The sequence below is a fragment of the Nevskia sp. genome, assembly GCF_051860985.1.
Classification (GTDB): domain Bacteria; phylum Pseudomonadota; class Gammaproteobacteria; order Nevskiales; family Nevskiaceae; genus Nevskia.
Genome location: NZ_JBIMKV010000026.1, coordinates 1 through 44,513, shown reverse-complemented (window position 1 = coordinate 44,513; position 44,513 = coordinate 1). Strand labels below are relative to the sequence as shown.

Below are 44,513 nucleotides of genomic sequence, written 5' to 3'. Positions count from 1 at the left end.
ATCGCCAGCTCGGCGGCTTCATACGAAATTCGCAACCCGTGACTCCACTGGGCGCGGGTTATTCAGAGATTCCCTAACCGACGAGTTCAAGGAGCCGGACGGCTACAAGTTCGTCGACTTCGGCGGCCAGGGCGGCTGCTTCCCGAACATCACCTGGCAGCTGCGCAAGGCCTACATCGTCGAGGCCACGCCGGTCGACAAGAGCCACCCGGTCGGCAAGCGCGTGTTCCATATCGATGCCCAGGGCTACACGATCAATCGCACGCTGATCTACGACCGCAAGGGCGATCTGTGGCGCACCTTCACGATCGGCAAGTCCCACCCGGATCACCACCTGCCGATCAACAAGGGCACCGGCATCGCCATCGACGATTCGTTCTCGATGGTCGACGTGCAGGCCAAGCACTGCACGACCGGCCAGTTCAAGGGCCAGGTCGATCCGAAGCTGGTGCCGGCGTCGATGTTCCAGGTGCAGAACATGCGCGGCGGCTGATGCGAGGAACCGCCGCCGCTGCTGCTGCGGCAGCATGAAAAAAGCCCCCGGCAGTTCCTGCCGGGGGCTTTTTCGTGACCGCGTCCGGCTTCAGGCGGCAGCGGTCAGCGTGCCGTCGTTGTAGTCGCGGATCGCCTGCTCGATCTCGTCGCGGGTGTTCATCACGAACGGCCCGTACTGCACCACCGGCTCGCCGATCGGCTTGCCGGCGATCAGCACCGCGCGCAGGCCGTCGGGGCCCGCGGTCAGCGTCACCGCATCGCCCGGCGTCAGCACACCGGCTGCCTGCCGGGGAACGGCCTTGGCTGCCGGGCCGTCGCCGATGCTCAAGGAACCCTCGTAGGCGTAGACGAACGCGGTGTGCGCCGCGCCGATCGCCTGCGTGAAGCGGGCGCCGGCCGGCAGCGCGAGATCGAGATACAGCGGGTCGGTCGAAAGCCGGCCGGCCGGACCGTTGACCGGGCCGCTGACCGCCATGCCGTCGATTTCCACCGTGCCGGCGATCACCTTGACGGTGCCGCCGCCCGGCAGCGCATGCTCGGGAATCTCCGCCGCCGGAATGTCGCGGTAGCCGGCCGGCTTCATCTTTTCCGCCGCCGGGAGGTTGATCCACAGCTGGAAGCCGCGCATCCGTCCGCTTTCCTGCAACGGCATTTCCGAATGGATCACGCCGCGCCCGGCGGTCATCCACTGCACGCCGCCGGGACCGAGATCACCGACGTTGCCGAGGTGGTCGCGGTGCTGCATGCGGCCGTCGAGCATGTAGGTGACGGTTTCGAAGCCGCGGTGCGGATGGGCCGGGAAGCCGGCGATGTAGTCGCCCGGGTTGTCGGTGCCGAATTCGTCGAGCATCAGGAACGGATCGAGATACAGCCCGCGCTGCGCGCCGATCGAGCGGCGCAGCTTGACGCCGGCGCCATCGCTGGTCGGCATCGACTGGATCACGTGCTGCAGGCTGCGGGTGGTCATGACGGGTCTCCGTGACGGGGAACAGGGAAAGGCAGCGGGCGGCGGGCCGTCAACGACAGCCCGCCGCACCGGTTCAGCGCGAGCGCCGCGCGTCGAGGCTCAGGCTGCCGGCGCCGTTGGCGGCGAGCAGCAGGAAGGCGCCGGCGATCGACACGTTCTTCAGGAACAGGATCATCTGGATCTGGTCGGCGAAGTTGGCGTGGAACAGCAGCGCCGCCGCCAGCGTGAAGCCGGCCAGCGCCAGCGCCACCAGACGGGTCTGGAAGCCGACGATGACCGCCAGCGCGCCCAGCACCTCGAGCGCGATCACGCCCGGCAGCAGCGCGCCCGGCACGCCGACCGATTCCATGTAGCCGACGGTGCCGGCGTAGCCGGTGATCTTGTTGAGACCTGCCAGCAGGAACATCGCGGCCAGCAGGATGCGGCCGGCGAGTTCGACGGCGGGATAGCTGCGGTTGGAAGAGGGGGTGGTCATGTCAGTGGGCTCTGGGCGGGTTGGGGAACGAGGGTGGGGTGCTGCGGTTCAGGCGGCAAGACGGGTGATGGCATCGCGGGCCTTGGCCAGGCCGGCTTCCTTCTGCTCGGCGCCGATCGCCAGGCCTTCGGCGTAGACGAATTCGACGTCGTCGAGGCCGATAAAGCGCAGGAAGTCGCGCACGTAGGTGGTCTGGCTGTCGAGCGCGGTGCCCTCGTACAGACCGCCACGGGTGGCGAGCACGTACACCTTCTTGCCGGTGACCAGCCCGACCGGACCGTTGGCGGTGTAGCGGAAGGTTTCGCCGGCGCGGGCGATGTGGTCGAAGTAGCTCTTCAGCTGGCTCGGTACGCCGAAGTTGTACATCGGCAGGCCCAGCACGATGACATCGGCCGACTTCAGCTCGGCAATCAGCGCATCGGACTGCGCGATCACCGCGTTCTGCGCCGCATCGCGTGACGCCGCCGGCGTCAGGAACGCCGAGAAGCGCGCGCCATCGAGGTGGGGAATCGGATCGCTGGCGACGTCGCGCAGCACCCGCACGGTGCCCGGGTGGGCGGCGACGTAGTCGGCCACGAAGCGTTCGGCCAGCTGGCTGGACTGGCCGTTGCCGGCGAACAGGCTGGCGTTGATCTGAAGCAGGGTCCGGGTGGTCATGGTGCATCTCCTGGGGAGCGGGAAAGTGCGGCTATTGAAAGCCTTCACCGTTCGATAAAAAAGCAGAAGTTTCTGAGCTTTCTCATCCAATCATTCGATGAGAAACCACGCCGCTGCGCCCCAGTGCCGAACCCGCCGGCGCCGTCTCCGGTACGTCTGCGCGCGCCGCCACCGGCGTCCGCACGACCGCTGGTCCCGGCGGCCGAGCCGCTCGTCCCGCGTTCATCCGGCGGACATCTGGCGGACAGGCGCGGCTGCCTAAGGTCCGCTCGCCCCTCACCGATCGACCTGTCACCGGAGCCGCCGATGTCGTCAACCCTGCCTTTTCTGCCCCTGCCGTGGAAACCGGCGGCCGGGCCGCGCGCCGCCGCGCTGCTGCTGGCCGCGCTGGCGGTTGCCGGTCCGGCCTCGGCGGCCGATGCACTGCGCGGCAAGACGCTGTACCAGACCACGCCGGGCGGCATTTCCTGCGCCAACTCCAGCTGCCACGGCACCAATGTCAGCGCCAACAAGAACAAGGTGCTGCGCGGCGCCAACAGCCCCACGACGATCCAGAACGCGATCAATCGCGATACCGGCGGCATGGGCATCTACCGCAACAACGTGCTGACGGCGATCGACGTCGCCGACATCGCTGCCTACATCGGCAACCCGAACGTCAGCGCTGGACCGGTGGCTGCGGTCACGCCGGCTTCGCTGGCCTTCGGCACCGTGGCGGTCGGCAGCAGCAGCGCGGCGCAGACCGTGACCCTGCGCAACAGCGGCACGGCGGCGCTGTCGGTGACCGCGATCGCGGTCAGCAATGCTGCCTTCGTGATCGCCAGCGGTGGCAGCTGCGCGGCGGGCGGCAGCGTCGCCGCCGGCGGCAGCTGCACGGTGAACCTGCAGTTCCGGCCGACGGCGGCCGCCGCCGCCAGCGGCACGCTGACCATCACCCACAACGCCTCGCCGACCACCAGCACGGTAAGCCTGAGCGGCACCGGCAGCGGCGCCGCCGCGCCGGCGGTGAGCCCGGCGGCGCTGAACTTCGGCACGGTTGCCACCGGCAGCCGCGCGGCGGTGCAGACCGCTACCGTGCAGAACAGCGGCGCAGCGCCCTTGACGCTGTCGACCCTCAGCGTCAGCAACGCCGCGTTCCGGATCACCGGCGGCAGCTGCGCGGCCGGCGCCACGGTGGCGGCCGGCGGCGGCAGCTGCACGGTGCTGGTCGACTTCGGTCCAACCACCACCGGCGCGGCCAGCGGAACCCTGAGCATCGCCCACAACGCCGCTGGCAGCCCGCTGATGGTGGCGCTGTCCGGCACCGGCGCCACGCCGACCGCACCGGCCGCGCAGCTGTCGCCGGCCAGCTTGAGCTGGTCGCAGGTGATCAACACCGACGCGGCGGCGCAGACCGCGACCTTGTCCAACACCGGCAGCGCGCCGCTGCTGCTCGGCACGCTGACGCTGTCCGGCGGCGCTGCCGCCGACTACACGCTGGACCCCGCTTCGACCTGCACCGCCGGTGGCAGCGTCGCGGCCGGGGCGGCCTGCACGGTCAGCGTCCGCTTCCGGCCATCGGCCACCGGCAGCCGCGCGGCCAGCCTCGCGATCAGCCACAACGCGGCCGGCAGCCCGTCGACGCTGGGCCTGAACGGCGCCGGCACCGCGCAGCCGGTCGGCCAGCTGGCGGTCAATCGCCTGTCGCTGAGCTACCCGGCGCAGCCGTTCGGCAGCAGCAGCGCGGCGCAGACGGTGACGGTCAGCAACAGCGGCAGCGCCAGCCTGACGATCGCCAGCCTGGCCTTTGCCGGCAGCCACGCCGGCGACTTCGCGACGACCGCCGGCAGCAATCCCTGCAGCAGCGGCCGCAGCCTGGCCGTCGGCGCCAGCTGCACGGCGGACATCGTGTTCACGCCGGGCACCAGCAGCGGCACGCGCAGCGCCACCTTCGTGGTCAGCGCCGGCAGCGCCGGCTCGGTGTCGGTCGGCCTGAGCGGCGTCGCCGCCGCCGCCGCCGCGCCGATCGTCAGCCTGATGCCGGCCAGCCTCAATTTCGGCTCGGTGGCGCTCGGCAGCACGGCTGCGGCGCAGACCTCGGTGCTGACCAACAGCGGCACGGCGGCGCTGTCGATCAGCAGCCTGCGGGCCAGCCCGGCGGCCTACAGCGTGAGCCACGACTGCCCGGCAACCCTGGCGGCCGGCGGCCATTGCACGCTGACGGTCAGCTTCACGCCGGCCGCGACCGGCACCGTGGCCGGCAGCGTCGCCATCGCCAGCAATGCCGCGACCACGCCGGACGCGCTGGCCCTGTCGGCCACCGGGGTCACGCCGGTGCCGGCCACGCTCGGCTGGATCGGCAGCGCGACTCTCGCTTTCCCGGACACCGCCAGCGGTGCGCAGTCGGCGCCGCAGTCGCTGCAGCTCGGCAACAGCGGCACCAGCCCGGCGACGCTCGCCAGCCTGTCGTTTTCCGGCGCGGCGGCACGCGATTTCCTGATCGACCCGTCGAGCAGCTGCGTGGCCGGCGGCAGCCTGGCCGGCGGTGCCCGCTGCACCGTGCAGGTGGTGTTCGCGCCGGCCTCGGTCGGCGCCCGCAGCGCCACCCTGGCGGTGACCAGCGGCAACGCCGTCGAGCCGACGCCGGCCGAGGTCAGCGGCAACGGCATCGCCGGCGGCACGCCGCTGCTGGTGCTGTCGCCGACTGCCATCACCCTGACCAGCCTGCCGAACCAGCCGCTGCAGCCGCAGGTGCTGGTGATCGGCAACCAGGGCGCGGGACCGCTGAACGTCACCGCCGAACAGGCCAGCGACGGCTTGTCGCTGCTCGATGCCGCGTCCACCGGCGGTGGCAGCTGCCGGCCGGTGCCGTTCGTGCTGGCGCCCGGCGCCAGCTGCACTCTGGTGATCAACCCGCTCGCCGATGTCGTCAACGGCACGGTCAGCGTGTTCGGCGACGGCGCGCCGGCTCCGGCGCAGGCCACCGTGACCGGCAGCGCCAGCAAGAACCTCGGTGCCGCCGGCAGCGCCGGGCCGGGCCTGGTGGCGCTGCTGGCGGTGCTGGCACTGATCCGTCGCCGCCGGCCGGCGCCGCGCAGCTGAGCCCATCCCACCCCGAATCCAGGAGTCTTTCGATGAATCCTTCGTTCCTTCGTTCGAGCCGCCGCCTGCTGGCTGCCGCGCTGCTCGCCACCGCCAGCCTGCTGCCGGCCGCCGATGCACTCGAGGCCGGCCAGCCGGCCCCGGCATTCAGCCTGCCGGCAGCTGACGGCAAGACCGTCAGCCTTGCCGGCCTGCGTGGCCATTACGTCTATGTCGATTTCTGGGCGTCGTGGTGCGGTCCCTGCAAGCAGAGCTTTCCGTGGATGAAGACGCTGCAGGCGAAGCTCGGCGGGCCGCGCTTCGAGGTGGTGGCGATCAACGTCGACGAAAAGCGCGCCGATGCCCAGCGCTTCCTCGGCGATACGGCGCCCGGCTTCACCGTGCTGTTCGACGCCCAAGGTGCGACGCCGTCGGCCTACGGCGTGCAGGGCATGCCGACCTCGTTCCTGGTCGACCCGGAAGGCAAGGTCGTGCTGGTGCACCAGAGCTTCAAGGACAGCGAGCGCGAGGCGCTGGCGCAGAAGATCGCCGCCTTGGTCGGCGGGGCCAAACCATGAACCGCGCGTGGGTCGTGCTGATCACGATCGCCGCCGGCGCGGCCAGCAGCGGCTGCGCGATGCAGGCGCCGAAGCCGTGGCAGAAGGGCGTGCTGGCCAAGCCGGAAATGACCATGGCCGGCGACATGCTGGAGCTGAAGTTCAACGATCACACCTGGACCAGCAAGGAAGCCTCGTTTGGCGGCTTCGGCGTCGGGGGAGGCGGCTGTGGCTGCAACTGAACCCCCCGCCATGCCGGCCGCGCCGGTGAATCCGAACCCGGCCAGCGACTGGTGCGGCAGCGTGGTGCTGGCGGCGTTGTCGCTGCCCGGCCTGCTCGCCGCGCCGCTGCCGGCCGCCGCCGACAGCGCCCCGGAGCACGCGCTGCTGCAGTTCAAGACCGAGCATTACCAGGACTCGCAGCCCGGCTTCCAGCGTATCCGCGTCGAGGAGCCGGCGCTGTACGGCCTGCTGCCGCTCGGCGAGCACCTGTCGCTGTCCGGCTCGGCGGTCTACGACGTGGTGTCGGGCGCTTCGCCGCGCAGCTACTCGTCCACCTCCGGCGCCTCGCGTGTGCACGAGAAGCGCTTTTCCGGCGACGCCGAGCTGACCTGGTATGCCGATCGCAGCTCCTACGGCCTGTCGGCAGCGCACTCGCAGGAGCACGACTACATCTCCAACAGCGTGTCCGGCGACGCCGTGTTCGCCACCGACGACAACAACACCGCGTTCAACGTCGGCCTGTCGGCAAGCCGCGACAGCATCAACCCGACCAACGACATCGTCGACAACGAACACCGCACGACCTACGCCGGCATCGCCGGCGTGACCCGGGCGCTGAGCGCCAACGACCTGTTGCAGGTACAGGCCGGCTACAGCACCAGCCACGGCTACCTGAGCGACCCATACAAGCTGTTCGACAACCGGCCGCGCAAGCGCAACAGCGGCACCGGCTCGCTGCGCTGGAACCATCACCTCGGCAGTTTCGGCGCGACGCTGCGCAGCAGCTACCGCGTGTTCCACGACACCTACGGCATCTGGTCGCACACCGCCGAGCTGCAGTGGGTACAGCCGGTCAGCCTGCGCTGGGTGCTGACACCGGGGCTGCGCTACTACACGCAGAGCGCGGCGCGCTTCTATGTCGACCCGCCGGCCGACGGCTCGCCGTTCCCGCAATTGCCGGACGGCGCCTTCTCATCGCTCGACCATCGGCTGTCGGCATTCGGCGCGTTCGCGCTCAGCCAGAAGGCCGAATGGCATCTGAGCGAACACTGGAGCACCGATCTGCGGGCCGAGTACTACCAGGCGCGGTCGAGCTTCCGCTTCGTCGGCCAGGGTTCGCCGGGGCTTGCCAACTTCCAGTACTACCAGGTGCAGTTCGGCATCAGCTACCGGTTCTGAACGAGGGGGCGATGCAGGCCACGGACGACGGCGTCACCACGATGCGCTTCGCCGCGATGGCCGGCGAAGCCGAGCTGACGGTGGCCGGCCGGGCGCCGGACCGCCGCCTGCTCGATGCGGCTGCGGCCGAGGTGCGGCGCATCGAGCAGGCCTACTCGCGCTACCGCGCCGACAGCCTTGTGTCGCGCATCAATGCGGCGGCGGGCAGCGGCGTGGCGATCGAGGTCGATGCAGAAACCGCCGGCCTGCTCGATTTCGCGGCGCGGCTGCACGCGCAGAGCGACGGCCTGTTCGACATCACTAGCGGCATCCTGCGCCGGGCCTGGGATTTCCGTTCCGGGCGCCTGCCGGAGCCTTCGGCGCTGGCGGCGCTGTGCGCCCGCATCGGCTGGCGCAAGGTCGACTGGCAGCCGGCGACGCGGCAGATCGCGCTGACCGAGCCGGGCATGGAGCTGGACTTCGGCGGCTTCGGCAAGGAGTACGCGGCCGATCGCGCCGCTGCCGTGCTGCAGACCGGCGGAATCCAGAGCGGCTACGTCAACCTGGGCGGCGATCTGCGGGTGCTCGGCCCGCGCCTGGACGGCCGCGGCTGGGCGCTCGGCATCCGGCATCCGCGCGCCGACGGCACGCTGGCCGGCGTCGAGCTGAAAAGCGGCGCGCTGGCCACCAGCGGCGACTACGAGCGCTACCTGGACATCGCCGGCCGGCGCTACTGCCACCTCCTCGATCCGCGCAGCGGCTGGCCGGTGCAGCACTGGCAGTCGGTCAGCGTGATCGCACCGGTCTGCCTGGCGGCCGGTGCCCTGTCGACCGTGGCGATGCTGAAAGGAGCGGACGCGCCGGCCTTCCTCGCCGCCCAGCAGGTGCCGTGGCTGGCCGTCGACGCCAGCGGTGCGATCGTCCGTCACGGCTTCTGAGGCTGCGGCAGCATCGGCGGCGCGGCATCATGCGCGCCATGTCGGCCCCGAAGATTTCCCTCGAACAATGGCGCGCACTGCTTGCGGTGGTCGACGCCGGCGGCTACGCGCAGGCGGCGGAGGCGCTGCACAAGAGCCAGTCGGCGATCAGCTATGCGGTGCAGCAGATCGAGTCGCGGCTCGGCGTCAAGGCTTTCGAGGTGCAGGGCCGCAAGGCGGTGCTGACCGCCACCGGCCAGCTGCTGGTGCGCCGGGCCAAGGCGCTGCTCGATGAAGCGGCTGGCCTGGAACGGGCGGCCGGCCAGCTGTCGGCCGGCTGGGAAGCGGAACTGCGGCTGGCGGTGGAGATCATCTTCCCGAACCGCGTGCTGCTGCCGGCGCTGGCGGCGTTCGGCGAGATCAGCCCGCACACCCGCATCGAGCTGATCGAATCGGTGATCGGCGGCACCTCCGAGGCACTGCTGAGCGGTCGGGTCGATCTGGCGATCGCACCGGTGATTCCGCAGGGCTTCATCGGCGAAGCGCTGATGACCCTGCGCTTCCTGGCCGTGGCCCATCCCGGCCATCCGCTGCACCAGCTGAACCGGCCGCTGACGCCCAACGACCTGCGCAATCACCGGCACCTGGTGGTGCGCGATTCCGGGGCTGCCCGCGATCCGCGCCAGCAGACGCTGGATGCCAAGCAGCGCTGGGTGGTCAGCCACATGTCGACCTCGATCCAGGCGGTGGCGATGGGCTACGGCTTCTCCTGGTTTCCGGAAGACAAGATCGCCGACGAACTGGCCGCCGGCACCTTGCGGCCACTGCCGCTGCGCGACGGCGCCGAGCGCTTCCTGACGCTTTACCTGATCTTTGCCGACCGCGACTATGCCGGGCCCGGCCTGCTGCAGCTGCGCGATATTCTGCGCCAGACCGTGGCCGAGAACTGCGCGCGCAAGCAGGCCCAGGCCAGGGCGAACACGTCGAAAACAACCAGAAAGAGGAGCAAGACCCAATGAAGATCGAAGGCGGTTGCTACTGCGGTGCCGTGCGCTACGAAGCCGACGCCGAACCGCAGTTGCGTGCGCAGTGCCATTGCCGCGAATGCCAGTACATCTCCGGCGGCGGCCCGAACCCGGTGGTGGGACTGCCGGAAGCGGCCTTCCATTACGTCAAGGGCACGCCGAAGGTGTTCCGCCGCAGTGACCTCGACGCGCCGGTCACGCGCGAGTTCTGCGGCGACTGCGGCTCGCCGCTGACCAGCCGCGCGCCGGGCATTCCGGGCATCGTGCTGGTCAAGGCCGGCTCGCTCGATCAGACCTCGGTGTTCGGCAAGCCGGACTTCGCCGTGTTCACCATCGATCGCCCGAGCTGGCACGGCGTGCTGGAAGGCGTGCCGGCCTTCGAGCGGATGCCGGGCTGAGGCCGCCGGATGTACGTTCCGCCCGGGTTCGGTACGGTCACGCCGTACTGTTTCGTCGACGACGCCGAGGCCTTCGTCGCCTTTCTCGTCGACGGCCTGGGCGGAACCGAAACCTGCCGCTCGATGCGCCCGGACGGCCGGGTGGCGAACGTGCAGGTGGCGATCGGCACCTCGACCGTGATGGTCAGCGAAGCCAGCCCCGCCTATCCGGCGATGCGGGCCGCGTACTACCTGTACGTCGACAACGCCGACGCCGCGATGGCTCGCGCGCTGGCGCATGGCGCGGCGCTGGAAATGACCGTGCAGGACATGCCGTACGGCGATCGCCAGGGCGGCGTGCGCGACCGTCACGGCAACCTCTGGTGGCTGTCCGAGCGCCGGGTCCACGCGCCGTACACGCCGTGAAGGCAGCGCTGGTCTGCCGGCCCGGCTGCGGCGCCTGCTGCATCGCGCCGTCAATCTCCTCGCCGATTCCCGGCATGCCGGAAGGCAAGCCCGCCGGCGTGCGCTGCGTGCAGCTGCGCGACGACCAGGGCTGCGCGATCTTCGGCGATCCGCGCCGGCCGGCCGTCTGCGCCGGCCTGAAGCCCGGGCCCGAGATGTGCGGCGAGACGCGCGAGCAGGCGCTGCAGTTCCTGGCCCGGCTCGAACAGGCCACTGCGCCGGCCTGAAGCGGTTCGAAGCAGCGATCTCCGTCTGTTGGTCATCGAACGGCGGCATCATCGGCGCATCCGACCGACGCCGATCCCGATGCTCACCCTGTACAGCTTTGCCATTTCCCATTTCAGCGAAAAGATCCGCTGGACGCTGCGCGCCTGCAGCGTGCCGTTCACCGAGCGGGCGCTGACGCCCGGCCTGCATGCGGTGGTGACGCCGTTCATCGGCCATCGCGGCAGCAGCGTGCCGATCATCACCGGCGACGGCCTGCGCGTGCAGGGCAGTGATCGCATCCTCAAGCGGCTGGCGACGCGAGGCCTGATTGACCGCCTTTTGCCGGACGAGGACGAGGCGCGCGACGAACTGCTGGAGGCCGCCGCCAGCCATGAGCCGCTTGGGCAGGCGGTGATGCGCGCCGCCTACGGGCCGCTGGTCGGCGATCCGGCGGCGGTGTTCAAGCTGTGGACCCTGGCGACCGGACCGCTGCAGGCGGCATTGCTGAAGCCGGCGATGCCGCTGCTGATGTCGGCGTTCCGGCGCCGCTTCGGCATCGACGGCCCGGCGCTGGCCGAGGCGCGCCACTGCATCGAAGCCAGCCTCGACCAGATCGCCGGGCGGCGCGGCAACCGGCCTTATCTCGGCGATGCCTTCGGCATCGAGGACCTCACCGTCTGCGCGCTGCTGGCGCCGCTGGCCGGCCCGGCCGAGCATCCGCTATACGGCCATCCGCTGCTGCGAGCCAGCACCGCCGCCACCGTGGCGCCGTGGCAGCGCCATCCGACGATGGTCTGGGTGCGCGATGTCTACGCCCGCCAGCGCGGTGCGGAACCGGCCGATTCGGTGCTGCTGCGGGCGGCGGCGCGCCTGTAGCGGCCGCGCGCGCCGATTCGCTCAGGCGGCGCTCAGTGCTTCCAGTGCTTCGGTCGCCGCGATCCACTCTTCCTCGGTGTCGGCCAGCTTCTTCTTGGCCGCCGCCTGCTCCTTCTGCAGCTTGGTGAAGTCCCACTTCTTGTCCGGCGCATAGAGCGCCGGATCGGCGAGCTTCACGGTCAGCGTGTCGACATCCTTGGTCAGCTTGGCCATCTGCTGGTCGAGCTTGCGGATGTTGTCCTTCAGCGCCTTCGACTGCGCGGCGATTTCCTCGGCGCTCTTCTGCGGGGCCTTCTTGTTCTTCTTGCCGGAACCCGGATTCAGCTCGCGCGAGTTCAGCCACTTGGCGTAGTCGTCGAGATCGCCGACGAACGGCCGGCAGCCGCCTTCGGCGACCAGCCACAGCTGGTCGCAGGTCGAGGTCAGCAGGTGACGGTCATGGGACACCACCATCACCGCGCCGACGAATTCCAGCATCGCGGTCTCCAGCGCGTGGCGCATGTCGAGATCGAGGTGGTTGGTCGGTTCGTCGAGCAGCAGCAGGTTCGGCTTCTGGTAGACCACCATCGCCAGCGCCAGCCGCGCCTTCTCGCCGCCGGAGAACGGTTCGACATTCTCGTAGACGCGATCGCCCTTGAAGTTGAAGCCGCCAAGGAAGGTGCGCAGGTTCTGCTCGGTGGCCTGCGGATCGATCCGCTTCAGATGCAGGATCGGGCTGGCCTTCGGGTCGAGGCTGTCGGTGGTGTGCTGCGCGAAGTAGCCGACGCGCAGGTAGCCGTCGCGCATCGCATCGCCCTTCAGCGGTGGAATGGCGCCCGCGATGGTCTGCACCAGCGTCGACTTGCCGGCGCCGTTCGGCCCCAGCAGGCCGATGCGCTCGCCGGGGGCGATCAGCATCCGCACGTTCTTCAGCACCACCTTTTCGCCGTAGCCGCAGGCCACGTCGTCGAAGCGCACCAGCGGGCTCGGCAGGCGGTCCGGCTCGGCGAACGAGAAGCTGAATTCGGAATCGGCGTGCACCGCCGACACCAGTTCCATGCGCTCCAGCGCCTTGATGCGGCTCTGCGCCTGGGTGGCTTTGGCGGCACTGGCGCGGAAACGGTTGATGAACTTCTGCAGGTGGGCCACCTGCTTCTGCTGCTTGGCGAACATGCCGGCCTGCAGGGTCATCTTCTCGGCGCGGGTGCGCTCGAAGGTCGAGTAGTTGCCGGTGTAGAGCGTGGCCTTGGTGCCTTCCAGATGCAGCGTGTGGGTGGTGATGGCATCGAGGAACTCGCGGTCATGCGAGATCACCATCATCGTGCCCGGATAGTTGGACAGCCAGCCCTGCAGCCAGATCACGGCGTCGAGATCGAGATGGTTGGTCGGCTCGTCGAGCAGCAGCACGTCGGAGCGGCACATCAGCGCCCGCGCCAGGTTCAGGCGCATGCGCCAGCCGCCGGAGAAATCGGCGACGGCGGTCTGTTGCGCTTCCTGCGAAAAGCCGAGGCCGTGCAGCAGGGCGGCGGCGCGGGCCCGCGCCGCATAGCCGCCGATGTCGTTCAGGCGCTCGTGGATGGCGCTGATCTTTTCGATGTCGAGCTTTTCCTCGGCGATCAGCAGCTTGCGCTCCAGCTCGCGCAGCTCGACATCGCCATCGAGCGCGAACTCGATCGCCAGGTCCGGCAGCGACGGCGTGTCCTGCGCCACCGTGGCCACCGCCAGATTCTTCAGCGACGAGATCTCGCCCTTGTCCGGCGCCAGATGGCCGAGCACGGCGGCGAACAAGGTCGACTTGCCAGTGCCGTTGCGGCCGACCACGCCACAGTGCCAGCCGGGATGGATCGTGAAATTGGCGTCTTCGAGCAGCGGACGCGGACCACGGCGGAGGGTGAGGCGGGAGGCGGAGATCATCCGCGTAGTTTACGGGCTGGCGCGATTCTTGGTGCGCTGCAACAGGCGGCGCCGGCCGCCGTCCGGCTCGGCGCCGCGCAGCCGGCGCTGCTTCAGTCGTTGTCGACGATGGTCACGGTTGCCGTGGTGATCGCGCCGAGGCTGCCGGTGATCGGGTTCGACAGCCGTACCAGGATGGTTTCCGCGCCTTCCCGCAGCCGGTCGTCGAGGATCGGAATGCGGATGGTCTTCGGCGTGGCGTCGCCGTTGGCCCAGACCAGCGTGCCGCCGACCGCGCCGTAGTCCGAGCCGGCCAGTGCCGAGCCGTTGGCGGTGGTGTAGGCGACCGACACCGCGCCGGTCGCGCCGCCGCTGCGGTTGACCTGCACGTTGACCGCGCCGCCGGCCTCGGACACCGAATAGCTCGCTGCGGAGAGCGCCAGCACGCCGGGCAAGCCGTCGTTGTCGGTGATCGACAGCGTCATCGTCGACGGGCTGCCGATGGCCGCGCCGCCGGTGGCGTTGGCGAGGTTCAGCGTGAGCGTTTCGCTGGCTTCGGCAACGGCGTCGTCGGTGATCGGCACCGTGAAGGTCCTGCTGCTGCTGTCGCCATCGGCCCAGCGCAGCGTGCCGCTGACGGCCGTGTAGTCGCTGCCGGCGGTCGCCGTGCCATTGGCGCTGGCGTAGGCGACGCTGACCGCGCCGACGAAGCTCTGGGTGCGGCGCACGGTGATGGTGGCGCTGCCGGCGTTCTCGGCCACGCTCTGGCTGGCGGCGCTGAACACCAGGCTGCCGTTGGCTGACGCGGTGTCGTCGTCGGCGATCGACACCACGGTCTGGGTGATGGTGCCGAGGCTGGCGCCAGCGGCATTGCTGAGCCGCACCTGGAAGGTTTCGTTGGCGTCGGCTACTGCGTCGTTGTAGATCGGCACGCGGATGGTCTTCGCGCTGCTGTCGCCGCTGGCCCAGTTCAGCGTGCCGCTGGTGGCGGCGAAGTCGCTGCCGGCGACGGCGCTGGAATTGAAGGTGGCGTACTGCACCGAGGCGGCGCCGGTCGCGCCGCCGCTGCGGGTGACGGTCAGCGTCACGCTGCCGCCGGCTTCCGGCACGCTCGCGGTCGCCGCCGTCAGCGCCAGCACGCCGGGCAGGCCGTCGTTGTCGGCGATGGTCAGGGTCTGGGTCTTCGTGGTGCCCAGCACTGCACCGCCGGTGGCGCCGCTCAGGCTGAGCGTGAGGGTTTCGCCAGCCTCGGCGACGGCATCGTCGGTGATCGGCACGGTGAAGGTCTTGGCCGTGCTGTCGCCATCGGCCCAGCGCAGCGTGCCGCTGCTAGCGGTGTAGTCGCTGCCGGCGACAGCGCTGCCGTTGCTGCTGGCGTAGTTCACCGATACCGCGCCCACCGCGCCGAGGCTGCGGCTGACGGTGATCGTCGCGCTGCCGGCATTTTCGGCCACGGTGGCGCTGCCGGCGGTGAACTGCAGCGTGCCGTTCGGGCTCGGGCTGTCATCGTCGACGATGGTCACCGTGCTGCTGCTGATGCTGCCGAGGCTGGCGCCGCTGGCGGCACTGAGACGGATCTGGAAGCTTTCGCTGGCTTCGGCCAGCGTGTCGTTGAGCACCGGTACGCGGATCGTCTTCACCGCGCCGTCGCCGCTGGCCCAGCTCAGCGTGCCGCTGCTGGCGGTGTAGTCGCTGCCGGAAGCTGCGCTGGAATTGGCCGTGGCATAGCTGACCGAAGCCGCGCCGTAGCTGCCGCCGGTGCGTGCCACCGAGACCGTCACCGCGCCCGCCGCTTCGGCCACCGAGACGTTGGCGGCGGTGATGGCGATGCTGCCCGGCGCGTTGTCGTTGTCGAGGATGTTCAGCACCGCCGTCCGCTGCGTGCCCAGGCTGGCGCCACCGCCGGGCGCGCTGAGCGTCAGGTTGATCGACTCGTTGCCCTCGGCCAGCGCATCGTCGATCGCCGCCACCGTGAAGGTCTTGGCGGCGCTGTCGCCATCGGCCCAGTTCAGCGTGCCGCTGGCGGCGCTGTAGTCGCTGCCGGCGGCTGCGGTGCCGTTGCTGGTTGCGTAGTTCACCGAGATCGCGCCGCTGTCGCCGCCGCTGCGCTGCACGCTGATGGTGCCGACGCCGCCGTTCTCCGGCATCGCGTAGGCGCTGGCGCTGAAGCTCAGGCTGCCCGGTCCCGGCGTGATCGCCGCCAGCGCCCGGGTGACGTCGACCAGGCCGCTGCCGCAGCCGCTGCAACTGCCCGGGAATGGCCGGACATTGGCTTTCAGCACCGCTTCGACCTCGTCCGGCGTGATCGTCGGCCGGGCGGCGTACAGCAGCGCCGCCACGCCGGCGACGTGCGGCGAGGCCATGCTGGTGCCCTGCAGGTAGGCGTAGGAGTCGCTGCCAGGCGTGGTCGCGCCGCCGTTGTAGGTCGACAGGATGCCGGCGGCGTTGCCGCGGCTCATGTCGCCGCCGGGGGCGGCCAGATCGACACCGGTGCCGTAGTTCGAATACGGCGCGCGGCTGCCACCGTCGCCGATCGCCGCGACGCTGATCACGCCGTTGCAGCTGGCCGGCGAGAAGCCGGCGGCATCCAGGTTCGCGTTGCCGGCCGCCACCACCACGGTCGCGCCGCGTGCGCGGGCGCTGTCGATCGCCGCCTGCGTGGTCGGCGAGGCCGAGCACGGATATTGGCCGCCGAGGCTCATGTTCAGCACCTGCGCCGGCTGCGGATTGGCCGGCACGCCCGCCACCGTGCCGCCGGCCGACCAGACGATGGCATCGGCGATATCCGAAGTGCTGCCGCCGCAGCGGCCGAGCACCCGGGCGATCACCAGCTTCGCGCCGTAGGCCACGCCGATCACGCCGCTGCCGTTGTTGCCGCGCGCGGCGATGGTGCCGGCCACGTGGGTGCCGTGCCAGCTGGAACTGGAACTGCCGCTGCTGCCGCAGGAACCGGCGATGCGGAAATCGCCGGGATCGAGCGCATCGCCGTCGCGGCCATTGCCGTCGTTGGCGCTGGCCGGGTCGCTGATGAAGTCGTACTGCGCCACCACTTGCCCGGCGAGGTCAGCGTGGGCGCGGTAGCCGGTGTCGATCACCGCCACCGTCACGCCGCTGCCGTCGACGCGATCCCAGGCCGTGTATGCGTTGACGCCGGCCAGGCCGTTCGACTGCGCCGGCCCGGCCAGGCCCCAGAGGCTCGACAGCATCGGATCGTTTGGCGTCAGATCGGCGTACAGCCGGCGATCCGGCTCGATGTAGGCGACGCCGCTCGGCCGCACCGCGTTCAGCCGCGCGGCGAAGCGTTCCAGCGCGGCCGCGTCGAGATCGCTGCCGGCGTCGATCAGGGTCGCGCCGGTCGCCAGCTGGCGCAGGTACTGCAGCGGCCGGCCGGCGCGCGCCGCCAGCGCATCGACCTGCGCCTGCACGGCGTCGGCCGGCAGCTGCGCGGCACCTGCGGCAGCGCCGGGCAGCGCCTCGAACTTGACGATCAGCCGGGCCGGCAGCGCGTCCGGATCGGCCGCTGCCGCCATCGACACGATCAGGGCCGCAGCACCGGCAACGAGCTTCAACGTGCAGTTTGAAAGGCGCATGGCCGAGTCCGCGATTCAGGGTGTACGGCCTGTATCGGCGACGGCGCAGGGGCCTGAAATGCCCGGCTGACCGGCTGTCATCGCGGCCGCTACCGTCAATCGCGCGTGCTCGCGAACGGTGACGCAAAGCCGTCGCGAAGCCATGTTTTTCCAGGGTTTCCGCGCGACTCCGCGACGCGATCGGTGGCCGTTCAAGGGCGATGAATGTCGGGCCGCGCTTGACCCAGGTCAAAGCCCAGCCGCGACGGCGCCGACAAGCTGTTGGCCGCCGCATCGACCACGACCACTGCAGGGCCTGCCATGAGCTTCTACGACTGGACCGACGACCTCAGCGTCGGCCACCACGGCATCGACGATCAGCACAAGCAGCTGATCGATCTGATCAACCGCTATCACGACACGCTGGCGCGGAAAGCGGCGCGCAGCGCGCTGGTCGCCGATTTCAAGGCGATCGCCGAATTCGCGATCCGCCACTTCCGTGACGAGGAAGCCGAAATGACGCGCTGCCAGTACCCGCAGCGCGAGCGCCACAAGATCATCCACAAGCAGCTGCTCGACCGGGTCGGCACGCTCGGCCAGCAGCTGGTCAAGGGCGAGGCCGGCATCGAGATGCAGATCCAGTTCTTCCTGAAGAGCTGGCTGACGGCGCACATCAAGGGCATCGATCAGCAGTACTCGCCGTACGTGAACCGCAAGGCCAGCGCCGCCTGAGGGCCGACAAGAAAGCCCGCCGTGGCGCGTGCCAGGGCGGGCTTGGATTCAGCGCCGCGCGACTACCACCAGGTGTCGCGGTCAGCGGTGGCGGCGATCTTGTGGATGCTCAGATCGGCGCCGTTGAACTCTTCCTCGGTCGACAGCCGCAGGCCGAGCACGGCCTTCAGCACGCCGTAGACCAGCAGACCGCCGCTGAAGGCGATGGCGATGCCAAGCCCGGTGCCGACTGCCTGCGCCGCGAACGACACGCCGCCGAGGCCGCCGAGTGCTGTTGATCCGAAGATGCCGGCGGCCAGGCCGCCCCAGGCACCGCACAGGCCGTGCAGCGGCCAGACGCCGAGCACGTCGTCGATCTTCCAGCGGTTCTGGGTCAGGGTGAATAGATAGACGAACAGGCCGCCGGCGACCGCACCGGTGGCCAGCGCGCCAAGCGGATGCATGACATCCGAGCCGGCGCAGACCGCGACCAGCCCGGCCAGCGGGCCGTTGTGGACGAAGCCCGGATCGTTGCGACCGGCGGCCAGCGCCACCAGGGTGCCGCCGACCATCGCCATCAGCGAGTTCATCGCCACCAGGCCCGAAATCTTGTCAAGCGTCTGGGCGCTCATCACGTTGAAGCCGAACCAGCCGACGATCAGGATCCAGGCGCCCAGCGCCAGGAACGGGATCGACGACGGCGGATGCGCGGCGATCTCGCCGGACTTGCCATAGCGGCCGTGGCGGGCGCCGAGCATCAGCACCGCGCCGAGCGCGATCCAGCCGCCGACCGCGTGCACCACCACCGAGCCGGCGAAGTCGTGGAAGTTGGCGCCGAAGGTCGCCAGCAGCCAGTCCTGCAGGCCGAACAGGCCGTTCCAGGCAATGCCTTCGAACAGCGGATAGACGAAGGCCACCAGCAGGAAGGTGGCGATCAGCTGCGGGTAGAAGCGCGCCCGCTCGGCGATGCCGCCGGAGACGATCGCCGGCACGGCAGCGGCGAAGGTCAGCAGGAAGAAGAACTTGGTCAGCTCGTAGCCGTTGTGGGTGGCCAGCTCGGTGGCCGGGCCGAAGAAGCTTTGCCCGTAGGCGATCGCGTAGCCGATGCCGAAGTAGGCGAGCGTCGACACCGCGAAGTCGCAGAGGATCTTCACCAGCGCGTTGACCTGGTTCTTGCGCCGCACCGTGCCGAGTTCGAGGAACGCGAAGCCGGCGTGCATCGCCAGAATCATGATCGCGCCCAGCAGGATGAACAGGACGTCCGATGGCGTCTTGATGTCGTGCACTGAAATGGTCTCCCGACGAGTCGTTTTTATGGGTGCCCGGCATCAACGCGGTGCGCCGGCGGCGGATTATTGCCGATCTGAGGCCCGGATCAGGGCGTGATGCACGGTCGGGGTGCGCAGCGGCCGCCACTGCGCGGCAGGTGCCGGCAGCGGCGCTGCGTCCGCTTCAGGCCATCAGCTGCAGGCTCGCCAGCCGCGCGTAGAGGCCGCCATTGGCGATCAGCTCGGCCGGCGTGCCGATCTCGACGATCCTTCCGGCGTCCATCACGACGATCCGGTCGGCGCGCTGCACGGTGGCCAGGCGGTGGGCGATGACGAGGGTGGTGCGGCCGACCATCGCCGCTTCCAGACCGCGCTGCACGTGCTGTTCGCTTTCGGCGTCGAGCGCGCTGGTGGCTTCGTCGAGCAGCAGCAGCGGCGGGTTCTTGAGGATGGCGCGGGCAATCGCGAGGCGCTGGCGCTGGCCGCCGGACAGCCGCAGGCCGCGCTCGCCGAGGAAGGTCTGGTAGCCGTCCGGCAGGCGTTCGATGAACTCGTCGGCGCGCGCGGTGCGGGCGGCGGCGCGCACTTCCTCGTCGCTGGCCGCCGGGTTGCCGTAGCGGATGTTGGCGCTCGCGTCGGCCGAAAAGATCACCGCATCCTGCGGCACGATGCCGATGCGCGACCGCAGTTCCGCCGGGTCGAGATCGCGCAGGTCCACGCCGTTGAACAGGATCGCCCCGTGGCTGGCATCGTGGAAGCGCAGCAGCAGCTGGAACAGCGTGGTCTTGCCGGCACCGCTGGGGCCGACCACCGCCACCGTCTCGCCTTCGCGGATGTCGAGCTGGATGTCGTCGAGCGCCAGCACGTCCGGGCGCGACGGATAGCGGAAGCCGAGGTGGCGGAATTCGACGCGCGCCTGGAGCGAATCGGGCAGCCGCAGCGGCTGGGCCGGTGGCTGGATCGCGCATTCGGCGTTCAGCAGTTCGACCAGCCGTTCGGTGGCGCCGGCCGCGCGCATCACGTCGCCCCAGACTTCGGCGATCACGCCGACGCCGCCGGCGGTCAGCACCGCGTAGATCACGAACGAGGCCAGCTGGCCGGCGCTCATCGAGCCGGCCGCCACCGCGTGCGCGCCCAGCCACAGCACGAAGACGATGGCACCGAACACGCCGCCGATCACGGCGGCCGTCATCAGCGCGCGCAGCCGGGTGCGGCGGATGGCGGCGGCAAAGCCGGATTCGACCGTGCGGTCGTAGCGCGCCGACTCCGCGCCTTCCTGGGTGAAGGCCTGCACGGTCGGCACCGCGTTGAGGATTTCCCCGGCGACCGCCGAGGTGTCGGCGATCCGGTCCTGGGCGTCGCGCGATACCCGGCGCACGGCCCGGCCGATCGCCACCAGCGGTACCACCACGGCGGCCAGCAGCACGATGGTGATCGCGAACAGGCGCGGGCTGGTGACGCCGAGCATCACCAGTCCGCCGACGAACTGCAGGAAGCTGCGCAGCCCCATCGACACCGACGAGCCGACCACCGTCTGCACCAGCGTGGTGTCGCCGGTCAGCCGCGACAGCACTTCGCCGGTGCGGGTGGTCTCGAAGTAGGCCGGTGCCTGCTGCAGCATCCGCCGGTAGACGGCGCTGCGCAGGTCGGCGGTCACCCGCTCGCCGATCCACGACACGAAGTAGTAGCGCGCCGCCGTCGCCAGCGCCCAGAACAGCGCCAGCGCGCCCAGCGCCAGGAAGTGGCCGTTGATGTCGCCGCGCGTGGCATTGGCGACAAAGCCCTTGTCGATCAGGTCGCGGAAGGCGATCGGCACCACCAGCATCGCCGCCGAGCTGAACACCAGCATCACGGTCGCCAGCGCGAGATAGCGCCGGTACGGCCGCATGAACGGCAGCAGGCCGGCCAGCGCCGACAGCTTGCGCGGCGACTTCGGGCCGGCGGGTTCGCGGGCGGGGGCGGAATCGGATACCGGTGCGGTCATGGGCGGAGCGGTCGTGAAGCGGCAGGCCGGCATTGTACGGAGCCGCCGCCGGCGACCTCTCGCCGCGCCGCGCCCCTTGCGCAGCCGCTACGATCCGGCCCCCACTTTCCACTTGCCCTTCCACCATGTCCAACTTCTCGCCCCGCCGCGCCGATGCGCTGGCCCGGCTGGCCGCCTTCCTGCCGCGCGCCGGCGCGCACTACGCCAACGAACGCAATGCCGATCGCGGCCCGGCGGCGCGCGACAACGTGTCGCTGCTGTCGCCGGCGGTGCGCCACCGGCTGATCAGCGAAGCCGAGATCGCCGCCGCCGTGCTCGACCGCTACGCGTTCTCGACCAGCGAGAAATTCATCCAGGAAGTCTGCTGGCGCAGCTACTGGAAGGGCTGGCTGGAGCTGCGGCCGCAGGTCTGGGCCGATTACCAGGCGGCGCTGTCGGTGCAGCTCGACCGGATCGGCGACGGCCCCGGCGTCGACCGGCCTTTCCGCAAACGCTGGCAGGCGGCGGTCGACGGCGCCACCGGCATCGCCTGCTTCGACGACTGGGTCGAGGAACTGCGCAGCACCGGCTACCTGCACAACCACACGCGGATGTGGTTCGCCTCGATCTGGATCTTCACGCTGAACCTGCCGTGGGTGCTCGGTGCGGACTTCTTCTACCGGCACCTGCTGGATGGCGATCCGGCCTCGAACACGCTCAGCTGGCGCTGGGTCGCCGGCCTGCAGACGCGTGGCAAGCATTACCTGGCACGCGCCGACAACATCCAGAAGTACACCGCGAACCGCTACTGGCCGAAAGGCGAACTGAACGAGGACGCCGCACCGCTGCCGCCGGACGCGCTGCCGGCGGCCGGCCGGATCGCCGACCTGTCGCCGCCGAAACCCGGCCTGCGCACGGCGCTCTGGCTGCACGAGGACGACCTCTGCGCTGAAACCTGGCCGGCGCTGGCCGGGCTCGACGTGGTGGCGATCGGCGGCGACGTGACACCGGCGGCGCGCAGCCGCCTGCCGGTCAGCGAGGCGGTGACCGGCTGGACCGAAGCCGCGCTGGCCGATGGCCTGGACCGCGCTGGCGGCCATTTCGGCCTGCCGGCAGTCCGCATCACCCCCAGCCAGCGGCACCGCTGGCTGGAAGATCACCGCATCGAGCAGCTGGTGACCGCCTATCCGACCGTCGGCCCGGTGGCCGAGGCCGTTGCCGCGCTGGAACGCGAGCTGGCGGCGCGCGGCATCGGGCTGGTTCGAGTCCGCCGCGCCTGGGACACGGCGTTCTGGCCACATGCCGAGAAGGGCTTCTTCCAGCTACGCGAGAAGATCCGACCGCTGCTGGCCGAGCTCGGCATTCCCTGAGCGGGGCTTTCCGGCCGATGGCCGGCGATCCTGTTAGCACTCGCCAAGCGCTTGTGCTGACAGGATATTTTGACGCGGCAGGGGCTGAAATCCGGCCCGGGATTTGCAAGTCTGGAGGGGCTGATCCACTTCGCCTGGAGGACCTCATGCCGTCTCCCGACTTTGCGCAGTTTGGTGCCGCGTCGCTCGAACAGAAGGACCTGCTGTTCCTGTTCGAGCATTTCCCGGTGCCCGGTACCGACGCCGTGGACGCCGCGCGACGGGTGATCGAGCAGCCCAGCACGTTGGAATCGCTGCTCGAAAGCCGTTACGTGCAGGACGCCATGCTCGACCCGGATAGCGCCTGGGTGAACGTGTCGCCCAAGCTCTACTTCAACGTGATGCTGCGTCGGGCCCTGGCCGGCCGGCGCGACAGCGGCGAGCGCCGCACCATCCATTACCTCGCCAATCTGCTGGCGCTGTACGCCAGCAACGAGCGCCTGCACCACGTGCAGAGCGGCGAGGCGGAAAGCTACGACTATCTCGTCGATCTGGTGCAGGCGGCGCGCGATGCCCATCACGAGCGGCGTTTCCTGGTGCTGAGCCAGATCGGCAACTACGCGCTGTTCCTGGCCGGCTGGTGCGCGCCGTGGATCGAGCACCGCCGCCGCTATCACCACCGGCCGCTGGGGCTCGACTACTACTGCAACATGAGCCGCAGCCATTTCGCGTCGGCCGCCCGCCACGATCTGGCCGATGCCTACGGCCTGAAGCCGGTGTTCGCCCAGCTGGCGCTGCGCTTCGACTACTACCGCGACGGTATCGAGCGGATGGCCGGCGAACGGCTGCACTGAACGCCATGCGGGCCGCGCCGGATTGATCATCGGCGCGGCGGGCTGCAGCCTTGGCCGGCTGCGGCGCCGGTGCGTCGCACTCAATCGAGCCCACCATGTCCCAGACCGCTTCCGCTGCTGTCCCGCCCCAGACCCGCGACTTCGCGATGACGCAGACGATGCTGCGCATCCGCGACCCCGAGCGCTCGCTGCCGTTCTACGAGCGCGTGCTCGGCATGCGCCTGCTCGACCGTTTCGATTTCCCGGCGATGAAGTTCTCGCTGTACTTCGTCGGCTATCTGGCTGACGGCGAACAGCCGCCGGCAGATCCGGTCGAGCGCGCCGCCTGGACCTTCCGGCAGCGCGGCGCGGTGGAGCTGACCCACAACTGGGGCACCGAAAGCGATCCGGCCTTCGCCGGCTACCACGCCGGCAACAGCGATCCGCGCGGCTTCGGCCACATCGGCATCACCGTGCCGGACGTCCACGCCGCCTGCCGCTGGTTCGAGGAATGCGGCGTCGAGTTCGTCAAGCGGCCGGACGACGGCGCGATGAAAGGCCTGGCCTTCATCAAGGACCCGGACGGCTACTGGATCGAGGTGCTGGCGGCGGAGGTATCGGCGCGCCTGGTGACCGCCGGCCGCTGAGCCGCGCGCCCGCCGGTCCGGCAACGCATGCCGGACCGGCGGCGGGGCCGCATCAGGCCGCCTTGCGGGCCGCCGGCTGGCTGTCGATGAACGCCTGCCAGGCGCCTTGCACTTCCTTCCAGCCGACCACGGCCAGCGGCGCGCCGTCCGGCGTGATGAACATCAGCGGGCCGAGGAAGCTCATGTAGAACTCGCTGTCGACCGGGAAGCAGGTGTGGTCATGGCGGGCGCTGGCCGATTCGTAGCCGTAGCCGGGCGCAACGGCGGTGTCGCCGCCGGCGTCCTTGCCGCCGCGCACGTCCATGCGGCCGCGGGTCAGGAAATATTCGCCCGGGCCCTGGTGGACGTGGGCGTTGAACGACGAGCCCTTCGGGCAATCGAAGATCGCCGTCCAGGAGCCCATTTCCGGCGACACGTGCAGCAGCTTCCAGCGGATGCCGCCGGTCGACAGCGCTTCCGGGAAAGGGGCCCAGGGCTGGGCGTCGATCTGCACGTACTCTTCCGCGACCTGACTCTTCATTGTCGATTCCTCCTCGCACTGCTGCGACGGCGTGGACTGTGCTGCGGCTGGCGGGCCGTCGACCGGCGCCGCGACCGAGGATGCGGCGGCCGCCCGGCAAGGTCGATACCGTGCGGCCCCTCGTCCGCCGCCGACGCCGGTATCATCGGCCCGGCCATGGCCCTGAAGATCACCGACGACTGCATAAACTGCGATGTCTGCGAGCCGGCCTGCCCGAACACGGCCATCTTCCAGGGCCCGGACATCTACGAGATCGACCCGGCGCGCTGCACCGAATGCGTCGGCCACTTCGACGAACCGCAGTGCCGCGTGGTCTGCCCGGTCGACTGCATCCCGCTCGACCTGCTGCATGTCGAGTCCCGCGAGCAACTGCTCGACAAGTACCGTCGGCTGACCGCGTCCGCCGACACGCCTGCGCGCTAGCAGGGTGTCGGTCGCGGGGCCGCGCATCGGAAATCCACCCGTGATGAAGCTGATCCTCGTTCGCGCGCCGCTGCTGGCGCTGACGCTGCTGTGCGGCCTTGCGGCCGGCCCGCTGGCAGCCGGCGACCGTCCGCCCGGCAACGCCATCGCCAGCGCCCATCCGCTGGCGACCAAGGCAGGGCTCGACATCCTCGATGCCGGCGGCAACGCCTTCGACGCGGCGGTGGCGGTGACGGCCGCGATCGCGGTTGTCGAGCCAACCGGCTCCGGCATCGGCGGCGGCGGCTTCTGGCTGCTGCACCGGGCCGCCGACGGCTTCGAGGTGATGGTCGACGGCCGCGAGGTCGCGCCGATCGCGGCCAGTTCGACGATGTACCAAGCCGCCGACGGGAGCGCGATCGACCGCGCCTCCCGCGACGGTGCGCTGGCGGCGGCGATTCCCGGCGAGCCGGCGGCCCTGGTCCATCTGGCCCGCAAGTACGGCCGCCTGCCACTCGCGAAATCGCTAGCACCGGCGATCGCGCTGGCACGCGACGGCTTTCCGGCCGACGCCAAGCTGGTCAAGGCGATCGAGCAGTCGCAGGCGCGCCTGTCGCCTGCCGCCCGGGCGATCTTCATGCCTGGCGGCAAGGTGCCGACGGTCGGCCAGACGATCCGCCAGACCGATCTGGCCGGCGTCATCCAGCGGCTTGCCGATCACGGCCTGCCCGGCTTTTATGCCGGCGAAACGGCCCGGCAGCTGCTCGATGGCGTCCGCGCGGCCGGCGGCATCTGGAGTGCCGACGACCTGCTGCGGTACACGGTGGTCGAGCGCGAGCCGCTGGTCACCTGGTTCCGCGACTACCGGCTGGTGTCGGTGCCGCCGCCGTCGGCTGGCGGGCTGGCGCTGGCCGAGACGCTGGGCCAGCTCGAAGTGCTGGGCTGGACGCCGGGCAGCGATGGCCGCGCCCGGCATCTGCTGATTGAAGCGCTGCGGCGCGCCTACCGCGACCGCGCCGCCTATCTGGGCGATCCGGATTTCGTGCGCATCCCGATGGCGCGGCTCAGCTCGCGGTCCTACGCGATGGAACTGGCGAAGACCATTTCCGCAGACCGGGCCACGCCGTCGGCCAGCCTGCCGCCGGCCCCGAAAGGCGCGCCGGGCGGCACCCACACCTCGCATTTCTCGGTGATCGATGCCGATGGCAACCGGGTGGCGGCGACCATGTCGATCAACCTGACCTTCGGCTCCGGCTACGTGCCGCCGGGCACCGGCGTGCTGCTCAACGACGAGATGGACGATTTCGCCGCCTCGGCCACCGCCAGCAACGCCTACGGACTGATCGGTTCGGAGGCGAACCTGGTCGCGCCGCGCAAGCGGCCGCTGTCGACGATGACGCCGACCTTCGTCGACGGCCCGAACGGCGTGCTGGTGATCGGTACGCCGGGCGGCAGCCGGATCGCGACGATGGTGCTGCTCGGCATCCTGAACTTTGTCGATGGCGCCGACGCCGCCAGCATCGTCGCCGCGCCGCGCCTCCACCATCAGTACCTGCCGGATGTGGTGCAGTACGAGCCGGGCGGGCTCAGCGACACCGAGATCGCGCGGCTGCAGGCCATGGGCCACACGCTGGTGGCGCTCGACAGCCCCTACGGCAACCTGCAGGCGGTGATCTGGCGTCCGGCGACCGACACGCTGGAAGCTGCGGCCGATCCGCGCGGTGTCGGCAGTGGCGAGGTGCGCCGGCTCAAGCCCTGAGGCCGCTGGTGCCGCGGGCCGCCTGCGGGGCGTCCGGATGCGGTGCTGCTGCGCTCAGGCGGCTTCGGCCAGGACGGCCGTCTTCTCAGTGCCGAGCAGGCGCCGCATCCAGGCGGCGTCGACCGCACGCGGGCGCAGCCGCAGCTCGTCGAAGTGGCCGCTGCGGATGGCGCGCTTGATCCGCTGCAGGTTGTCGTGGATGGCGTCGGTGTACGGATTCGGCGCGCCGAGACGATCGCCGAAATGCACGCTGAAATAGCGGTGGATGCCGCCGAAGTAGCCGTCCAGCCGCTCCTGCCAGATGCGCGCGTTGAACTGCGGGGTGCCGCGCATCAGCGTGTCGACATCGGCGTACAGCGGCGTCGGACCGCCGGGCTGGGCAGCGCCGGCCAGGCCGGCGACCTGGAATTCCGGATAGAGGAAATCGCGGCACTTCTCGAGATAGCAGCGATCGGCGGTCTGCACGATCAGGTCGCTGCTGGCGATCATGAAGCCGAGCGCGCGGTCCGCCGGATCGCTGACCTCGATCGTGTCGAGCGCCCGTTCGTAGCCGGTGAAATGCACCATCCGCGCGGCCAGCGGCGCGTCGTCGGCAAAACCCAGCGACGGCAGGATGCGCAGCAGGAACTCGCTGCTGCGCTGCACGTGGCTGAGCGTGTAGGCGGCGCCATTGCTGGCGCGATCGCCGCTGCGGCGGATGTAGCCGGCATCGTGGAACAGCGCGATCAGCACGCCGAGCACGGCCCGGCGCGGGCTGATCCGGGCCGCCGCCGGCATCGCGCGGTTGTAGCCGTCGATCAGCCTTGCGGTGCCCAGCGTGCAGTCCAGGCTGTGCTGGGCGTCGTGATACGGGGTGTCGGCCGCCGCGTAGCCGGGCAGCAGGCCGGCGTGCAGCTCGGTGAAGCGGCGGAACGCGGCGCGCAGCTCGGCGGCATCGGCGCGGCCACCCTGCAGATTCAGCAGACGGATGACCTCGTCGAGCACGTCCGGCGGGCTCGCGATGCAGATCTGGTTGGTGACGTCGTAGTGGTTGCGCCGGCGCGATTGCATTGCGGGCTCGGTTCCTGGGGGCTGCCGATAGCATGGGCTGGAATGCCGCCCTTGCCACGCGGGGCTTGTGATTCAGTTCACAGTCGATCCCGAGGAATTGCGGGTTGCGGTGCCCCGGTCTGCTGCTAGACCGCAGCGTCCGGCAGGCGTTCCCGAAGTTCAACGACAAACGGGGCGTGATCCGACGGCCGTTCATTACGACGCGGCCGAAGGTCGGCCGCCGCCGACGCGCAGGCGGCGGCCAGCGGCGCCGACAGCAGCAGATGGTCGATGCGCAGACCGAGGTTGCGGCGGAAGCCGGCCGCCCGGTAATCCCACCAGGTGAACGACTGCGGCGGCTGCTCGAACAGGCCGAAGGCGTCGACGAGGCCGAGCGACAGCAGCGCGCGGAAGCCGTCGCGCTCCGGTTCCGAGCACAGGATGTTGCCTTCCCAGACCGCCGGATCATGGGTGTCGGCCGGGGTCGGGGCGATGTTGTAGTCGCCGCCAACCGCCAGGTTCGGATGGCGCGTCAGCTCGGCGGCCACGTAGTCCTTCAGCGCGGCGAGGAAGCGCAGCTTGTAGGCGTACTTGTCGGAGCCGACCGCCTGGCCGTTGACCACGTAGACGCAGATGTAGCGCAGCGGGCCGTGGTCGCTGTCGACCGTCGCGGCGATCACCCGCTTCTGCTCGTCGTCGAAGCCGGGGATGCCGTAGGCGACGTCGCGCAGCGGCGTGCGCGCCAGGATCGCCACGCCGTTGTAGGTCTTCTGCCCGCAATGCGCCCAGTGCCAGCCGGCGGCTTCCAGCTCGGCGGCTGGGAAGGCCTCGTCGGTCAGCTTGGTTTCCTGCAGGCCGATCACGTCGACCGGATGGACGCTGAACCAGTCCAGCAGCTGCGGCAGCCGGACCTTCAGGCTGTTGACGTTCCAGGTGGCGAGTTTCATGCGAAGCATCCGGGGACTGGCGGGCGGCGCAGCCTAGCGGAGGCGCAACAGCGAGGCCAGCGCGCCTATCCTTGACGCCATGAACGAACTCGACCGCAGCGCCCCGATCCTGAACTTCGTCACCGCCGATGGTGCCCGGCTCACTGTGCATCGCCACGGTGCCCACATCAGCTCGTGGATTCCGGCCGATGGCCGCGAGCGCCTGTACCTGAGCGGCCGCACCGACTACCGGCCGACGGCCGCGATCCGCGGCGGCATTCCGGTGATCTTTCCGCAGTTCGCCGCCGAAGGCCCGCTGCCGAAACACGGCTTCGCGCGCACCGCCAGCTGGTCGCTGATCGATGCCGCCGCCACTGGCGACGGCGCCTTCGTCAGCCGGTTCGGGCTGGTCGACAACGCCACCACCCGGGCGATCTGGCCGCAGGCCTTCACTGCCGAGCTGCGGGTGCTGTTCAGCGCCTCGCGGCTGTCGGTCATCCTGTCGGTGCTGAACAGCGGCGATACCGCCTGCCGCTTCACGGCGGCGCTGCACAGCTATCTCGCGGTCGAGGCAATCGAGGCGGTGCGGCTGCACGGGCTGAACGGCCTGCGCTACCGCGATACCGCGCTTGGCGGCGTCGCGGCGGTGGAAACGGCCGAGGCGCTGGCAATCGTCGGCGAGGTCGACCGCAACTACTTCGACGCGCCGCAATCGCTGCTGCTGCGCGAGCCGCACGGCGAGCTGCGAATCGAGCAGAGCGGCTTCTGCGACACCGTGGTCTGGAATCCGGGGCCGGCGAAGGCCGCGCAGCTGGCCGATCTCGACCCCGGCGGCCACCAGCGCTTCCTGTGCGTCGAGGCGGCGGTCATCGGCCGGCCGGTGCAGCTGCAGCCGGGCGAGCGCTGGGTCGGCACCCAGACCCTGCTGGCCTGAGCGTCCGCGGCACGCTGTCGCCGGCTCAGCGCTTCTTCGAGCGACGGGTCGGCGCCGGAGCGGCGCTTTCCAGCCGTTTCTGCTGGCTGACGGCCAGTTCGTCGCGCAGCTTGCGGTAGTTGGCCAGCCGCTCCGGCGGCAGCCCGGCAACCACCGCGCAGCCCGGTTCGCGCTGGTGCTGGCAGTCGCGGAACCTGCAGTTCGCGGCGAGTGCGGCGATGTCGTCGAAGGCATCGGCGGTGACGTCCTCTTCGCCACCGAGCTTCAGCTCGCGCACGCCCGGCGTGTCGATCAGGCAGGCGCCCTGCGGCAGCATCCGCAGGCTGCGCGCGGTGGTGGTGTGGCGGCCGCGATCGTCGTAGGCACGGGTGGCGCCGGTGCGCTGCTGTTCGGCGCCGAGCAGCGTGTTGACCAGCGTCGACTTGCCGACGCCGGAGGAGCCGAGCAGCACCAGCGTCTGGCCGGCGGCCAGCCAGGGCGCGAGGCAGGCGGCACAGCCCGGATCGCGGGCGTCGAGCACGAACAGCGGCGCGTCCGGGCCAGCGAGGGTGGCGATCTCGGCGCGCTGGGCGTCGAGCGCGGGCGCGCGGTCCGGCTTGGTCAGCACGATCACCGGCGCCACCTGGGCCGCCCGCACCATCAGCAGGTAGCGCTCCAGCCGGTTCGGGCTGTAGTCGTTGTCGAGCGCCATCACCAGCAGCGCGGTGTCGACATTGGCGGCGATCCGCTGCACGCCGTTCTCCCCCCGGCTGCGCAGCAGCAGGCTGTTGCGCGGCAGCTGGTCGTGGATGTACAGGCTGCCGCCGGATTCGTGGACCAGCACCCAGTCGCCGACCGCCAGCCCGTCGCCAGTGGTTTCGAGGCGATCGAACAGCGCGGTCAGGGTCTTCGCCTTGGCCGCCGTCCGGCCGTCGTGGACCAGCAGATGCGCCCGGTGCTGCTCGATGACACGGGCCGGCCGGCCGGTGACGGCGGCCAGCGCGGTGGCGGCGGCCGTGCACTGCGGGTTCCAGCCGATCGCGATCAGGGCGGGGAGGTCGGACAGGTCGATCAAGCGCAGGTCATCGCGGCGGAAGGTTCAGCGGAAGGCTCGGCGCATGGTAGCGGCTGGGCCGGGCGCCCGGCGGCGCGGCTATGCTGGCCGCCTTCGTCGATCGCCCGCTGACATGCCCGACCTGCTGCCCGACAAGCCGTTCTCGCCCGCCTGCGAGCGCAACCGCGAGCCCATCCTGGCACTGCTGCGCGATCACGTCGCCGACCGCCGGCAGGTGCTCGAGATCGGCAGCGGCACCGGCCAGCACGCCGTCCATTTCGCAGCGGCGCTGCCGCAGCTGCGCTGGCAGTGCGCCGACCGCCCGCCTTACCTGCCGGGCATTCGCCTGTGGCTCGATGACGCCGCGCTGCCGAACACGCCGGCGCCGATCGCGCTCGATGTCGGCGGCCGCTGGCCGCAGGCGCGCTTCGATGCCGTGTTCAGCGCCAACACGCTGCATATCATGAGCAGCGCCGAGGTCGAGACGCTGTTCGCCCGGCTGCCCGGCGTGCTGAACGAGGACGGGTTGCTGGTGATTTACGGTCCGTTCCGTTACCGCGGCGCCCACACCAGCGCCAGCAATGCCGACTTCGACGCCAGCCTGCGGGCCCGCGATCCGGCCAGCGGCATCCGCGATTTCGAGTGGGTCGATCAACTGGCGGCGGCGATCGGGCTGACGCTCGTCGAGGATCGTGCGATGCCGGCCAACAACCGCGGCCTGGTCTGGCGGCGGAGCCCCGGCCGATGACGCTCGCCGATAGCGATGCCTGTCCCTGCGGCAGCGGCACGCGTTTCGGCGGCTGCTGCGGCCGGCTGCACGACGGCTTCGTCGCCGACACTGCCGAGGCGCTGATGCGCTCGCGCTACAGCGCCTACGTGCTCGGCCGCGAGGACTACCTGCGCGCGACCTGGCACCCGCGCACCCGGCCGGACCGTCTCGATCTGGACCGGACACCGGCGACCCGCTGGCTGGGCCTGACCATCCGCGAGCACCGGATGACCGGCGACGACACGGCGATCGTCGAGTTCGTGGCGCGCTACAAGGTCGGCGGTGGCAGCGCCGTGCGGCTGCACGAAACCAGCCGCTTCATCCGCGAAGGCGGGCGCTGGTTCTACGTCGACGGCGACATCCGCTGATCCGGCCGGGTGCTCCACCAGACGTTGGCGAAGAACGCCGCCTGGATCACCAGCCGCAGCCACAGCAGCGCCACCGGAAACTGCGGAAAGCGCTCCGGCACCATCAGCATCCAGATGTGGACCGGCGTCACGGCGGCGATCAGCGCCAGCAGCGCATAGCCGGCCCAGCGCCGGGTGCGCAGCGGGATCAGCTGCAGGGCCAGCGCGATCTCGGCGATGCCGCTCAGCACGACCACCGCCAGCGGCTCCGGCACCCACGGCGGGCAGATCGACACGAAAAAGCCCGGCAGCAGGAAATGGCCGATGCCGCCGATCAGGAACCACAGGAACGTGAACAGGAGACCGGCGCGCTTCAGCGGCGCGGCAGGTAGGGAAAGGGTCATGGGCGTGGCCGGGGAGGGACGAGTCATGATTATAATGAACGTGTCAATCGTGTCGCCGGCACCAGGTGCCGGGCGATCTTCCACAGGCCAGTGAGGTGCAGCCATGTACGAACTCAAAGTCCGCGCCGTCGGTTCCTCCTCGGGCGTGCTGTTGCCGCGCGAGATGCTTGCCGAACTGGGGCTCAAGCAGGGCGATTCGGTGTTTGCCACCAAGGCGCCGGACGGCTCGTTCCGGATCACCCCGTTCGACGAGCGCTTCGCCCGGCAGATGGCGATCGCCGAGGAAGTCGCTACCGAGTACCGCGACGTGCTGCGCGCGCTCGCCAAGCGCTGATGGAATTCCTCGACAAGGATGTCGTGCTGGCCATGCACGATCACCAACTGGCTGCACACGGTGGGGCCAGCGGCGTCCGCGACGAGGGCCTGCTCGATTCGGCGCTCGCGCGGCCGCAGAACAAGCAGGCCTACGGTGATGATGATCCCTATTCGCTGGCGGCCGCGTACGCGTACGGCATTGCGCGCAACCATCCGTTCGTCGACGCCAACAAGCGCACCGGCCTGTTCGCGGCGCTGCTGTTCCTGCGCATGAACCGGGTGCCGACGCCGCCACCATCGCCGGCGATGGTTGAACAGATGGTCCTGCTCGCCGAAGGCCTGCTCGACGAAGCCGGCTTCGCGGCCTGGCTCGCCGGCCAGCCTCGGCGCTGAATTCTGCCGTCCCTCATCGAATCGTGAACGACCTTCTCGACTATCTCGGCAGTCTCGACCGCATCCTGGTCCGCAACCCGATCAGCGACTGGCTGATCGCGGTCTGCGGCGGGCTGGGCTTCGTGCTGGTGGTGTTCGCTGTGCAGCGGGCGATCATCCGCCGGCTGTCGAACAGCGAGCGGCCCAAGGCCACGCGCATGGACCGCGCGCTGATCAACGCCGTGGAGTCGACCAAGCTCTGGCTGATCGTGTTCGTGGCGGTCTACTTCGCCAGCCAGTACCTCGATCTCGGCAAGAAGGTCGAGGCGCGGCTCGATCACGTCATCACCGTCGCGATCCTGGTGCAGATCGGCCTGTGGATCGGCGCGCTGCTCGATTTCTGGGTCGCCAGTTCGCGGATGCGGGCGGAGCAGGGCAACCTCGCCGCCGCCACCAGCCTCGCGGCGCTGAACTTCATCGGCAAGCTGCTGCTGTGGCTGGTGATGCTGCTGTTCATCCTCGACAACCTCGGCATCAATGTCACCGCGCTGGTCGCCAGCCTCGGCATCGGCGGCATCGCGGTGGCACTGGCGGTGCAGAACATCCTTGGCGATCTGTTCGCCAGCCTGTCGATCGTCATCGACAAGCCGTTCGTGATCGGCGACGCGATCGTCGTCGACAGCTACTCGGGCACCGTCGAGCACGTCGGCCTGAAGACCACGCGGGTGCGCGCCGACACCGGCGAACAGCTGATCTTCTCCAACAGCGACCTGCTGAAGGCGCGGCTGCGCAACTACAAGCGCATGTACGAGCGGCGCGTGCTGCTGACGCTGGACGTCGAATTCAGCACGCCGCCGGAGGTGATCGAAGCGATTCCGGGGCTGCTGCGCGAGATCATCGCGGCGCAGCCGAAAACCCGCGTCGAACGCGCGCACCTGAAGGCGCTGGTCGGCGGCGCCTACCAGTTCGAGCTGGTCTACTGGATGGTCGATCCGGCGTTCGCGCTGTACATGGATACCCGTCAGCGGGTGCTGATCGCCATCGTTCGCCGCTTCGAGGCGGACGGCATCCGTTTCTCGTTCCCGTCCGTCGGCAGCCGCCGCGACGCCGCACTGCTGGCCGCCCCGGCGACCCAGGTCGGCGGCGGCAGCGACGCCCCGGAAAGCAAACCCGCCCGCGCCTGAGCGCCGATCCGCATGTCCACCGAATCCGCTGTTGCCGATCCCGCCGTCCGCCTGCGCGGCGAAATCATCCCGGTCACGTCGTTCCAGCAGAACTGCACGCTGATCTGGGACCCCACGACGATGCGCGGCGCGCTGGTCGATGCCGGCGGCGAGGCCGCGCGGCTGCTGGAGCGGGTCGCCCACCACGGCGTGCAGCTGGAAAAACTGCTGGTCACCCACGGTCATCTCGACCACGCCGGTGCGGTCGCCGAGATCGCCGAGCAGCTGAACCTGCCGATCGAAGGTCCGCACCAGGACGATGCCTTCTGGATCGACGGCATGCCCGACGCCGCCAAGCAGTACGGTTTCCCGCCGGCGCGCAGCTTCGTGCCGCAGCGCTGGCTCCAGCACGGCGACACGGTGACCGTCGGCAGCCTGACGCTCGACGTGCTGCACTGCCCCGGCCACACGCCGGGCCACGTCGTCTTTCATCACCCGGCCTCGCAACTGGCGATGGTCGGCGACGTGATCTTCCAGAACTCGATCGGCCGCACCGATTTCCCGAAAGGCAATCACGCCGACCTGATCCGCTCGATCCGCAGCCGGCTGTTCCCGCTCGGCGACGAGGTGAAGTTCATCCCCGGCCACGGCCCGATGTCGACTTTCGGCCGCGAGCGCCAGATCAACCCCTATGTCGCCGATTCGGTGGCCGGCGACTGATGCGCCGGCACCGCGCCGCGATGCCGATGAACCCTTGTTCCCCGGAGCGCCGATGAACCGTCTGCCCGCGCTGGTCTATCTGCTCGGCTATGCCGGGCTGCTGCCGTTCATCGCCGGTCCGCTGTGGTGGACCCTGCTGCCGGACAGCGTGCCGCCCTGGCTCGATGGCCTGTGGCTGCGCTACGCGGCGATGATCGCCAGCTTCATGGCCGGCACCCTGTGGGGGCTGGCACTGCCGACCGCAGAAGGCCCGAACGGCCTGATCGGCATGGCGCTGTCGACCGTGCTGATGCTGCTGGCCTGGCTGGCCGCCTCGCTGCCGTTCACGCCGGCGATCGTCGCGCTGGCGGCGGTGTTCGTGCTGCTGGTGGCGGCCGAGGTCTGGCGCGAGCGGGTGCTCGACCCCTTGAGCGGCTACTTCAGCTTGCGGCTGTCGCTGACCCTTGGCGTGCTGGTCTGCCTCGTCTGGCGCGGCCTGCTGAACTGAACGGCGGACGCGCCCCAGGATGGGGCAACGACGCCGACGATTGCGTACTCTTGCCGGCACCCCACGACCCGCGCTGCCCGATCGACCGCCATGAGCCGTTATCACGCCTCTTCCGCCCTGCTCGCCACCGGCTGGCATGACAACGTCCTGTTCGAGGTCGACGATGCCGGGCTGATCACCGCGCTCGCCACCGGCGTGGCGGCGGACGGGGCCGAGACGCTCAACGGCCCGGTGGTGCCGGGCATGCCCTGCCTGCACTCGACCTCGTTCCAGCGCGGCATGGCCGGGCTGACCGAAAAGGGCGGCCCGCAGGGCGACAGCTTCTGGTCGTGGCGGCGGCTGATGTACCGCTTCATCGAGCAGCTGCAGCCGGACGACATCGAAGTCATCGCCACCCAGCTGTACGTGGAGATGCTGCAGGCCGGCTATACCAGCGTTGCCGAGTTCCACTACCTGCACCACGACGTCAGCGGCGCGCCGTACGCCAACCGCGCCGAAACCAGCGAGCGGCTGCTGGCGGCGGCGCAGCGCACCGGCATCGCCCAGACGCTGCTGCCGGTGCTGTACGGCCACGACAATTTCGGCGGCACGCCGCCGACCAGCGGCCAGCGCCGCTTCATCAACACCGTGGCCGACTACGCCGGCATCGTCGAACGCCTGGTCGCCGCCACGCGCGGCAGCGCTGCCCAGCGCATCGGCATCGCCCCGCACAGCCTGCGCGCCGTCACCCCGGCGATGCTGGCCGATGCCGTCGCGCTGGCGGCCACGCTGGGGCCGGACACGCCGATCCACCTGAACCTGTCGGCGCAGCTCAAGGAAGTGAACGACTGCCTGGCCTGGTCCGGCCAGCGGCCGATCGCCTGGCTGCTCGACCACGCCGCCGTCGACGGCCGCTGGTGCGTGATCCACGCCACCCACACCGAGATCGGCGAGGCCGAGCGGCTGGCCCGCTCCGGCGTCGTCGCCGGCCTGTGCCCGACTTCCGAAGGCGACCTCGGCGACGGCTTCTTCAACGCCGTGCCCTACCTGCGCAACGGCGGCCGCATCGGCGTCGGCGCCGACAGCCATGTCTGCGTCGATCCGTTCCTGGAACTGAAGCTGTTCGAGTACGGCCAGCGCCTGCGTTTCGAGCGCCGCAACGTGCTGGCCAAGGGCATCGGCGATTCGCTCGGCGGCCACCTGTACCGAATCACCACCGCCGGTGGCGCGCAGGCGATGGCGCAGCCGGTCGGCAGCCTCGCGGTCGGCTTGCGCGCCGACTGGCTGGTGCTGAACCCGGACGATCCGGCGCTGGCCGAACAGCGCGGCGACGGCCTGCTCGATGCCGCCATCTTCGGCCCGGCCCGGCAGCCGGTGCGCGACGTGATGGTGGCCGGCCGCTGGGTGGTCCGCGACGGCCGTCACCCGCAGGCGGCGGCCAGCCTCGGTCGCTACCGCGCGGTGATGAAGCGGCTGCTGGGCTGACCGATGAGCGCGCCGCTGGCCTTGACGATTGCCGGCCGCGGGCCGCTGATCATCAACATCCCGCATGCCGGCACCGCGCTCAGCCCCGGTCTCGCCGAACGCCTGAGCCCCGGCGCGCGGCAGCTGCCGGACACCGACTGGCACCTGCCGTTCCTGTACCACTTTGCTGCCTACTGCGGCGCCACGCTGATCGCCGCCACCCATTCGCGCTACGTCGTCGACCTGAACCGCGACCGCGAGGGCCGGCCGCTGTACGACGGCGATCCCGACCCGGGCCTGTGCCCGCTGCTGCAGTTCGACGGCGCGCCGGTCTACCGGCCCGGCTGCGAGCCGACGGTGGCGGAGATCGACAGCCGCCGCGCCCGCTGGTGGGACCCGTACCACGACGAGCTGGCCCAGCGGGTGGCCGACACCCGCGCCCGCTGCGGCCACGTGGTGCTGCTCGATGCCCATTCGGTGCGCCGCGAGCTGCCCGGCCGATTCCCCGGCCGGCTGCCGGATTTCAGCCTCGCCACGCGTGACGGGCAGGCCTGCGCGCCGGCGCTGCAGGCCGAGGTCGAGACGGTGCTGGCCGCCACTGGCGGCGGCATCGCCAGCAACCAGCGCTTCAAGGGCGGCTACACCACCGTGCGCTATGGCCAGCCGGACCAGGGCCTGCACGCGCTGCAGCTGGAGCTGGCGCAGGACTGCTATCTCGACGACAGCGACCCTGCCTGCTGGACGCCGGGCCACCCGCAGGCCCAGGCCATCGGCCCGGTGCTGCGCCGGCTGATCGACACGCTGATCGCCTGGAAGCCGTAGACCGGCGGCTGGCGTCGCTTTTGCAAGCGCCTAGCCCCGACCGTTCAACCGGAGCCGCACGATGGCCAAAGTCCCCGCAGGTGTCGGGCCGCGCTTCCCGCAGGTGGTGGTGCTGGTCGGTGCCACCGGCGATCTGGCCCGCCGCAAGCTGCTGCCCGGCCTGTTCCATCTGGTCAACGCCGGCTTCATTCCGGACTGCCGGATCATCGGGCTGTCGCTCGACGAGCTCGACGCCGACGGCTTCCGCAGCATCGCCCGCAGCGCGCTCGACCAGTTCGGCATGCGCAAGCCGAACGACGCCGACTGGCAGCGCTTCGCCGCCCAGCTGGACTACCTGCCGCTGGCCGCCGGGGCGGCCGCGCTGAAGGCAGCGGTGACCGCCGCCGAGGCGGCGCTCGGCGCCGAAAGCCAGCGCCTGCACTACCTCAGCGTGCCGCCCAGCGCGGCGTTGCCGGTGGTGCGGATGCTCGGCGAGGCCGGGCTGGTGGAACGGGCGCGGATCATCATGGAAAAGCCGTTCGGCACCGACCTGGCCAGCGCCGTGCGGCTTAACGCCAAGCTGCACGAGGTGTTCGGCGAAGAGCAGATCTTTCGCATCGACCATTTCCTCGGCAAGGAACCGGCGCAGAACATCCTCGCGTTCCGCTTCGCCAATGGCCTGTTCGAGCCGATCTGGAACCGCAACTTCATCGACCACGTGCAGATCGACGTGCCGGAAACGCTCGGTCTTGGCAGCCGCGCCGGCTTCTACGAGCAGACCGGTGCCTACCGCGACATGGTGGTCACCCACCTGTTCCAGATCCTGGCGTTCATGGCGATGGAGCCGCCGACCTCGCTGGAGCCGGTGCCGATCAGCGAGGAGAAGAACAAGGTGTTCCGTAGCATGCTGCCGCTGGACCCGGCCAACGTCGTGCGCGGCCAGTACGCCGGCTATCGCGGCGAGGACGGTGTCGACCCGGCGTCCGACACCGAAACCTTCATCGCGCTGAAGTGCCTGATCGACAACTGGCGCTGGGCCGGCGTGCCGTTCTACCTGCGCACCGGCAAACGGCTGGCGGAAGGCCAGCGGATCATCTCGATCGCCTTCCGTGAGCCGCCCAAGAGCATGTTCCCGGCCGGCTCCGGCGTCGGCAGCCAGGGGCCGGACCACCTGACCTTCGATCTCGCCGACGCCTCCAAGATGTCCTTGAGCTTCTACGGCAAGCGCCCCGGTCCGGGCATGCGGCTGGACAAGCTGAGCCTGCAGTTCGCGATGCACGACACCGGCCTGGCCGGCGAGGTGCTGGAAGCCTACGAGCGGCTGATCCTCGACGCGATGCGCGGCGACCACACGCTGTTCACCACGGCCGAAGGCATCGAGCGGCTGTGGAAGGTGTCCGAGCCGCTGCTCGAGGCGCCGCCGCCGGTGCGCTTCTACGAGCCGGGCTCCTGGGGCCCGAAGGCGATCCACCAGCTGGTCGCGCCACGCGCCTGGCGGCTGCCGTTCGAGCGCGCCTGGCGCGCGCCCAATCCGCCGGGCGGCTGACGGCCGGCGAAGTCGCTTCGCCGCGCTGCTGGCCACGCAGCAGCCTCGCCAGCGGCCTGCTGCGCAGGCAGCAGCGGTGGCCGCCGCGCGGCGTCGCGGCAGCAGTCAGGGGCGAGACCGGACCGACGAGAGTCGACCGATAACCATCGTGATTTCAGGGGCTTGAACGGGCGCCGCGCAGCGCGTCCGGCGCCATCGGCCGGTGCCGCCGGGCTGGCGCGGTGATTGCGCGGCACGGCCTTCCAGCGTCGCCCGCCGGCTGGCCGGAATCGAGCAGCACCGGTCGGCGGCGGTGGCGTCATCCACCCCAGCCATCCCCGAGAGCCATGTCCAAGTCCCGTTTCCCTGCTGCTTCCCGTCGCCTGCCGCTGCGCCGCATCGTGCTCGGCGCCTGCGCGCTGGCGATCACGGCCGGCAGCCTGCCGCTGCTGGCCGCCGATCCGGCGCCGAACCCCAAGCCGGTCATCGAAGTGCGGCGCGCGCTGTTCACGCTGATCGGCAGCAACTTCCGCCCGGTCGGCGACACCCTGCAGGGCAAGCAGGCGTACGACGCCGCCGAGCTGCAGAAGCGCATCGCCCGGGTCGCCTTCCTGGCGCCGCAGCTCGGCGAAGTGTTCCCGGACTACTCCGCCAACGGCGACACCAAGGCCAAGCCGGAGATCTGGAGCAACCGCGCCGACTTCGATGCCCGGCTCAAGGATTTCCAGACCCACGTCGTCGCGCTGGCCCAGGTGATCGACAAGGAGCCCGGCAACGCCGATGCCTTCAAGGCCGCCGCCGCAGCGGTCGGCAAGGACTGCAAGGGCTGCCACGACGAGTACAAGTCGAAGTGACCGGCCATGTCGTCGACCTCATCCGCTGACGACGTCGCCGCGCCGCTGGCCGCTGCCGCGCCGGCGGCGGCCGGTCGCAAGGTCTGGGACCTGCCGGTGCGGATCGTCCACTGGGCGCTGGTGGCCGGCGTGCTGGCCAGCTACGTCACCAGCCGGATTGGCCCGGAGTACTTCCGGCTGCATCTCGCCGCCGGTTACCTGGTGACGGTGCTGGTGGTGTTCCGGCTGCTGTGGGGCCTGTTCGGCACCCGCCACGCGCGCTTCGCGAACTTCGTGCGCGGGCCGCGCGCGGTGCTGGCCCATGCCCGCCGCTGGCTGCGCGGCGAGCCTGCGCGTCACGCCGGCCACAATCCGCTGGGTGCCTGGATGGTGCTGGCGCTGCTGGCCGGGCTGGCCGTGCAGGCGGGGACCGGGCTGTTCGCCAACGACGAGATCTTCAACGTCGGCCCGCTGTACGGCTGGGTCAGCGACAGCCTCAGCCTGACGCTGACGGCGATCCACCAGTGGCTGTTCAACGCCCTGGCGGTGGCGATCGCCGTGCATGTGCTGGCGGTCCTCGCTCACCGGCTGCTGAGCCGCGAGCACTTGGTCCGCGCGCTGTGGACCGGCCGCAAGCCCGCCGATGCGGTGCCGGCCGACCAGGCGATCGGCTCGTCCCGGCTGGGTGTGGCCTTGCTGCTGCTGGCGATCGTGCTGGCGGCGCTGACGGCGCTGGTGCTGCTGGCGCCTGACGCCAGCCTGTCGTCGTTCGACAGCTGATCCCCCGGCGGCAGCCCGGCCGGCTGCCGCCGACTCCACTGACGGCTCCACGCGCCGCTGCGCAGCGGTCGCCGCTGTTGCCGATCCAGCAGCCGCTGCGGAATCCACAACAGCCTGTTTGCCGGCCTGCTGCGAAACCAGCATGCCGGCCCTGGCAGGACCGTCCGCAGTCCTGAATCCGATCCTTCGAGGTGTCTTGAAGAGGCTGGATTTGTTCAACTAATTCAGAAAGATACAAATCTTTACACAGGTCCTGCGGGCGATCCTCCGCAGTCTTCGCAGCGCTGGCGCAGGCGTTGCAATTCCTCCACTGCAGCACGCATTCCGCAGCGCCTCGACAGCGATCCGGAATGCCATGCCGGAATTCCACTCCAGGGTGGTCGCAGGTCAGAACACTTGATCAAGGGAACCGCTGAATGAAGAAGAAACACTCAACGCTCGCTTTCGCCGTCGGGCTCGGTCTCGGCCTGGCGATCGCCGTGCCCGGCGCCAGCGCCGCCGAGGCAGCCGATGCCGCCGCGCCGCGCAGCAACGCCGCCGCCGCTGCCCGGCCGAACGCGCTGTGGTCGTACCAGCCGGTGATTGCCGTCGCCGCGCCGAAGGTAAAGGCGGCGCGCTGGGTGCGTACGCCGATCGATGCCTTCGTGCTCGCCAAGCTTGAGGAGAAGGGCCTGAAGCCTTCGCCGGACGCCGATCGCGCGGCCTTCATCCGGCGCGCCACGCTGGATGTCTGGGGCGTGATTCCGACGCCGGAGGAGGTCCGGCAGTTCGTCTCCGATCGTTCTCCGGACGCCTACGAGAAGCTTGCCGACCGCCTGCTGGCCTCGCCGAAGTACGGCGAACGCCAGGCCCGCCGCTGGCTCGATCTGGCCCGCTACGCCGACAGCGCCGGCTTTCAGGGCGACCAGACGCGGCCGAACATGTGGCGCTACCGGGACTGGGTCATCAAGGCCTTCAACGCCGACAAGCCCTATGACCAGTTCATCCAGGAACAGCTGGCCGGCGACGAGATCAAGCCCGGCGACCAGGACGCGCTGGTGGCCACCGGCTTCCTGCGCGGCTTTCCGGACAACATCAATTCCCGCGATCTGGTGCAGAAGAAGTACCAGCACACCACCGACATGACCGACACCGTCGGCGAGGTGTTCCTGGCCCAGACCGTCGGCTGCGCCCGGTGCCACAACCACAAGGCCGATCGCATCTCGCAGAAGGAGTACTTCCAGCTGCAGGCGTTCTTCGCCAACACCAGCGCGGTCGATGACATTCCGGCCGCCAAGGGCGCGGCGGAACTGGCCTACGAACAGGCCGACGCCAAGTGGAAGGCAGCCACCGCGGAGATCCGCGCCAAGCAGAAGGCGATCATCGACAAGGTGCGCGAGCCGGCCAAGCACTACCTGCTCGACCGCTACTCGCAGGCCACCCAGGCCTCGCTGCGCAAGCTGTACTCGACGCCGGAAGCGCAGTGGACGCCGCATGACCGCTGGATCATCAACCGCTTCTCCGACTACGGCACCGATGACGTGCTGGCCGCCTACCTGCGCGACAACGCCGATCCGAGCGCCGAGCAGTACCAGCCCGAGTACGCGGCGCTGGCCGATGACTACCGCAAGCTCGGCGAGGAACTGCGCAAGTTCGACAAGCTGAAGCCGGCCGGCGGCTCGCTGGAAATCTCGGCGATGACCGAACTCGGCCAGACCCAGGCGCCGCCGACCCACCTGCTGTTCGGCGGTGATTTCGAGCGGCCGGTGGAAGAAGTGCAGCCGGGCTTCCCGGCGGCGATCACCTCGGAAAAGCCGGTCATCGTGCCGACCGAGAAGTCGTCCGGCCGCCGCACGGCGCTGGCCCGCTGGATCGCCAGCCCGGGCAATCCGCTGACCGCCCGCGTCTACGCCAACCGGGTCTGGGACCAGTACTTCGGCCGCGGCATCGTCGAAACGCTCAGCGACTTCGGCAAGGCCGGCCAGAAGCCGAGCCATCCGGAGCTGCTCGATCATCTGGCGTCGAGCTTCGTCGAGCACGGCTGGAGCGTGAAGCAGCTGCATCGCGAGATCCTGCTGTCCAGCGTCTACCGGCAGTCGTCGGCGTTCCGTCAGGACATCGCCAGCGCCGATCCGGAAAACCGGCTGCTGGCGGTGTTCCCGCGCCGCCGTCTCGACGCCGAGACGATCCGCGATTCGCTGCTGGTCGCCTCCGGTTCGCTGACCGAGAAGATCGGCGGACCCAGCGTGTTCCCGCCGGTGCCATCGAACCTCTACACCGGCAACGCCTGGAAGGTGTCGGCCGACAAGGACGACTGGAATCGCCGCAGCCTCTACATCTTCACGCGCCGCTCGATCCCGTATCCGCTGCTGCAGCCGTTCGACATCGCCAACACCCAGCAGGCGCATGCCAAGCGCGATATCACCACCACGCCGCTGCAGGCGCTGACGCTGTTCAACAGCGAGATCGTCTTCGACTGGTCGAAGGCGCTGGCCGGCCGGGTGCTGCGCGAACGGGGCGGTTCGGCGTCCGCCCAGCTCGATGGCCTGTTCGAGATCGCCTATGCCCGCAAGCCGGACAAGCAGGAGAAGACCACGCTGCTGGCCTTCCTCGACAGCCAGGAGAGGGTGCTGAAGGCGCAGGCCGCCAACGGCAAGTTCGCGGTCAACGTGCCGATCGGGCTGGAGAAGGCCGGGCCGCTCGATCCGATCCGGGCCGCCGCCTTCGTCGATCTCACCCACGCGGTCGTCAACTCCAACGAGTTCACCTACCGCTTCTGAACCCTGCACTGATCCCACCTTTTTTGGAGACATCGCATGACTGATTTCAACAATCCGACCTCGCGTCGCGACCTGCTGGCCCACGCCGCACTCGGCCTTGGCGGCGTGGCGCTCGGCGGCGCCTTCTTCCCGTCCGCCGCGACGGCCAGCGAGCCGGTCACCGGCCTCGTCGATCCGCTGGCCCCGAAGGCCACGCACTTCCCCGCCAAGGTGAAGTCGGTGATCTGGCTGCACATGGACGGCGCGCCGTCGACGCTGGACCTGTTCGACTACAAGCCGGAACTGGTCAAGCTGGCCGGGCAGGAAGTGCCGGCCTCGTTCATGAAGGGCATCAAGGAAGGCGTGCGCGGCACCTCCAACAAGCTGCTGGCGACCCAGCGCCAGTGGAAGCAGCACGGCGACAGCGGCGCCTGGTTTTCGGACCTGCTGCCGAACCTCGCGACCCAGGCCGACAAGATCGCCTGGGTGAAGTCCAGCACCACGATCGGCGCCACCCACGACATCTCCATTCTCAAGCTCAACACCGGCGACCTGAGCCCGGGCCGGCCGTCGCTCGGCGCCTGGGTGCAGTACGCGCTGGGCGCCGCCAATCCGGACCTGCCGGGCTACGTCGTGCTCTACAACGACAAGCGCGAGCCGCGCGGCGGCGCGATCAACTGGAGCTCCGGCTTCCTGCCGGCGGTCTACCAGGGCACCGCGTTCCGCCCGGGCGATTCGCCGATCCTGCATCTGAACCGCCCGGAGCTTGTCGCCGAAGGCGAGCAGGGCAGCACGCTGGATCTGCTCAACCGGCTGAACCGCAGCCATGCCCGCCACTACCCGGGCGACACCGAGCTGCAGGCGCGCATCCGCTCCTACGACCTCGCCGCGCGCATGGAAGTGACGGCGCCGGAAGCGGTCAGCCTGGCCAAGGAAAGCGAAGCCACCAAGGCGCTGTACGGCATCGATATCGAGGCCAGCAAGAGCTACGGCGAAACGCTGTTGCGCGCGCGCCGACTGGTCGAACGCGGCGTGCGTTTCATCCAGGTGGTGTCGGGCGAGATCGAGATCGAAGGCGAAGCCCGCAACTGGGACGGCCACAACAACATCGAATCCAACCATCGTGCGCATACCCGTGCCGTCGACAAGCCGATCGCCGGTCTGCTCGCCGATCTCGAAGCGCGTGGCCTGCTCGACTCCACGCTGGTGGTATGGACCTCCGAATTCGGCCGCACGCCATTCGGCCAGAGCGGCAACGGCCGCGACCACAACCCGTGGGGTTACACGCAGTGGCTGGCCGGTGGCGGCGTGAAGGCCGGCACCACGGTCGGCGGCACCGACGAGATCGGCATGCAGGCGGTCGGCCGCAAGGTCGACACCTACGACCTGCACGCCACCGTGCTGCAGCTGATGGGCCTCGATCACCTGAAGACCACCTTCCTGCACAACGGCCGGTCCGAACGGCCGACTGAACCGCCCCGTCTTTCTCGGAGGCTTCAAACCTTGAGAGGATGAAGCCATGAACAAGTTGACGCGTTACGCA

At 70.0% G+C, this 44,513-nt stretch carries 44 protein-coding genes; 32 read left to right on the top strand and 12 right to left on the bottom strand.

Annotated elements, in window-relative coordinates:
- The coding region (locus ACTIGJ_RS18485; protein WP_439641803.1) for a DUF1329 domain-containing protein at positions 1–493 on the top strand (493 nt) is incomplete at its 5' end.
- A gap of 90 nt (positions 494–583) precedes the next feature.
- On the opposite strand, the gene ACTIGJ_RS18480 is transcribed toward ACTIGJ_RS18485, so the two are convergent.
- The 3 genes from ACTIGJ_RS18480 to ACTIGJ_RS18470 form a co-directional block, all read right to left on the bottom strand.
- Positions 584–1,462 (bottom strand): pirin family protein, encoded by an 879-nt coding sequence (locus ACTIGJ_RS18480; protein ID WP_439641802.1) that lies wholly within the window; start codon positions 1,460–1,462, stop codon positions 584–586.
- Positions 1,463–1,535: 73 nt separating this feature from the next.
- The gene (locus ACTIGJ_RS18475) at positions 1,536–1,937 is read right to left on the bottom strand and encodes a DoxX family protein (protein WP_439641801.1); all 402 of its coding nucleotides are present in this window, start codon (positions 1,935–1,937) and stop codon (positions 1,536–1,538) included.
- Positions 1,938–1,985: 48 nt separating this feature from the next.
- Positions 1,986–2,594 carry an FMN-dependent NADH-azoreductase gene (locus ACTIGJ_RS18470; protein ID WP_439641800.1) on the bottom strand — a complete coding sequence of 203 codons (609 nt, stop codon included), beginning with the start codon at positions 2,592–2,594 and terminating at the stop codon, positions 1,986–1,988.
- Positions 2,595–2,900: 306 nt separating this feature from the next.
- On the opposite strand from ACTIGJ_RS18470, the gene ACTIGJ_RS18465 reads away from it, so the two are divergent.
- The 10 genes from ACTIGJ_RS18465 (at position 2,901) to ACTIGJ_RS18420 (ending at position 11,458) form a co-directional block, all read left to right on the top strand.
- A complete protein-coding gene (locus ACTIGJ_RS18465; RefSeq protein WP_439641799.1) occupies positions 2,901–5,675 on the top strand; it encodes a choice-of-anchor D domain-containing protein in 2,775 nt (924 codons plus the stop codon).
- Between the two features lie 32 nt (positions 5,676–5,707).
- Positions 5,708–6,232 carry a TlpA family protein disulfide reductase gene (locus tag ACTIGJ_RS18460; RefSeq protein WP_439641798.1) on the top strand — a complete coding sequence of 175 codons (525 nt, stop codon included), beginning with the start codon at positions 5,708–5,710 and terminating at the stop codon, positions 6,230–6,232.
- Positions 6,229–6,453, top strand: coding sequence for a DUF4266 domain-containing protein (locus ACTIGJ_RS18455; protein WP_439641797.1), 225 nt, complete (start codon positions 6,229–6,231; stop codon positions 6,451–6,453). The genes ACTIGJ_RS18460 and ACTIGJ_RS18455 overlap by 4 nt, the downstream gene beginning before the upstream one ends.
- A gap of 10 nt (positions 6,454–6,463) precedes the next feature.
- Positions 6,464–7,612: a DUF3570 domain-containing protein gene (locus ACTIGJ_RS18450; RefSeq protein ID WP_439641796.1), complete on the top strand. Its 1,149-nt coding sequence runs from the start codon at positions 6,464–6,466 to the stop codon at positions 7,610–7,612.
- An 11-nt stretch (positions 7,613–7,623) separates the two neighbouring features.
- Complete coding sequence (locus ACTIGJ_RS18445) at positions 7,624–8,529, top strand: FAD:protein FMN transferase (RefSeq protein ID WP_439641795.1); 906 nt, start codon at positions 7,624–7,626, stop codon at positions 8,527–8,529.
- 29 nt (positions 8,530–8,558) lie between these two features.
- A complete protein-coding gene (locus ACTIGJ_RS18440) occupies positions 8,559–9,527 on the top strand; it encodes a LysR family transcriptional regulator (protein WP_439641794.1) in 969 nt (322 codons plus the stop codon).
- A complete protein-coding gene (locus ACTIGJ_RS18435) occupies positions 9,524–9,931 on the top strand; it encodes a GFA family protein (RefSeq protein WP_439641793.1) in 408 nt (135 codons plus the stop codon). The genes ACTIGJ_RS18440 and ACTIGJ_RS18435 overlap by 4 nt, the downstream gene beginning before the upstream one ends.
- Positions 9,932–9,940: 9 nt before the next feature.
- Positions 9,941–10,336: a VOC family protein gene (locus tag ACTIGJ_RS18430; protein ID WP_439641792.1), complete on the top strand. Its 396-nt coding sequence runs from the start codon at positions 9,941–9,943 to the stop codon at positions 10,334–10,336.
- Between the two features lie 8 nt (positions 10,337–10,344).
- Entirely contained in the window at positions 10,345–10,602 is a 258-nt protein-coding gene (locus ACTIGJ_RS18425; protein ID WP_439641804.1) for a YkgJ family cysteine cluster protein, read from the top strand.
- A gap of 79 nt (positions 10,603–10,681) precedes the next feature.
- A complete protein-coding gene (locus ACTIGJ_RS18420; RefSeq protein WP_439641791.1) occupies positions 10,682–11,458 on the top strand; it encodes a glutathione S-transferase N-terminal domain-containing protein in 777 nt (258 codons plus the stop codon).
- Positions 11,459–11,479: 21 nt separating this feature from the next.
- Here ACTIGJ_RS18420 and ACTIGJ_RS18415 read toward each other — a convergent pair whose 3' ends face one another.
- Positions 11,480–13,351 (bottom strand): ATP-binding cassette domain-containing protein, encoded by a 1,872-nt coding sequence (locus tag ACTIGJ_RS18415; protein WP_439641790.1) that lies wholly within the window; start codon positions 13,349–13,351, stop codon positions 11,480–11,482.
- Positions 13,352–13,443: 92 nt separating this feature from the next.
- Positions 13,444–16,920, bottom strand: a complete 3,477-nt coding sequence (locus ACTIGJ_RS18410; protein ID WP_439641789.1) for a Calx-beta domain-containing protein — start codon at positions 16,918–16,920, stop codon at positions 13,444–13,446.
- Positions 16,921–17,220: 300 nt separating this feature from the next.
- On the opposite strand from ACTIGJ_RS18410, the gene ACTIGJ_RS18405 reads away from it, so the two are divergent.
- Positions 17,221–17,631 (top strand): bacteriohemerythrin, encoded by a 411-nt coding sequence (locus tag ACTIGJ_RS18405; RefSeq protein ID WP_439641788.1) that lies wholly within the window; start codon positions 17,221–17,223, stop codon positions 17,629–17,631.
- Between the two features lie 62 nt (positions 17,632–17,693).
- Here ACTIGJ_RS18405 and ACTIGJ_RS18400 read toward each other — a convergent pair whose 3' ends face one another.
- Both ACTIGJ_RS18400 and ACTIGJ_RS18395 read right to left on the bottom strand, forming a co-directional pair.
- Positions 17,694–18,896, bottom strand: a complete 1,203-nt coding sequence (locus ACTIGJ_RS18400; protein WP_439641787.1) for an ammonium transporter — start codon at positions 18,894–18,896, stop codon at positions 17,694–17,696.
- A gap of 166 nt (positions 18,897–19,062) precedes the next feature.
- Positions 19,063–20,862 carry an ABC transporter transmembrane domain-containing protein gene (locus tag ACTIGJ_RS18395; protein ID WP_439641786.1) on the bottom strand — a complete coding sequence of 600 codons (1,800 nt, stop codon included), beginning with the start codon at positions 20,860–20,862 and terminating at the stop codon, positions 19,063–19,065.
- Positions 20,863–20,987: 125 nt separating this feature from the next.
- On the opposite strand from ACTIGJ_RS18395, the gene ACTIGJ_RS18390 reads away from it, so the two are divergent.
- The 3 genes from ACTIGJ_RS18390 (at position 20,988) to gloA (ending at position 23,670) form a co-directional block, all read left to right on the top strand.
- Positions 20,988–22,211 carry an FAD-binding domain-containing protein gene (locus ACTIGJ_RS18390; protein WP_439641785.1) on the top strand — a complete coding sequence of 408 codons (1,224 nt, stop codon included), beginning with the start codon at positions 20,988–20,990 and terminating at the stop codon, positions 22,209–22,211.
- 146 nt (positions 22,212–22,357) lie between these two features.
- A complete protein-coding gene (locus ACTIGJ_RS18385) occupies positions 22,358–23,044 on the top strand; it encodes a hypothetical protein (RefSeq protein ID WP_439641784.1) in 687 nt (228 codons plus the stop codon).
- A gap of 95 nt (positions 23,045–23,139) precedes the next feature.
- Positions 23,140–23,670, top strand: a complete 531-nt coding sequence (gloA, locus tag ACTIGJ_RS18380) for a lactoylglutathione lyase (protein WP_439641783.1) — start codon at positions 23,140–23,142, stop codon at positions 23,668–23,670.
- Positions 23,671–23,722: 52 nt separating this feature from the next.
- Here gloA and ACTIGJ_RS18375 read toward each other — a convergent pair whose 3' ends face one another.
- Positions 23,723–24,190, bottom strand: coding sequence for a 2,4'-dihydroxyacetophenone dioxygenase family protein (locus ACTIGJ_RS18375; protein ID WP_439641782.1), 468 nt, complete (start codon positions 24,188–24,190; stop codon positions 23,723–23,725).
- Between the two features lie 156 nt (positions 24,191–24,346).
- On the opposite strand from ACTIGJ_RS18375, the gene ACTIGJ_RS18370 reads away from it, so the two are divergent.
- Both ACTIGJ_RS18370 and ggt read left to right on the top strand, forming a co-directional pair.
- Positions 24,347–24,613: a YfhL family 4Fe-4S dicluster ferredoxin gene (locus ACTIGJ_RS18370; RefSeq protein WP_439641781.1), complete on the top strand. Its 267-nt coding sequence runs from the start codon at positions 24,347–24,349 to the stop codon at positions 24,611–24,613.
- Positions 24,614–24,656: 43 nt separating this feature from the next.
- Positions 24,657–26,351 (top strand): gamma-glutamyltransferase, encoded by a 1,695-nt coding sequence (ggt, locus tag ACTIGJ_RS18365; RefSeq protein ID WP_439641780.1) that lies wholly within the window; start codon positions 24,657–24,659, stop codon positions 26,349–26,351.
- Positions 26,352–26,405: 54 nt separating this feature from the next.
- Here ggt and ACTIGJ_RS18360 read toward each other — a convergent pair whose 3' ends face one another.
- Both ACTIGJ_RS18360 and xth read right to left on the bottom strand, forming a co-directional pair.
- A complete protein-coding gene (locus ACTIGJ_RS18360; RefSeq protein WP_439641779.1) occupies positions 26,406–27,401 on the bottom strand; it encodes a hypothetical protein in 996 nt (331 codons plus the stop codon).
- A 125-nt stretch (positions 27,402–27,526) separates the two neighbouring features.
- On the bottom strand, positions 27,527–28,327 hold the full coding sequence (xth, locus tag ACTIGJ_RS18355; protein WP_439641778.1) for an exodeoxyribonuclease III: 801 nt from the start codon (positions 28,325–28,327) through the stop codon (positions 27,527–27,529).
- A gap of 79 nt (positions 28,328–28,406) precedes the next feature.
- Between xth and ACTIGJ_RS18350 the strand changes: the two genes are divergently transcribed.
- Positions 28,407–29,240, top strand: coding sequence for a D-hexose-6-phosphate mutarotase (locus ACTIGJ_RS18350; RefSeq protein WP_439641777.1), 834 nt, complete (start codon positions 28,407–28,409; stop codon positions 29,238–29,240).
- A 25-nt stretch (positions 29,241–29,265) separates the two neighbouring features.
- Here ACTIGJ_RS18350 and rsgA read toward each other — a convergent pair whose 3' ends face one another.
- Positions 29,266–30,294 carry a ribosome small subunit-dependent GTPase A gene (gene rsgA, locus ACTIGJ_RS18345; protein WP_439641776.1) on the bottom strand — a complete coding sequence of 343 codons (1,029 nt, stop codon included), beginning with the start codon at positions 30,292–30,294 and terminating at the stop codon, positions 29,266–29,268.
- A gap of 112 nt (positions 30,295–30,406) precedes the next feature.
- Here rsgA and ACTIGJ_RS18340 point away from each other — a divergent pair, with 112 nt between their 5' ends.
- On the top strand, positions 30,407–31,021 hold the full coding sequence (locus ACTIGJ_RS18340) for a DUF938 domain-containing protein (protein ID WP_439641775.1): 615 nt from the start codon (positions 30,407–30,409) through the stop codon (positions 31,019–31,021).
- Positions 31,018–31,410, top strand: a complete 393-nt coding sequence (locus ACTIGJ_RS18335) for a YchJ family protein (protein WP_439641774.1) — start codon at positions 31,018–31,020, stop codon at positions 31,408–31,410. Before ACTIGJ_RS18340 ends, ACTIGJ_RS18335 begins: the two co-directional genes overlap by 4 nt.
- Here the strand turns inward: ACTIGJ_RS18335 and ACTIGJ_RS18330 are convergent.
- Positions 31,386–31,793, bottom strand: coding sequence for a DoxX family protein (locus ACTIGJ_RS18330; RefSeq protein ID WP_439641773.1), 408 nt, complete (start codon positions 31,791–31,793; stop codon positions 31,386–31,388). The two genes, ACTIGJ_RS18335 and ACTIGJ_RS18330, sit on opposite strands and share 25 nt — an antisense overlap.
- Before the next feature lie 103 nt (positions 31,794–31,896).
- Between ACTIGJ_RS18330 and ACTIGJ_RS18325 the strand changes: the two genes are divergently transcribed.
- From ACTIGJ_RS18325 to ACTIGJ_RS18270, 12 genes are all read left to right on the top strand, one after another.
- The gene (locus ACTIGJ_RS18325) at positions 31,897–32,127 is read left to right on the top strand and encodes an AbrB/MazE/SpoVT family DNA-binding domain-containing protein (RefSeq protein ID WP_439641772.1); all 231 of its coding nucleotides are present in this window, start codon (positions 31,897–31,899) and stop codon (positions 32,125–32,127) included.
- The gene (locus tag ACTIGJ_RS18320) at positions 32,127–32,501 is read left to right on the top strand and encodes a type II toxin-antitoxin system death-on-curing family toxin (RefSeq protein WP_439641771.1); all 375 of its coding nucleotides are present in this window, start codon (positions 32,127–32,129) and stop codon (positions 32,499–32,501) included. The genes ACTIGJ_RS18325 and ACTIGJ_RS18320 overlap by 1 nt, the downstream gene beginning before the upstream one ends.
- Positions 32,502–32,524: 23 nt before the next feature.
- Positions 32,525–33,664 carry a mechanosensitive ion channel family protein gene (locus ACTIGJ_RS18315; protein WP_439641770.1) on the top strand — a complete coding sequence of 380 codons (1,140 nt, stop codon included), beginning with the start codon at positions 32,525–32,527 and terminating at the stop codon, positions 33,662–33,664.
- Positions 33,665–33,676: 12 nt separating this feature from the next.
- Positions 33,677–34,363: an MBL fold metallo-hydrolase gene (locus tag ACTIGJ_RS18310; RefSeq protein WP_439641769.1), complete on the top strand. Its 687-nt coding sequence runs from the start codon at positions 33,677–33,679 to the stop codon at positions 34,361–34,363.
- A 52-nt stretch (positions 34,364–34,415) separates the two neighbouring features.
- On the top strand, positions 34,416–34,850 hold the full coding sequence (locus tag ACTIGJ_RS18305; RefSeq protein WP_439641768.1) for a DUF3429 domain-containing protein: 435 nt from the start codon (positions 34,416–34,418) through the stop codon (positions 34,848–34,850).
- 90 nt (positions 34,851–34,940) lie between these two features.
- A complete protein-coding gene (locus ACTIGJ_RS18300; protein WP_439641767.1) occupies positions 34,941–36,314 on the top strand; it encodes a formimidoylglutamate deiminase in 1,374 nt (457 codons plus the stop codon).
- A 3-nt stretch (positions 36,315–36,317) separates the two neighbouring features.
- Positions 36,318–37,115, top strand: coding sequence for an N-formylglutamate amidohydrolase (locus ACTIGJ_RS18295; protein ID WP_439641766.1), 798 nt, complete (start codon positions 36,318–36,320; stop codon positions 37,113–37,115).
- A 61-nt stretch (positions 37,116–37,176) separates the two neighbouring features.
- On the top strand, positions 37,177–38,640 hold the full coding sequence (gene zwf, locus ACTIGJ_RS18290; protein WP_439641765.1) for a glucose-6-phosphate dehydrogenase: 1,464 nt from the start codon (positions 37,177–37,179) through the stop codon (positions 38,638–38,640).
- A 326-nt stretch (positions 38,641–38,966) separates the two neighbouring features.
- A complete protein-coding gene (locus ACTIGJ_RS18285; RefSeq protein WP_439641764.1) occupies positions 38,967–39,473 on the top strand; it encodes a c-type cytochrome in 507 nt (168 codons plus the stop codon).
- Positions 39,474–39,479: 6 nt separating this feature from the next.
- Entirely contained in the window at positions 39,480–40,232 is a 753-nt protein-coding gene (locus tag ACTIGJ_RS18280; RefSeq protein WP_439641763.1) for a cytochrome b/b6 domain-containing protein, read from the top strand.
- A gap of 416 nt (positions 40,233–40,648) precedes the next feature.
- Positions 40,649–42,991: a DUF1549 and DUF1553 domain-containing protein gene (locus ACTIGJ_RS18275; protein WP_439641762.1), complete on the top strand. Its 2,343-nt coding sequence runs from the start codon at positions 40,649–40,651 to the stop codon at positions 42,989–42,991.
- A gap of 36 nt (positions 42,992–43,027) precedes the next feature.
- Positions 43,028–44,485, top strand: coding sequence for a DUF1501 domain-containing protein (locus ACTIGJ_RS18270; protein ID WP_439641761.1), 1,458 nt, complete (start codon positions 43,028–43,030; stop codon positions 44,483–44,485).
- The last annotated feature ends 28 nt before the right edge of the window (positions 44,486–44,513 follow it).

Coding starts and splice junctions, on each gene's coding strand:
- ACTIGJ_RS18330 (WP_439641773.1), bottom strand. CDS start 31,793: ATGACCCTTTCCCTACCTGCCGCGCCGCTGAAGCGCGCCGGTCTCCTG.
- ACTIGJ_RS18390 (WP_439641785.1), top strand. CDS start 20,988: ATGTCCAACTTCTCGCCCCGCCGCGCCGATGCGCTGGCCCGGCTGGCC.
- ACTIGJ_RS18280 (WP_439641763.1), top strand. CDS start 39,480: ATGTCGTCGACCTCATCCGCTGACGACGTCGCCGCGCCGCTGGCCGCT.
- ACTIGJ_RS18460 (WP_439641798.1), top strand. CDS start 5,708: ATGAATCCTTCGTTCCTTCGTTCGAGCCGCCGCCTGCTGGCTGCCGCG.
- zwf (WP_439641765.1), top strand. CDS start 37,177: ATGGCCAAAGTCCCCGCAGGTGTCGGGCCGCGCTTCCCGCAGGTGGTG.
- ACTIGJ_RS18305 (WP_439641768.1), top strand. CDS start 34,416: ATGAACCGTCTGCCCGCGCTGGTCTATCTGCTCGGCTATGCCGGGCTG.
- ACTIGJ_RS18360 (WP_439641779.1), bottom strand. CDS start 27,401: ATGCAATCGCGCCGGCGCAACCACTACGACGTCACCAACCAGATCTGC.
- ACTIGJ_RS18335 (WP_439641774.1), top strand. CDS start 31,018: ATGACGCTCGCCGATAGCGATGCCTGTCCCTGCGGCAGCGGCACGCGT.
- ACTIGJ_RS18475 (WP_439641801.1), bottom strand. CDS start 1,937: ATGACCACCCCCTCTTCCAACCGCAGCTATCCCGCCGTCGAACTCGCC.
- ACTIGJ_RS18340 (WP_439641775.1), top strand. CDS start 30,407: ATGCCCGACCTGCTGCCCGACAAGCCGTTCTCGCCCGCCTGCGAGCGC.
- ACTIGJ_RS18325 (WP_439641772.1), top strand. CDS start 31,897: ATGTACGAACTCAAAGTCCGCGCCGTCGGTTCCTCCTCGGGCGTGCTG.
- ACTIGJ_RS18470 (WP_439641800.1), bottom strand. CDS start 2,594: ATGACCACCCGGACCCTGCTTCAGATCAACGCCAGCCTGTTCGCCGGC.
- ACTIGJ_RS18320 (WP_439641771.1), top strand. CDS start 32,127: ATGGAATTCCTCGACAAGGATGTCGTGCTGGCCATGCACGATCACCAA.
- ACTIGJ_RS18270 (WP_439641761.1), top strand. CDS start 43,028: ATGACTGATTTCAACAATCCGACCTCGCGTCGCGACCTGCTGGCCCAC.
- ACTIGJ_RS18370 (WP_439641781.1), top strand. CDS start 24,347: ATGGCCCTGAAGATCACCGACGACTGCATAAACTGCGATGTCTGCGAG.
- ACTIGJ_RS18430 (WP_439641792.1), top strand. CDS start 9,941: ATGTACGTTCCGCCCGGGTTCGGTACGGTCACGCCGTACTGTTTCGTC.
- ACTIGJ_RS18295 (WP_439641766.1), top strand. CDS start 36,318: ATGAGCGCGCCGCTGGCCTTGACGATTGCCGGCCGCGGGCCGCTGATC.
- ACTIGJ_RS18375 (WP_439641782.1), bottom strand. CDS start 24,190: ATGAAGAGTCAGGTCGCGGAAGAGTACGTGCAGATCGACGCCCAGCCC.
- ACTIGJ_RS18275 (WP_439641762.1), top strand. CDS start 40,649: ATGAAGAAGAAACACTCAACGCTCGCTTTCGCCGTCGGGCTCGGTCTC.
- ACTIGJ_RS18310 (WP_439641769.1), top strand. CDS start 33,677: ATGTCCACCGAATCCGCTGTTGCCGATCCCGCCGTCCGCCTGCGCGGC.
- ACTIGJ_RS18420 (WP_439641791.1), top strand. CDS start 10,682: ATGCTCACCCTGTACAGCTTTGCCATTTCCCATTTCAGCGAAAAGATC.
- ACTIGJ_RS18450 (WP_439641796.1), top strand. CDS start 6,464: ATGCCGGCCGCGCCGGTGAATCCGAACCCGGCCAGCGACTGGTGCGGC.
- ACTIGJ_RS18405 (WP_439641788.1), top strand. CDS start 17,221: ATGAGCTTCTACGACTGGACCGACGACCTCAGCGTCGGCCACCACGGC.
- ACTIGJ_RS18410 (WP_439641789.1), bottom strand. CDS start 16,920: ATGCGCCTTTCAAACTGCACGTTGAAGCTCGTTGCCGGTGCTGCGGCC.
- ACTIGJ_RS18435 (WP_439641793.1), top strand. CDS start 9,524: ATGAAGATCGAAGGCGGTTGCTACTGCGGTGCCGTGCGCTACGAAGCC.
- ACTIGJ_RS18465 (WP_439641799.1), top strand. CDS start 2,901: ATGTCGTCAACCCTGCCTTTTCTGCCCCTGCCGTGGAAACCGGCGGCC.
- ACTIGJ_RS18440 (WP_439641794.1), top strand. CDS start 8,559: ATGCGCGCCATGTCGGCCCCGAAGATTTCCCTCGAACAATGGCGCGCA.
- ACTIGJ_RS18350 (WP_439641777.1), top strand. CDS start 28,407: ATGAACGAACTCGACCGCAGCGCCCCGATCCTGAACTTCGTCACCGCC.
- ACTIGJ_RS18395 (WP_439641786.1), bottom strand. CDS start 20,862: ATGACCGCACCGGTATCCGATTCCGCCCCCGCCCGCGAACCCGCCGGC.
- ACTIGJ_RS18385 (WP_439641784.1), top strand. CDS start 22,358: ATGCCGTCTCCCGACTTTGCGCAGTTTGGTGCCGCGTCGCTCGAACAG.
- xth (WP_439641778.1), bottom strand. CDS start 28,327: ATGAAACTCGCCACCTGGAACGTCAACAGCCTGAAGGTCCGGCTGCCG.
- ACTIGJ_RS18480 (WP_439641802.1), bottom strand. CDS start 1,462: ATGACCACCCGCAGCCTGCAGCACGTGATCCAGTCGATGCCGACCAGC.
- ACTIGJ_RS18300 (WP_439641767.1), top strand. CDS start 34,941: ATGAGCCGTTATCACGCCTCTTCCGCCCTGCTCGCCACCGGCTGGCAT.
- ACTIGJ_RS18285 (WP_439641764.1), top strand. CDS start 38,967: ATGTCCAAGTCCCGTTTCCCTGCTGCTTCCCGTCGCCTGCCGCTGCGC.
- ACTIGJ_RS18415 (WP_439641790.1), bottom strand. CDS start 13,351: ATGATCTCCGCCTCCCGCCTCACCCTCCGCCGTGGTCCGCGTCCGCTG.
- ggt (WP_439641780.1), top strand. CDS start 24,657: ATGAAGCTGATCCTCGTTCGCGCGCCGCTGCTGGCGCTGACGCTGCTG.
- ACTIGJ_RS18445 (WP_439641795.1), top strand. CDS start 7,624: ATGCAGGCCACGGACGACGGCGTCACCACGATGCGCTTCGCCGCGATG.
- ACTIGJ_RS18455 (WP_439641797.1), top strand. CDS start 6,229: ATGAACCGCGCGTGGGTCGTGCTGATCACGATCGCCGCCGGCGCGGCC.
- gloA (WP_439641783.1), top strand. CDS start 23,140: ATGTCCCAGACCGCTTCCGCTGCTGTCCCGCCCCAGACCCGCGACTTC.